This window comes from Microvirga vignae (assembly GCF_001017175.1).
Taxonomy (GTDB): domain Bacteria; phylum Pseudomonadota; class Alphaproteobacteria; order Rhizobiales; family Beijerinckiaceae; genus Microvirga; species Microvirga vignae.
Genome location: NZ_LCYG01000128.1, coordinates 1 through 40,407, shown reverse-complemented (window position 1 = coordinate 40,407; position 40,407 = coordinate 1). Strand labels below are relative to the sequence as shown.

Genomic DNA, 40,407 nt, shown 5'->3' with positions numbered 1-40,407 from the left:
TCAAATCCGTCCACACGACCTAGTCGGGAGACCTGTCCGGGAGGCACTCCCGGAGCTGCGGGGGCAGGGCTATTACGAGCTGCTGGATCATGTGTATCAAACCAGAAAGTCGTTCGTCGGCCGCATGATGCGTATCATGGTTCAGCCTAGGCCAGGCGCTCCGCTTGAGGAGCACGTCATCGATTTTGTTTATCGCCCTGTTGAGGATGCGAAGGGACAGATCAAGGGTCTTTTCGTCGAAGGCTACGACCGGACCGAATGGGCGCGGGCCTAAAGACGACCGTTAGTGAGCCAAGCGTCTCCCGGCATTTTGGTGGGGCGCATTGTGCCACAAGCCACATTCCCGCTCCGCCTCAAAGACTCCGCGGACATCGCCAGCTTGCAGCAGAGATGTTGCTCGATGGATCAAGACTTCTCATCGCCCGAGTGCTGAGTTCGCAAACGTGTTACGGCGCCGAAGAAGTGGCTCCGACGCCGTAACAGAATGCTCAGGCTGCTTGCCGGGATCGGTGATGCCGGTTAGCGCGGCGTGATGTCGAAGCCGAAATACTTTTTCGAGAGCTTTTCGATCGTACCGTCAGCCTTCGCTTCCGCGATGGCCTTGTCGAACATCGCCTTCAGCTCCGGGTCGCTTTTGCGCAGGCCGACCGAGCTTCCACGACCGAGCATGCCGCCCTGGAAGCGCGGCCCTGCGAGAGTCATCTGCTCATTCTCGGGCTTCCCTGCCGCACCGGTCAGGTAGGCCGTCGATGCCATGATCATATCGATGCGACCGGCCGTAAGATCGAGGTCGTGCTGCTCCGTGGTCTTGTACTCGCGGATCTCCGCCACATCCTTCAGGTACTTGTCGAGGAAGTTCGCAGCAATCGACGAGCCCTGCACGCCGATGGTCTTGCCCTTCAGGTGCGGCTTCAGCTTTTCAATTTCTGCAACGGCGCCAGCCTCGTTGGTCGCCAGGGAGAACACCTGTTCCTTATCAGGCAGGTTGACGAGAGCGCTCGACTTCAGCACCGCAAAGGTCTGGCCCGTGGTTCCATAGGACTGGGTGAAGGCCATCACCTCCTCGCGCTTGGCGGTCGCGGACATGCCGGCCATGATCGCGTCGAACTTGCCGGCATTCAGTGCCGGAATCATGCCGTCGAAGGACTGCGCCTCGATCGTGCACTCGACCTTCATGCGCTTGCAAAGATCCTGGTACAGTTCGATCTCGAAGCCGTCGAGCGTGCCGTCGGTCTTGGTGAAGTTCCAAGGCGCGAACGCTCCCTCCGTCGCAATGCGGACTTTCGTCCAGGTCTTTTCCTGTGCCGTGGCGGCTGGTCCGAGTGCCAGCGTCGCGCCGGCGATTGCAAGCGCCAGAATCTTGCTGATGGTCGTCATGGATTGCCCTCTGTTGATCGTTGTTGATGAGCGCCCATCGCGCTCAAGGCTCGCGGGTTCGAGTGGAGATGGGTTTCAGGACGCGACCTCTTCAGCCTGGCTCGTCTTCGTCGAGACCGGCGGATCGACATCATCCGGGATCGGATTGACGAAAGGCGTCCCGGCCAGCCGCTCGCGGAAATCGGCTTTGGCTGCTTCGATCAGAGCCGGATCGCGGAAGAGATCGACGGCCGTGCCGGCCATGACCTTGGCGGCATGCTCCATGCCCTTATGGGCCGCAGGAGCTTTTCCTTGCGCAACAAGCTGCCAGGAATGGCCTGGCGTCCCGATGGCGTAGGTGGCACCGCGCATCTGCACGGTGGGGACCATCCAGCTGACCGTGCCCACGTCGGTGGACCCCACGAACATTCCATCCCCGCTCTCGGGCGGGAAGATCGTATCGCAGAGAGGGACACCCATCCGGGGCTTCAGCCCGAAGCGTGCGAAGGAGGATTTGATGTCCTCGTCCGTCAATGTTTCCTGGATCTTCGCCGCGAAGGCCCTGTCATGCTCGTCGAAAACCGGAGGTCCGAGCCTCTCCAGGTTCTGGTGCATCAACTGCTCGAGCGGCGTGTTGCCGACCAGGTTCGCGTCACCGCTGACGATCTCGCTGCGCACGGTCGTCTCGGTCATGAGCGCGGCGCCTTCGGCGATCTTCTTCACACGCCGGAGCAACCCCTGCATCTCCGCCAGATCGCGGGCGCGGATCAGGTAACGCACCGTTGCGCTGGCCTGCACTACATTCGGGGCTGAACCGCCCGTATCCGTGACGGCATAGTGAATGCGGGCCGTGCTCGGCATGTGCTCGCGCATGTAGTTGACGCCCACATTCATCAGCTCGACCGCGTCGAGTGCGCTCCGGCCCAGATGAGGCGAGGCCGCCGCGTGAGAGGCACGGCCAGCGAAGTGGAAGTTGATCTCGTTGCAGGCAAGCGAGATCGGATTGTTGACGCCAGCAAAGGGTGCCGGATGCCAGGAAATCGCGATATCGACGTCGTCGAAGACGCCGGCCCGGACCATGAAGCCCTTGGCGGAACCGCCTTCTTCGGCCGGACAGCCATAGTAGCGCACACGACCCTTCAGGCCGTGGGCTTCCAGATAATCCTTCACCGCAGTCGCAGCCATGAGCGACCCGCTGCCGAGCAGGTTGTGCCCGCAGCCATGGCCGTTGCCGCCCGCCACAACGGGCCTCCGCTCGGCAATTCCCGCCTCCTGGCTCAGGCCCGGCAGGGCATCGTACTCGCCCAGAATCGCGATGACCGGCCCGCCCTCGCCCGCCTCCCCCATGACGGCGGTCGGAATGTCCGCCACGCCGCGCGTCACCCTGAATCCCTGCTGCTCCAGCGTTGCCGCATGTTCGGCAACGGAGCGGAACTCTTCATAATTCAGCTCGGGCATCTCCCAGACGCGGTCGCTGAGAGCGAAGAACGTCTCACGTTTGGCCTCGACCAGATCCCAGATGTCCGGGGAATTCTTCGCCGACAAGGTTCGACCTCCGATGCGTTGGCAGAGCGCTCCAGGTCCGAAGCCGAGCTGGCCTGTAACCGGGCGGATGACATTCACCAAAATTGGTACCAATATGATGCATGATGAGCGAACCGATGCAAGAGGGCATCTGCCGATCTGTTTTTGGCCCGGCTTGAGCCGCGCCTGAAGATCAGGCAAGGCTTGGGAAGCATTCGGAAAAGGACAGAATGGACAGCGATGGACACATTGAGGGACGCACCGCTGAAGAAAGCCTGGATGGTCCTTGCCGATCTGATTGCACGGGATGTGCGGTCCGGTTTTTTTGCGCCGGGCATGTGGCTGAAGCAGATTGATCTTGAACAGCGCTATGGATACGGCCGCCCCGATGTCCGGCGGGCTCTGGAGTATCTCGCCCAGAAGCGCTTGGTGCAGCACGTGCCCAATCGCGGGTACCATGTTTTCCTGCCGGATGGAGAACAGACCGCCCATATTCTCGAACTCCGCATTATCCTTGAAACGGCAGCCGTCGACAGCATCGTGACCCGTGCAACCCCTGCCGCAATCGAGCGCATCCGCGATCTCGCGCAGCAATTCGATGATGCCATTCTCAACGGGACGGTTCTGGATCAGTACGAGGCCAACCTCGCCTTCCACCGTGAACTCCTCGGGCTGTGCTCGAATCCCGAGCTTCTGAACCTCGTCACGGACCTGCGCAGTCGAACGTCGTCGGCATTGGCAGGGCAATGGAGCACGCGAGCACGCGTCGAGCAGTCGAGCCGTGAGCATCATGCGATGATCGAGGCGCTCTCGGCCCGGGATGCGCCTCGACTGAAAGAAATTATTGCCCTGCACATTCGCCAGCCTCAGCGGGCCTGACAGAGCGCTGTCGCGGCTCCGTTACGCTGAGGCACTGCCGGAGACAGAGACGAGCTTGCCTCCCATACGCCTCCCGATCCGGTTTCTGGGAAGGAGGACCAAAGCCAACCAGCAGCTAGAGCATCGTGCGGAAAAGTGGATCCGGTTTTCCGCACGACCGATGCTCACATTCAAGGAGAAAGCATCGGACCCAAAAGTGCAAATCCACTTTTCTCGTCCGATGCTGTAAGTGCTCGGGAACGCTTGGCGAGCGCGCTGGACTCGAACCCGGGACCCCCTGATTGAAAGGAGGCTCCGCTACTCGTCGTCCTCTTGCGTCGGAGCCATGAAAACCCGCAGGGCGCCGGGCCGGCTTCGGTAGCACAGTGGCGAGCGCAGGACGCCGACCTCTCCGTCGAGCGCGACGAGAATCCTGCCGGCACGCGAGCGGATCTCGGCTTTCGAAACTCTCATGATCCGTAGGTCCCGCTTCAACTCCAAACGCCCCATGACGGCCAGAGCAGCGAGCCATAACAAAGCCAGCCGGCTCTGGGCCCGGGTGATGTAGATGCAGAGCTCACCACTATCCAGCCTCCCCCGCCTGCCGAAGACCGACGCCGTGAGAGCGTATTCGTTGTTGCCGATAAACACGATTGGGCTCCGGCACGGTTCGACCAACCCCTCTGCGGCAATCGAGAGCCGCCTCAGTGGAAGATGGCGCAGCACGCGAAATCCGGACACGATCAAGGCGCTCAGCTTCGACAACCCTTCTCGGCGCCGCCTTCGCTCTCGCTCCCGAACCAAGTACGGGTAAAGTCCGATGGAGGAATTGTTGATGAAGGTCTCTCCATTGACCTCTCCCACGTCGAATAGACGGGTCTGCCCGGCAGCGATCAGCGCCACCGCTTCATCGATCGTGGTAGGAATGCCAAGATCCCGGGCGAAATGGTTTAGGGTTCCGAGCGGTAGGATGCCAAGCGGAATGTCCGTTCCGGCGAGTACATGGGCGACGGTGCGAATGCTGCCGTCCCCGCCGCCCACCACGATGGCGTCCAGCTCTTGATCCTTGATACGATGCGCAGCACGTTGTGAGGCCTTATGCAGCTCCGGTCCCGTCAGGAACTCCAGAGCCGCGGAGACCCGATGCTGCTCGAAGGCGGCGGTCAGCGCTGCACGCAGGGTGTCACTGCATTGGCCTTCCAGCATCCCGGCAGAGACGTTCAATAGTACGGCAACTCTCGGCCGAGATGACATGATTGGTGTATCCGGCAAGCCCAGCCATGCTAATGCGCCGCATGGCTAAACGGTTTCTCCTGAATGCGGTCGCGTCTGCCGAGTCGCGGTGACAGCACGGTCTCGCATTCTCCCCGGATCCAAACAGCTAGCGCATCGTGCGGAAAAGTGGACCCGGTTTTCCGCATGATGCGCTCCTCTCAAGAATGAGCATCGGATGGTTCCCAAAAGTGCAAGTCCACTTTCGGGGCCGATGCTCTAGGTTGCGTTCCGAGCCGCGTCGGTGACCCACGCCCCATATCCGACAACACGATCCTGTGTCCCGGCGGTGTCGCCGGAGTTCGCCAGCGCCAGGCGCTGCACCTTAAGACCACGACGGTTGGTTTCAATGAGGAGACCCGCAACGGCAACGTAGCCGCAGGCGTTATCCGGTCCGAGGCTGGCCCAGTCGCCTCGCTCAATTGAATCCGCCGTGACCGCATCGAGGCGTCGGGCGGTCTCATAATCATGAAAGTGCGACAGGTCTGAGCTGACCACGACCAGCGTCTCCGGCCCACCCCACAGCCGGTCGAGCACACTGGCGACCTCCTCCGGAGCGGCGTCACCAGTCAGCACTGGGACCAGCTCGAACGACCTGAGAACCGACTGGAGGAAGGGCAGTTCGACCTCAAGGGCATGCTCCGGCTCATGCGGGGCGTCGGCCCGCACCACGGGCGCGAGATCCGCAAGTGCGGTGGCCGCACCCCGCGCGAGGGGCACGCTCCCAAGCGGCGTCTCGAAGGCATCCACGGTCGGCAGAGCGAGCCCGCGGAACGACACGTAATGCGATGGCCCGATCAGCACCACGCGCGTGATCGTGTCGGCATGGGGTTGTAGCAGGGCGAAGGCGGCGGCAGCCACCTCGCCGGAGTAGATGTACCCGGCATGAGGGACTATAATGGCTTTGGGAGCCGCCGCTGGGACAATCCTTGCTCTGCCCAAGAGCTCGTCGACAGTCGTGCGAAGCTGGTGCGGGCTGCGAGGATAGAACCGGCCCGCGACCGCAGTCCGCCTGACCTGCCGTTGGTCTTGTCCGGATGCCACAGGATGCTGCTCCGCAGGCGACTCCTAAACCTCATCACCAGAGATAGGTGGGATCGGCATGGATCAACAGATCGCTCCTGGCAAACCGGGCCGCTACTGGCATCCGCTGGAGGACGGACGCATCCAGTGTGATGTGTGCCCGCGTCTGTGCAAGCTGCATGAAGGCCAGCGCGGCCTGTGCTTCGTGCGCGCCCGCGAGGGCGATCAGGTCGTCCTCACCACCTATGGCCGCTCGTCCGGCTTCTGCATCGATCCCATTGAGAAGAAGCCGCTCAACCACTTTCTGCCCGGCACACCGGTGCTGTCCTTCGGCACCGCCGGCTGCAATCTCACCTGCAAGTTTTGCCAGAACTGGGACATCTCGAAAGCGCGCGAGTTCGACCGTCTGCAGGACCGCGCCTCTCCCGAGGCGATTGCCGAGGCTGCCGTCGCGAGCGGGTGCCGGTCGGTGGCGTTCACCTACAACGATCCGGTGATCTTCTTGGAATACGCCGTCGACGTGGCTCAAGCCTGCCGCGAGCGTGACATCAAGTCGGTTGCGGTGAGCGCGGGCTACATCTGCGACGAGCCGCGGGTCGAGTTCTTCCGGCACATGGATGCAGCCAACATCGACCTGAAGGGTTTCACGGAGGAGTTCTACAAGAACCTGTGCTCGGCTCGCCTCGGGCCGGTGCTCGATACGCTGGAATACCTGAAGCACGAAACAGAGGTCTGGTTCGAGATCACGACGCTTCTGATCCCGGGCGAAAACGACTCCCCGGCCGAGATCGAGGCGCTGAGCCGCTGGGTGCTGGAGCGCCTAGGGCCCGACGTGCCGCTGCACTTCACAGCCTTCCATCCCGACTGGAAGATGCTGGACACCCCGGCCACGCCACCCGAGACCCCGAGAATGGCCCGCCGGATCGCCCAGGAGGTGGGGTTGCGCTACGTCTACACCGGGAACATCCACGATGCGGAAGGTCAGAGCACCTATTGCCATGCGTGTCAGGCGGTGCTGATCGGACGCGACTGGTACCAGCTCACCGCCTGGAACCTCACGGCCGATGGGTGCTGTGACCGCTGTGGCACGCCCTGCCCTGGCGTGTTCGAGGGAGTCCCTGGCACGTGGGGGCCGCGGCGGCGCCCGGTGGTGCTTCAGGCTGCAACTGGAAACGCGTAGTCTGCTTCTTGCGCCTCGCGTCAGACAAAGTCTGAGACCCAAAGCACCAGTTCAGTCACAACTTTGCCGAAGGCCTCGTTGAGACCCGCTGCCGCTGCTGGCGCATCCGTCCCCCGCACCGGGACGCTGGCGTGCAGGATGCGCCCGCTAACGATCCGGCCGTTCCCGTCGAGGAGCTTGGCTGCGATTTCCACATAGGCCTGAGGTTCAGGCAACATCACAACCTGGAAGCTGCGAATGTCGAGCAGGAGCTGGTAGTCAGCCGCCACCTCCAGTGCCGGTCGCATGACTGCTTGCAGAAAACCCGCATTTTCCAAGCTCTGTATGATCTTGGCCTGCAGAAGCTTTGGCAGGCTGTCGCTCCATTGTGCATCCATGGCGATGATTTCCCCCGCCCGGGGACTCGTGAGGAGCTTCTGCGTGTCGAACAGCACCAATGCGGTGGGTTCAGGAACAGCCAGTTGCTTGCGCGGCATGCTCTCATGCGGGGGAAATGCCTGCGGAGCCGTGAGATCATAGATCGGAACTGGCTGTTGGTTGGCCCCTCCGCCGCCCAAACGATCGAGCGCCTCCAGAATCCCGTCCAGACGACCTGAATTGCGCGCGAGCGCGTCCGTAAAGGTGCTGAGATTGGTGATCGTCTCGTGCAGCGGCTCTGCGTTCTCGGCAACGAGACTCTCGAAGCGCCGTAATGCATCGCGAGCCTCACGCGTCAAGCTCTGAACCGCATCCGGATCCACCTTAAGCACAGGCGGACCATTGTCGGACTTGGGCGGAGGTGCCGAGGCCGTCCCGCCTTCGAGGGAGACTGACGGCGCATCCATCAGGCCTTGGGCTTCGAGTCGAACCTGTGTGTCCGCCCGCACCGGGGTGGTGCGGTCGACCGCAATCGTCACCGTCACCTGACGGGGATCACCTGAATTGAGCGCGAGCCCGGTCACCTCCCCGACCGGGATGCCGTTGAACAGAACCCTGGAGCCTGGAAGCAGTCCGATGACCGGACTTTCGAAGTGAATGCGGTAGACCACCCGCTCACTGAAACCGCCGAGGCTGCGCAGCCAGTAGGCAAAGGCGAAAGCGGCCATGATGACGCCGAGCGTAAACACTCCAATCAGAGCATACCGCGCCCGCGTCTCCATGGTCCGGCCTCACACGCGAGGGACAGGTCGTCGCCTAAAGCGTCAAAGTATACCGCATCAGGCAGTATCCGGCCCAGAAGCCTTTCACCGTATTCGAGTCAGTTCAACGGCAATGCGTGACAATTCTGTTCCTTGGGAGCGGATGCCGACCGCCTGCCTGCGTCCGCTGGTGCTCATCTCGATCCTTGCCGAGAAGCCCGGTCCTTCAGCAACGGCTTCGATCCGTCGGTCCCGGGCTTGGCCGGCAATCCGTCCCACCAGATTGCGAGAGGTTTCCGACCATCGGCCGGAAATCCTGCCCCCTTCGTAATCGACCTCTGTCCGGAGCTCAAAGACATAGCTGTCGCTCCTGCAGCTCAGATTCTGTCGAAGGCTGATGTCTGTGGAGGCCGCCGCATAAACGGCCTCACAGCGCAGACGCTCGGTTCTGCCGTTCGAAAGCGCGATTGTGCCGCTGCCTGACCAGACCCCGGCGAATCCCTCGAATGGATTGGATGAAGAGCTTCTCTGCGCATGGGCCGACCCGGACAGGAGCACTATCAGGGCGGGTACGAGCCGAAAGCGGAGACGCCCTAAAGCATGTGTCGAATTTGCTCGCATGGCCCGCTCCTCGGTTCAGATGTCTTCAAGATAGCAAGTACTGAGACAATCGGTGACGTGGCACGCTGGAAATACGGTCGTCCAGGACGGAGCGATAGCGTTGTCGCCTCAACTGGCAGCGGGGCACCGAGGCAGGCTCGGTCACCTGACGGACACACGCGGCAACACTGGCTGCGGAGTTCCACGCCGCCATCGCATTGAGGTGGTGAAGGTGGGGGCACGGGCAGAGCGGTGGCAGCGGGGCGGAACGAAGAGGTTGCGCACGGCCGAGAAGATACGGACGAGCCGCTGCAGGCCTCCGGGTGATCGAAAGTCCTGCCTCTCATAGAGGACATTAGCAAGAAAAAGCCCCGCCGGGATCCTTCTGAACGGGGCTAAGTCGCGGAGGGTGGTCGGGGAGACCAGCGGGATCAAACCTCCGCATCAGTATAACGCGGAAATGCGCCGGAGAGTTTCAAGAGGGGCAGCGCAATGACGCTTTAGCACTCTAAGAACATTGGAGTGAATGCCCAGAGCTGAGAGGAGAATAGGCCCGTGCTCTAGGTTATGCTATATTTGCGCACAGTTGGGAGCTGCAATTGTGCGCCCACTTCCCGCCTTGCTCAGAGGAGGCGGACATGGCCTTCAAAGACTTGCTGCTGCTGACCCGCGAAGGCGCCGAAGCCGGCAACCACTATGCGCTGTGGCTAACCAGCCTGTGTGGCGCCAGACTGACTGTGGCCTCGCCTGTGATCAGCCCCGCTCTGCCTCCGGTGGTCTCGTCGGAGATGCCAAGCGAGATCCTCTCCCGTATCCAGGAAGATGTCGAGAATACCGCGCGCAGAGCGCTTGATGCCTTTCTAGAGAGCGCGAAGGAGACGGATGTTACCGTGGAGACGCTGATGCTTGAGGCCCCAAGCGGAGATCTCGGCAGAGAGGTCAGTCGTCTCGCGCGGTATTTCGATGCCATCGTTCTCGGGCAGCCGAACCCTGAGAGGCCCGACACCTCCGATCTGGTCGAACCTGTGCTCTTCGGGTCAGGGCGGCCAGCGTTGATCGTGCCTTACATCCATGTGCCCCCACAGCTCAGGACCGTGCTCGTCGCCTGGGACGAGGGGCGCCCAGCCGCCCGCGCTGTCGCTGATGCCCTGCCGCTCCTCCAAATGGCCGACCAGGTCAAGGTTGTGACGGTGTCAAACCCACACTCGAGAGGGGGCTCGCATGCGTCAGCCGAGATCATGGCACGGCATCTGGCTCGGCACGGAATCCAAGCCGAGGTAAAGACGCTTACGCGCGGAGATCTGGATATTGCCAACACTCTCGTATCATATGCTGCGGATGAGTCCGCAGATTTGATCGTGATGGGCGCCTATGGCCATTCGCGGCTGCGGGAAATGGTGCTTGGTGGCACGACCCGGACCATCCTCGCGTCGATGACGGTCCCCGTGCTGATGGCGCACTGAGCCTGGTGATCCGTAAACACCTCTGCCTGTTCCATGCTCTCTAGTCATGGGAGTATTGGTTCAAGTGGGGTCCATCTTTCGCTCGACGCATCTTGGATCCCTCTCCTCCGTCACGGCTTCCCCTGATGGTTTCCTCCCTGAACTCGGCCGCCTCAGCAGGTGGCCTTTTTCGGTGTTGTCACATCAACCCGAGGATGAGAGCAAGGCGTGCCGATGGGCCGGCATGACCGGCCCGTCAGCGACAAACGCTGCCGCGTTCCACCCGAGATCATCGCCGATGCGGTCTGGCTCTATTTTCAGGTTCCCATTGAGCCTGCAGCTGGTCGAGGAGATGCTTCTGGAGCGCGGCGTCCTCGTCTCCTACGAGACCGTCCTCCGCTAGGCCTTGAAGTTTGGGCCGAACTACGCCCACCGCCTGAGCGCGAGCCCCGAGCCGCCGCGATATTTGGCGCCTCGACGAGGTCGCGGTTACGATCGCTGGCCAGAAGCACTGGTTGTGGCGGCGTGGAACTCCGCAGCCAGCATTGCCGCGCGAGCCCGCAGGTGACCGAGCCTGCCTCGGTGCCCCCGCTGCCAGCTAAGGCGACAACGCCGCAGCGGGAACCTTCCAGGCTCCCGCCCATCTACTGATCAGCCACCGAGGCCCCACCGAATAGAGATGAGGGCGACATGATCCGCTCGGTTGCCTACTCAAAGGCGGTTTTCGCCGGAATGGCAGGTGCAGTGGCTTGGGAAGCCGCGGCCCGGCTGCTGATCTGGGGCGGGCTCCCCGTCTTTGACATTGTCGGCACGCTCGGAACCCTGGTGCTGCCCCATGCGAGCGCTTGGGCATCCTGGACCGTCGGCATGCTGTTGCACCTCTTGGTCGGTGCAATCTGGGCTGTGTTCTACGCCTATTTCTTCTGGTCCGTCCTGCCGCTGCGCCCTGCCCTCCAGGGCATGGTGTTCGCCTTCGTGCCCATGCCGCTGGCGATCTTCATCATGCATCCGCAGTTCGACTTGATGCACCCGCTCGTCCAAAGCGGCCAGCTGTCCTCCTCTGGCCTATTCGGCTTGAGCGGCGGCGTGCACGAGCTGCTCTCCATCGCGGCCGGCCACCTGATCTGGGGCACCGTGCTGGGCCTGCTCTACACCCGGCCCGTCGGCTACCCGGTGAGCCGGTCACCGCGCCTGAGCCCCCGGCCCGTCGGAGCATGCCCGCCCGTCAGCTCGGCTCCCGAGCCCGCTGATCACGGGTTCATGTTCGCCACCGGCATCGAGTGCAGCTATCCCACCCTTGAGGCCGGGCGCTGGCGCATGGATCAGATGGCGGCCTGCGGCCATTACCGCCACTGGCGCACCGACCTGCGACTTGTCCGGGATCTCGGCCTTCGCTACCTGCGCTATGGCCCGCCCCTGCATCTCATTCATCGCGGACCCGGTCAGTATGACTGGGCCTTTCTGGACGAGGTGGCCGCCGAGATGCAGCGCCTCGACATCGTGCCGATCATGGACCTGTGCCACTTCGGCCTGCCCGATTGGCTGCAGAACTTCCAGAACCCGGAGGTGCCGCACGCGCTCGCCGACTATGCCCGGGCGTTCACCCGACGCTATCCATGGGTGCGGCTCTACACTCCTGTGAACGAGATGTATGTCTGCGCAAAGCTCAGCGCTCTCGAAGGGGTGTGGAACGAGCAGACCCGGGACGAGCGCGCCTTCGTCATCGCCGTCCGTCACCTCGCCAAGGCCAGCGTGCTGATGATGCAGGCGATTGCGAGCGAGCGTCCCGATGCCGTGTTCGTCAACAGCGAGAGCGGCGAGTTCTACCAGCCCTGCTGCCCCGATCCTGAGATCCGCCGCATCGCCGCCTTCGAGAACGAGCGGCGCTTCCTGCCGCTCGATCTCCTTTACGGCCGTCCGGTGCACGAGGACATGCGCGACTATCTTCTCCAGCACGGCATGCCGGCCGAGGAATACGCGTGGTTCATGCAGCAGGATGTGCGCAGGCGGGCCATTCTCGGTGTCGACTATTATGAGTGGAACGAAAAGCTCATCGACAGCAACGGGCACGCGCAGGCGCTGGGCGAGCTGTTCGGGTGGTACGCCATCGCAGGTCAGTACTACCAGCGCTACCGGCGGCCGATGATGCACACCGAGACCAACCGCATGGACGCCCGCGACGGGCCGCGCTGGCTCTGGCGGCAGTGGCACAATGTGGAGCTGATCCGCCAGACGGGCGTACCGGTCGTGGGCTTCACCTGGTACTCGCTCACGGATCAGGTCGACTGGGACATCGCGCTGCGGGAGCCGCTCGGCAACGTCAATCCGGTCGGCCTGTTCGACCTCAACCGCGATCCGCGACCCGTTGGCCTCGCCTATCAGCACCTCGTGGGCCTCTTCCAGGCCGACCTCGCCGGGGTCCCGTCCCTGGAGGCCGCACTGGAAGCGGCCTCGGAGGCTGTGACAAAGGAGGCGAAAAGGTTCCATGCTTAGGATGCTCCGAGCCCATGGCCTTGATGCCGGCCCCACCCAACGGCCGCTTCTCGCAGGCGCCACGGCAGGAGTGATCGCCTCCTTGCCCGCCCTGGCTGTCCTCGCCGGTTTCCAGGCGCTCGATGCACCTGCCAGAGTAACCGGCACATCGGTGCTCGCAGCCGGTCTTGCCTACGCCGGCCTGATGCTCCTAGGCGGGCTCCTTTATGGCTGGCTGTTCCAGCGAGCGGCCAACGATGTGCGAGGCGGCTGGCTCTTCGGGATGGCGTATGGCTTCGTCCTCTGGATGCTGGGCCCGATCCCGCTGCTGCAATGGCTGCCGGACGAGCCCATCCTGCGCGGCTATCCTGCTGCTGGACTGCTGCTAGCCCAGCTTCTCTGGGGACTGGTAACGGGTGTGGCGTTTCCCCTCATCCACCGTCATCTGCACGTGAGCCTGGAGAACCGAACACGCTTGGCGTCCCTCTGTCCGGGACCGGAGTCGGCGGCCCAGACAGGAATGCTTCGGCGGCTCCCTTCCTCCCGGCGCCCATCACGCTGAGACGGCCTGTCCGTCGGGCAGTCTGGTTCGGGAACCTTTGTCAGGATGGCCTATCTAATAACAAGAGACAGGAGCTTGGCCATGCAAACGGCAAAAGTCGCGGTGGCACCGTTGGATACTCTCGATGACGGTGCTCTGGTTGAACGGGTCCGAAATCAAGATGGGGCCGCGGTCCGGCTCATCATGCAGAGGCACAATCGTCGTCTCTACCGCGTGGCCCGCAGCGTCCTCAAAGACGATGCCGAGGCCGAGGACGTGGTCCAGGAGACCTACGTTCGTGCCTTCACCCACCTGGACGGCTTTCGGGGCGAGGCACAGCTCTCAACCTGGCTCACGCGCATTGCGCTGAACGAGGCACTGGGCCGACTCCGACGGCGACGCATCGTGGTCGACCTGAAGGATATCGATGCAATCAACGATCAAGGAGAGGCCCGCGTGATCTACCTGCCGTCGGCTCGCCAGGACAGCGACCCGGAAGCTGCCACCGCCCGAGCCGAGGTGCGACGTCTGCTCGAACGGGCGGTGGACCAACTGCCGGATCCGTTCCGCGCGGTCTTTGTGCTCCGCGATATCGAGGAGATGAGCACCGAGGAGACCGCGACGCATCTGGGTCTGCGCCCGGAGACAGTGAAAACCAGGCTCCATCGCGCCCGGCGCCTCCTGCGGCAGTCTCTCGACAGAACCCTGTCATCAGCTGTCGACGACGTGTTCCCGTGCGCCGGCACTCGCTGCGCCCGGATCACGGAGACAGTCCTAGGGCGGCTCGGTCTGGTGGAGCATCCGGATGAATGACGATGCCGCAACCCGAAACGTCACGCACATCAGCAGAGGCGAAACGGTTTCCATCGTAGTCATCATCGGTGGTCTCGACCGGCGTCGCACTCCTTTACCGCGAGGGACAACACGTGCGGAACGTACCGCTGGATGAGGAATGGAGAATGCCATGCGTGCCGAGAACCCCGTAGCAACAGGAAATCCTCAAAGCACCGCGCGGATCGCCGGACACCCCCTGCATCCGATGCTGATCCCGTTTCCGGTGGCGTTCCTGGTGGCTACCCTCGCGTGTGACCTCCTGTTCTGGAACACAGGTAACAGCGCTTGGAGTACGGCCTCGATCTATCTCCTGGGCGCCGCGCTGGTCATGGCGGCTCTCGCGGCTGTGGCTGGTCTCACCGACTTCCTGGGCGATCGGCGAATCCGCAGCCTGTCGGCGGCCTGGCACCACATGCTCGGCAACGTCGTCGTGGTCCTCCTGTCGTTGTGGAACTGGTATCGCCGTTACGAGTCCGGGGATGCCGCCGTTCTACCGACGGGACTCCTGATCTCACTCGTCGTCGTTCTGCTCCTGCTCTACACGGGCTGGCGCGGGTGGGAGATGGTCTACCGCCACCGGGTCGCCGTCTCGGACCAGGGAACCTGATCCGGATCCTCTCCGTGACGAGTATCCATGACGGGTATCTGAGAGGAGGGAGAATGGATCTGCCCCGGCCTGTGGGCGACGCAATTCTCCCCGCAGCCGCTGACGCCGTGGTGGCGACGGACCGCGCCGGGATCATCCGCGTGTGGAACCCTGGCACCGAGCGGATCTTCGGGCATAGCGCTGCCGAGGCGCTGGGGGCAGCCTCTTGATCTCATTATCCCCGAGCGCCTCCGCTCCCGTCACTGCTCGGCGCCAGACCTACATCGTCTCCGAAGCGACCGCGAACTTGGCGCGATGGTTGTCCGATTGCACCAACCGCGTTTACGCCATGGCCTCGAAATAGCGACACCAGCCCTGCGGACTGATCCGGCCAGTCACGATCTCGCAGCCACCCGGCTCAATGAAGTGCATGCAGCGCCCGCAGCGCTGGCCTCGGTTCGGGCGGTCCTGGTAGCGCGCGACGGCCTTGGGCACGTTCCGGGGCAGCCCACGAGCCACCATAGGGGGTCCTGCTGGCGCAGGTGCCGCCGCTTGCGGTGGCATCATTGGCATACAGGCTGAGAGCGTGCCGGTGCCAGCCGCAGCCGCGCCGAGCACGGTGCCTCGCAGGAAGGCGCGGCGGGAAAAGACAGGGCCATCCAGATCAATCAGTGTGACGCGATTTCGCTTCTCAGGCATCGTAATCTCCCTCCAGAGTAGTCGAAGCCCCTACTGCAGAGATGGCGCGCTTGTGCGCCACCTACGTCAATCGAGTGTCTATGTGCTCTTGAGCGTGCCGTTCATGCCCTTGGGATAGAAGCCGCCGCTGTCCACCCCAGCCTTGTCCGTGAGGTAGACGATGCGGAGCACCTCCTGCGGCGTCCGGCGGAAGACCATGCCGTCCGGTGTCGCGGGGACGAAGTTTGCCTTGCCATTGCGCTCTATACCCTGATCCTTGTCCGCCGGACCGTCGAGCTTGTCTCGCGCAACCGACACTGCATTCGCCGCCTTCTGGGCCTTGTCGCCCATCTGGTAGAGCTGCGAGCGGGCCATGCCCATGTGGTAGGCCTCGACGGCCAGGATCGCGGCGGCCGCCTCGACGAATTCCTTCTTCTGGAGCAGTGGCGCCGCACCGGCATAGCCGGTCACACCGACATCCTCGAACAGCATGCCGCCGAGCAGGAAGTTCATATCGTTGGCAAACGGGTCGAAATCCGGCAGGCCGGCCGCTTTGGCCACGGCTGCGAATCCGGCCTCAAAATCGATTGCAGGGCGGTCTACAGCCTGGCTGCCCAAGGTCTTGCGATAGAAGCGGACATGCGCGAGTTCGTTCTCTGCGAGCTCGTCGGCGAATTCACCGATCGCCTTATCCTGGAACGACACCTTGCGGCCACCTTTCACGCTGCCGGGATCGGAGCCGAGGTCGGCTGCGTCAATGCCCTTGCCTGTGGTCGCCCGCAGGTAATACTCGGCCTCCATGTATTCGAGATTTAGGGCGAACTGGAAAATATCCTCGTCCTTGAGGTCTGACGGGGAAGCCGCCTGAGCGAGTGCCGGGGTTGGCCAGTGCAGCCCGGCGCTGGAACATAGGCCCGCGACGGCAAGGGCGTGCAGCGACTCGCGGCGTGAGAGCTTTGGAATAGGAGCGCTGGTCATGGTCTCCTCCATGGTGTCGTGGATGGTCACCGCTTCAGCGATGCTGCCGTGACCGACTGATCGGTTCCCCCTTCGACAAGTCGAGCCAGCAGCGCGTCGGTGAAGGCGGCGCAACGGGGGTCCTGAAACGGAAAAGTGTCAGTCAGGGCCGAGGCAAGCGTCGTTTGCACCTGCTTGCGCATGAGCTTCTTGGCGCGGTGGAGACGCGTCTTCACTGTTTCTTCGGGAAGACCGAGCGCGGATGCCGTCTCCTTGGTGTCGAGTTGTTCGACCATGCGCATCACGAACACTACGCGGAACGGTTCGGGCAGGTTGTCGATCGCGCGCTCCAGCAGGTCGCGAATCTGGCTCCGGGCTACGGTCCGCTCCGGATCGAACTCGGACGCGCGATCCGGCAAAACGGCGACGTCCGGTTGCTCGATCCTATCGAGGGTATCCCACGGCAGCATGATGTTCGCTCGTTGGCGACGGTCCACCGCCTTGTTCACGACGATGCGCGTCAGCCACGTCGAAAGGCTCGCATCGGCCCGGAACTTTGCGAGATGTCGGAACGCGCTCAAATAGGCCTCTTGCATCACATCTTCGGCCTCAGCGTCGTCCCGGACGATCGCCCGCGCGACGCGATAGAGCTGCTGGTTGTGACGCCGAACGATCAGGCGCAGCGCGGACGCACTCCCCTCACGCGCGAGGCGCACGAGTTCGGCATCGACTAGGCCGGACAACTCCAGCTCGGAGGTGGGTTGCTCAGGCATACCGATTAGACAGGGGCACGAACAGGAAGGTTCCCGACTATTTTGCGCCGCGGGCAAGGCGTACTGTCATTGCTGTGCTGACGCCTTGCGGCCCTACTCCGGTGATGTCGCGGCTTTCCTCATCTCTCAGAGGAGGTAGCCATGGCACAGAACGGCCAAAAACAATCGAAGGCGAAGCTCGGCACTGGGTCAAAAGCGGACGTTATTCCTTTTAATCCTTTGGCTTCAAAAACGGTCGTTTGGGAGACGTGGTTCGACGGCTATCTCTCTTATGCCGGAAGGCGCCACTGCGACCGATTACACCGACGTGGCCTTCCACAATGTTTCGCGCGGCCCATGCCGAAGCGCTTGTAGGCCGCAGAAAAGATGCTGTTCCGTTTTGAAAGCGGGGCCGGAGAACCGGCCCCGACCTATCACAAATGATGGTAGTCCCAACGAGGGTCTACCCAGAAGCGCGGCGGCACGTACTCGTCCAGCGGCTCTTCCCGTTCGATGTGATAGTCGGCAGGATCGCGCTTGTATGTGTTGTTGCCCAAGGTGGTCCACAGAAAATCACTGCGACCCCAGGGGCCTTCCTTGCCGCCGATGTATCGAGGGCCGTAGTAGAAATCTACTTCGGAAATCGAGTTGGCGTCATTGCGCACGAAATGCGTGTAGTGCTTCGAGGGCGGATTGCGAATGTTGTCCGGGGGGATCGGTGCCTTTGGCATAACCATCTCCTTAGTTGAATGCTATGCTGCAACGTAACAACATCACGGTAAGTGGGGTGCTGATCTGAACCGTCAAGGTCGACGGAGGAAAAATAATGACCCGGCCGCTAACCGTTAAGCTTTCTTATAGCGGCCTTCTTATGGGGCGGTTGTGCAGCCCGAACGCCGCGCAGGATCGCGGTAATCGGCTATGTTATCTGGTAAATTGTAATTATTACAGGTACAGGCCCCTCCCCTCGTCGCCTTCGCCTGCCGCTCATGAACGTTTGTTTGTGAGCGGGTCGAGTTCCTTGAAGGGGCTTCTGCGAATTACGCTTCTATTGAGAGCCCGGTGTCATAGAGTCGAAAGGTATTTTACCAGCATAAAGAAGGCCATGGCGCCAACGACAAACACCCAGCCGTTGATTTTGTCGTTGTCCTTGAGCCTGTCTCTGGAAGGGCCAACCTCCTAAGTCGAAGCGAAAGATAGGTTTGCGGGCCTCATACTGTTCAGGGGTTAAGCCTCGCCGCTTCACAGCCCCGCCTCGCCTTTTCGAACAGCTTTGCTAACAAGCCACATCCAGGCATACGCCAAGCACATAGCCCTTCATTGGGGACTGGAACCGGATGTTAGCGAAGGTGCGGCCCTGTCTCGCGCCCTCTGCCAGTCGATGAACTCCTTGTAAAGGCGCTCGCGCATGGCCGTCGAGAGCGGCATGGAGCAGACGCCGCTTGCCGTGATCAATCTCTCGAACGCACGCTGCTCATCAGCTTGCCGGGACCTCCTATCAATGACGCTCTGCGCTGGCTTGAATCGCTGCCAGCCTGGCGCTGCCTGCAGATCGATCTCGCCTCGTTGGAGCCCCTGGTCGGATTGCTTCAACTCATCAAGGTGCGAGTCTATGACCTCAGCCAAATTCATCAAACGCTTGTAGCGGCGGCTTTCCTCCGGCCAATCTCTCACGACGAGAATGCGGCCGACCGCTATGGTCCTAACCTGTTGCCCTGTTTCAATCAGGTGAGGATATTCGTCGGCGGTCAACTGGACCGAACGGTAATGCGATGTGCCCTCTTCAAGAACGATCGGGAGAAGATGAAAGCGACCAGACGATGGAAAGGCGAGAACTTCGGTCGAAGGATGCGATGCGAGAAGGATCGAGGCCTGAATTTCACCCGCTCGAAGACGTTGGTACGCGGTATCCTGATCATAGGTTGTGAACTCTGGCTTGATGCCGAGCTTTTCGAACATCAGGCCGGCTGTCAGATGTGCATCGCTCCCGGGCCGACTGATATTGACCTTGCGGCCCTCAAGTTGGCGGATGTCGGTGATGTCACGCGGCGCCAGAACGTGAACGACCTTGCTCGAAACCTGAAAGAGATATCGCAGCCGCTCGCGAGCAGCCGTTTGTACGTGGCTCGCCACTCCCTCGATGACGTCTGTTTGCACGATCGCGGTGTCGATGTCAGCGCGATGAAGGAGGCTCACGAGATCCTGGAGCGGCCCCTGGCTGGCGATGGGCTGCAAGCGTATTTGGCGCTGGCTCAAGATCTCCGACAAGCTGTCGAGCGTGCGTGAATAAGTGCTGTTTTCCTCCCCAGAGATGATCCGGATCGAATTGTTAAAAGGCGTAGTCTGCACTCGCTGTCCTGGGATCTTCTCGACTGGCGATGAACGGACAGCGACATGATCCTTTGGTCGCTTGATAAAAGGTACCGTAACGGAGTTTTGGTTTGAGCATCCTACCAAGGCCAAGCAAAGGCCTGCAATGACAAGTACGCTCACGCAACGAAACATGACAGTGCTCCCCGAAGGTCCCCAGCCCTGGCCGTTTCTGGGACGATTTTGATCTGCGCTTGCAGCATCGGTCTACTGTCCCGAGCGAACAACTCGGGCTTTACTTCTCCTATAGTTAATCCATCGAGAGAGCTTCGACTGCAGCGGCACATCCTCGTCAGTGGCGTTCCGCGAAAGGGCGAATGCCGCGGCCCGAAAGACAGAGGGCTCGATCGTTAGCCGGGATCGAGTGCGTCAAATCCACTTCCTGTCCATCCGCTTACAAGATCGAAGGTGCAAGACGTCGTTCTGCCCAAATACATTCAAGCCTCAGGCAGGTGCTGATGGGCAGACGTTTATGTCGGATCGATAAGATCATGGATCAGCATCTCGATGCCATGGTTCAGATCAAGGCCGCCATAGCCATCCATCACGTCGCTCGGCCAATCGCCGGAATAGTGCAACTCTCCCGAAGACCCTGATGAACCAATAGCCGATCCGCCAATGGCAATGTTGATGGGTGCGTAGATCCCGACATCATTGTCGTTCATGATGCCGACGAAGACGCCGTCACCTCCATTGCCGGCGGCCCCTCCGCCGGTGTGCACGGTGTCTGAATGCAGAAGAGACCAGAATCCTGAACCTCCGACGGCGCTGTTACCGTTGCCGCCTTGACCGCCAATTCCTCCAACTTGAACTGCTCCTTGGTCGAAGACAACGGAATTGTACTGGATAGCCGTTACGTTGCCGCCAAAGCCGATCGCAATGTTGATTGGAGCATAGACCGCGACATCCATGTCCAACATGGCTCCGAGAAAGATGCCGTCTCCGCCGTTGCCGGCGTGTCCGGCGCTTCCAAAGATAGATGCCGTCTCGGGATGTAGGGACGACGACGATCCTGCATGGCCGCTTTGTGTCTCCTCACTTGTGTGGCCCGCGCTCCAGATGGCTGCTGCATGACCGCCCCCGCCAGTGTTGCCCTCACCTCCGCCGCCGCCAGTCCCGGCTATCTGACCTGTATGGTGATTGAAGACGACGGCATCGATCTGAGTAGCCGTCGCCTCTCCTCCATAGGCGTCTATGGCAATGTTGAGCGGAATATAAATCGCGACGTCGGAGTCCACCATTGCGCCAATGAAAGCGCCATGTCCGCCATTTCCTGCAGTTCCTCCATCGGTCAACAGAGCGCCGAGGCCGTCTGTCCTGCCCTCCAAGGTATGCCGAGAAGTGTCCGCTTGCCAGGGAGCAAGGTCATACACCTCGTGATGGTTATACCCCGTCTCGATGCTCTCTTTCGTGTTGGAATGCTCCCGCTGGTAGGGAGAGCTATGCTCATCCCCCTGCGATGTACCCTGATCATCGAGAGGGCGGATGCTGCTCGGGGAATAACTCGGTTCGCCTAGCCGGAATGCATCATCTCTTCCGCGCCGAAACAACATCGTCTGACTCTCGACTAGGGCAGTAAATCTGCCGACCTGTAATGACGATGTCGTCCAGTGTGACGTGACTCGGCAGGAAACCCGAGAGATCAATTCGGGCGAGTTCTCATCCGATCGTATGTCACACCTTCGAAGGAACGATCACACTTTCAGGTGACGTGCGAGCATTCAAAGTGGTCTCTACAGCCGACAGGTGGGCAATCCCATAATCACGGCGTGGCGCGATTCCCAGCCGGAATCTCGCCCTTCTCGGGAAAACATCACAGGGAGGCAGCAATGCCATCATGGTATCCGAGTTTAGATGCGTCAGACACGATCAAGTTCGATCACATCGACACCAGCGGCGGCAATGCCGGCAACGGCGGCGACGGCAAGAATTCAGGTAACCAGACCGACAACGATACGGCAGTCTTCAAGCCGGATAACTACGCGTATGGCGCCCATATCAAGGCAGATGTCGGAGACACGGTCGACGCCTACGCAAAATGGGATGCCGACGGAGGCGACGGCAAAGGGTTCGGCAAGGGCGGCTATGGCGGCGATGGCACCGGAGGCTATGGCGGCAAAGGCGGCTATGGTGGTGATGGCGGCAAGGGCGGCGACGGCGGCGACAGTAGCTATGGCGGCCATGGCGGCAAGAAAGCCCACGATCTCAAAGGCGGCTACGGTGAAGGCGGCGACGGCGGCGACGGCGGCCATGGCGGTAAGGGTGGCTACGGCGGTTATGGCGGCTATGGTGAAGGCGGAGACGGCGGAAAAGGCTACGGCACCGGCAAGGGCGGCTGGGCCAGCTCCAACGGCGACCAGTATCTGGATACCGGCGGCAACACCGCACATATCAACGCTCCGACATCGGCCGATCAGAAGAACTTCGCGTATTTCGACCAAGGCGCTTACCAGGTCGCAGGCATCGGCGGCGATGGTGGAAACGGCAACAGCGCCGATGGCGGGCCGGTCGTGTTCTCCTTAGTCCATCCTACGAATTTCGAGGTTCACAATAAGCTGATTGAGTATAGCGAGAGCGATCACTATCCGGACGCACACGGATAAAGTTTTCACCCTGGGATCCGGTGGCACGCCTGCCGGATCCTTTCCCCTTATGCCGCGCATATTCGAACAGTCGGGCGCGCAGAGAACGCGAAGCACGAGCCGTGATTTATCGCAATGACCTCAGTCGATAACCGCATCCGGCAGACACCCCTACAGGCCGCCCTGACAGCATGTACGAGTTCGTTCCTGCTCGTGTTCGCCTACAGCTGTGGCTTCAACCTGCTTCTCCTGGCACCATCCATCTATCTCCTCCAAGTCTATGACCGTGTTCTGTCGAGCCGAAGCGTCGACACCTTGGTGATGCTGACTCTGATCGTCTGCCTGGCGGTTCTTGCCGGTGCTCTCCTTGATACCGTGCGCCGAGCGGCGCTCACACGCATTGCGACCTGGCTGGATGACCGGCTTCGTCATGTCGTTCTATGGGCAACGTTCGAATATGCCTCACAGGTCAATTCCAGCCGGGCAAACGAGGCCTACCGCGACCTCGGGACGCTACGCCAATTCATCGAATCCCCGATTTCGACCCTGCTGTTCGATCTGCTGTGGGCCCCGCTCTTCCTCGGCGTACTCTTTTTCCTCGATCCGCTTCTCGGCGGGATCGGTACCGCCTGCGCAATTCTGCTATTCGGCTTCGCGCTCATGGGAGAGATCACCACCCGAGTGCCGCTTGCACAGGCCGCGAGCGCCCAAGCCAGGAGCTTCAGCCACCTGTGGCATGCCCTCAACAGCCTCTCTGTCATCCGGGCCCTCGGTCTGATCAACGGAGCGGTACGGCAGGTCCATAATGATGCCGAGGAGGCCAAGACCGCGTTCCAAACGGCAGCCCGCCGGACGGAGCGGGTTCAGGCTCTGGCGCGGCCGACAAAGGCATTGGCACAGGTTCTCATCATGGGGGTAGCGACATGGCTCGTGCTCGAAGAGCAGCGGAATCCAGGCATCATTTTTGCCTCGAGCCTTCTCTTCGGACGAGGGCTCGCCCCGATCGAAGGCGTCGCAGGCGGCTGGAGAACAATCAGTTCCATGCGCGATGCATACAGGCGCCTCGCCGAGGTTCTGGCCACGGCTCCGGCCACGCAGCCGCACAGGCTGAGACTGCCTGAGCCCGTTGGATATCTATCCGTATCCGATGTCAGCTATTGCCCCCCTGGCGGAAACGCGTTTGTCTTGAAGGGTGTTTCTTTGCGCCTGCTTCCTGGCGAATGCCTCGGCCTGATCGGGCCGTCCGGTTCAGGAAAATCTGTTCTGGGACATCTCATTGCCGGTTTGTCTAATCCCGCCATCGGCTGCATCACGCTCGACACGATAGGAGTGGCTACATGGCGGCGAGCGGTAGGTGGATCTTACGTCGGCTATTTGCCTCAGGAGATCGAGCTGGTCGGCGCTTCCGTCGCAGAAGCCATCAGTTGCCTGACCGACCCCGATCAGACGGAGGTCATCAGGGCGGCGCAAATGGTGGGCATGCACGAGATCATCATGCGCCTTCCCAAGGCGTATGACACGGAGATGAGCGAGGCGACATCGCGCCTCCGTCCAGGACAGCGCCAGCGCCTGGGCATTGCGCGGGCCTGTTTCGGACGGCCACGTCTTGTCGTGCTCGACGAGCCCAATGCGCATCTGGACTACAAGGGCGAGCAGATCCTGTTCAACGCTATCGAGAGTCTCAAAGCCGACGGAACGACGATCGTCGTGATTACTCATCGCACCGGAATCCTGCCCGTCACGGACAAGATCGCAATTTTGGAAGACGGGATGCTCAGCGCTTTCGGCAGAAGCCAGGATATCTTCGAACGCCATCTGCGCCGTCCTCAGATCAACGCCTCGAGATAGGAGCACGGGTCTAAACAGCGTCCATGATGCCGAAAGGACAGATATCGTGACAGGAGCCAACGATCCTTCCCCGCGAGCCCTCGTCTGGCAGCCCCCCTTGGTTCCACCAACTCCCGTACCGCGAATGCGCGGTGTTATTAGGGTGGGGAACATGCTCCTCTTTGGATTCCTCGGCATCCTCGGGGTCTGGTCCGCCTTTGCGCCCTTGGAGAGCGCTGCAATCGCGCCGGGCCTGGTGGAGGCGGAATCCAGCCGCAAGATCATTCAGCACCTGGAGGGCGGGATTATCAAAGAAATTCTGGTCAAGGACGGCGATACCGTGAAAAGCGGGCAGGTACTCGTTCGCCTGGATCAGACCAGAGCCTACGCGGAGCGCCAGAGCTGGTCCGAGCAGTACTGGGACGCAAGAATGCGGGAGGCGCGCCTGATTGCCGAAAGAGACAATCTGCAAGAGATCGTCATCCCCGCGGAAATGCAAGCGGCTCAGGCCAGTCATCCATCCATCGCAACGATCATCGCTGGACAGCAGAAGATCTTTCAGACTCGTTTGCAGGTCCTTCATTCTCAAGAAGCCATTATCCGCCAGCGCATCTCGCAGGTCGAAGAAGAGATCGTCGGACTTCAGGCAGAGGGAGCGGCAGCAGCGAAGCGAGCAAGCATCATCCGCGAGGAGAGAGCTGCGGTGGCCTCTCTCGTCGACAAAGGGCTTGAGCGTCGTCCGCGTCTCCTCTCCCTCGACCGGGAGATGGTTGAAGTCGACGGGCGCAAGGGCGAAGTGGCTGCCCAGATTTCGCGCGCTCGCCAAGTCATCAGCGAAGCGCAAGCGACCCTCATCAAGCTCGAGAGCGACCGTCAAAACGAGATTGCACAATCTCTTAGGGAAGCACAGAGCCAGATTGCCATTCTTTTTGAAAAGATACGAGCTCTCGATGATCAGCTATCGCGGACGGATGTTAAGGCACCGGAGGACGGCGTGATCACCGACCTTAGAATCCACACGACTGGAGGCGTGATCGGCGCCGGAGCTCCCTTGATGGATCTGGTCCCTATGGATGACCGGCTCATCATCACTGCGCGGCTTAGGCCTGAGGACATTGACGTGGTTCGTCTTGGGCTCCGCGCCGAAATTCGCCTCCTGCCCTACAACCAGCGTCGCATTCCCCCGATTGCAGGTACGATCATTTATGTCTCGGCCGACCGTTTGACAGACAAGAGGACGGATCAACCTTATTATGCCGCCAGGATTCGCATCGACGATCCGCACCTGGTTCGAGCCAGCGGAGTCGATATGGTTTCCGGCATGCCGGTCGAGGCTTTCATCAAGACCGGGCAGAGCACGGTGGCTCTCTACGCCTTGAGGCCCTTCCTCGACAGCTTTAATCGCGCGTTCAGAGAGGATTGAGGGCGTCGCGAATTGAAGTGGAGAGCGTTGGTCGGCTTATTCCTCGCCGCTTGTAGACCTCAGTTGCTGCGAGAGAATGACGGCTTCAGTTCGATTGGTGGCATGCAACTTGCGCATGATTTTTCGAATGTGGGCCTTCACCGTGTTTTCTGAAAGGTTAAGGTGATGGGCAATCCACTTATTGGGATACCCCTTCTGCAGAGCCGCCAGGACCTCCGCCTCACGGGCCGTGAGAATAGACGCAAGACCGATTGCTCCCGGCCCAGTTGTTGCATCGTCTCCGGATAGGTCCCTTGATTGTTGCAGCCGTTTCTGAGAGAGCGACAGAGCACCATTGAACTCTGCAAGATACGGGCTCCTCACCATTCCTTCACGAAGCTGGGAGCCTTCGTTGACCTGGCGGGGAAAATAATGACCGCCTGCCATGACGAGTTGCACGGCGGCGACGGCTATCTTGAGCGAAGCCGAAATCGGAATGACGCCCTGCGCGCCTGATGCAATCGCAATCTCGATATCGGCAGGATCATCGCAACTTGCAATGACGACGACAGATGCCTGAGGGAAATATCCAGCAATGGTCCTGATGTCGTAAGCCATTCTCTCGCGCAGAACAGGCTGTGATTTGACCTTGAAGATCACCAGGGCAACTTCCATTCCAGGAGGATGAGAAAGTTCCGCAATGGAGCCGGCGCCGAGTATGAGGGTTTGGGAGAAAGCGCTTTTCATTGCCTCAATGAGGCACTCCCGGACGAGCACTTCGTCATCGACGACAAGGATAATGTCCTTAGCTGCTTCATCCGACTGATCATCGACTGATGGATTTAACACAGCCATGGCAATCCTCATTCACGCCACTCATCCAATCTTGTTCGGCGGAATATGTGAATGGCCTCAGCCATGTCACTGAACCGGCTACCGTAACGTCGGTAGGTGCGATTCCGAACAAGTACGCTTCGCAAGTACGCTTCGTCAGAATTGAGAGGTTCCGCGCAGTAGAGACACGTCCATTCGTCTACGATCGCAACACACGACGCCAACTTTGGGTAGCACTTGTTCGTAGCATCTTTAATGCTTGGTGTATTTTGCACAGCTTTTGGAAATATGTCGCAGGATTTAATACATATCCTTGAATTTAGTCCATATCATAAAGCAAATATACCTTTCAAATGGCTTATATTCGTAAACACATACTCGAATCTGTGCTGGCGGTTTTGCCTTCTCTACGAGCGCCTCTTTGGAAGAGTACCCACTCATCGAAAGATCCGCCGGACGACCTTTTCGCCGCGTCGAATTTGACCCTGAACGCGAAGAACTGCTTTATGGCAGGTTCTGAAGTTCCCCTGCCCTTCAGGAACGTCCGTTGTTCACTGCATGAGCGGACATTGGGTCTAGCTCCGGGATGTGCCGATGGGCGACGTTCTGGGCTCCTCATCGAAGTCTTCGGCTCTCCAGGGAGGAACTGGGAACGCAGTTCCGAGAAGGTTTGTGTGGACGGCGTGGAACACGGCGGCAGGCCGACGAAACGATCACGAAAGCAGCAACGCCTGTTAGGTCGTAGCAGGTGAAATCCTGCCGAGTTTGATCCAGCGCAACGTCAATTGAACGACGGTATCGTAGGAGATCTTATCCGGCTCTGTTCCTCAGGCTGGAACCTTGAGCGCCCTGGAAGGGGCGCTTTTTTTATCCGTCGCGGATCGTCGACTTCCAGCCCGCCTTTTACGGACTGTCATGCGGTAGAAGCATAACTGCTTTTTATTATGAGGTCTGCCAAAGCGCGAGCTGCATTTCTATATGCTCGTTGCAATAAGGGCGAAGATCGCTGGCCATAATGGCTGGCTCAGTCTTGGGGCTTTCCATGTTCGTTACCTACATCCTGTCGAAAATCCGTGCTTACAAGCTGTACCGTGCAACGCTGCGCGAGTTGTCACAGCTCTCCGATCATGAGCTGGCCGATCTTGGCATCTCCCGGTTCCAGATCGCCAGTGTCGCCCATCAAGCTGCCTTCGCCTAAACCTCGCAATGTTCAGCCGAGGCCTCTCGCCCGCCCTTTGGCGGGCGTTCGTATTGAAGTCACACCATTCCCGCTGAACTGCGGCCCTCGCCGTTTCCTCAAACCTGCCGCGATGGCAGCATGCACGTCATGCTGCTAGCGGGGGTTGCTGAAAAAGGTATCCTCGGCCGCCAAGTCAGAGATCAGGCGTGCCAGCGCTCGCGTGGCAGAAAGCAACTCGCGCCTCTCGTCCTCCGTTAGCTGACCAACCGGGGCGCTCCACCGCCGATCTGTCGAGTGGTTCTCGACTTCCGCGGTCTGCAATGTAGGCCCATCCTCGTCCCAACTCACCGTAAGCTTTGGCATTGACAGTCTCCTGATCAGGTTGGTTCCCCGAAGACAGTCCAGAAGCATACACGATGCGGGAGCGAACCTTAATGCCATGAAGGGCCAGGCTTCCGGAAACTACGGTGAGGTGATCCCTCCGGAGACAAGTCGGCTGCCTGGATAGCGGCTATCGCCGTTATGATGTTTAAACGACTTCCCAGGCCTTCGACTTCTCGGATCGAAAGAGCGCATCAAGAACTCGCATATTCATGATCGCATCCGCCATCGGAAATTCGAGGCTGCTCCCCTCCAAGATCGCGCGCGAGAATGCATCGCCCTGGCGCTGATACTGGTCAGCGGGGGGAAGCTCTTCCGTCTCTGCCCCGCCGCCGATCAGATCCCGCCCATCGTCGATCACGAGGCGGGTCGGCTGATCGCGCCTTGGGTTGAAAGGAACCTGGATCTCCAGCCGCCCCTTAGTGCCTGCAATCTGCACCCGCTGGGTCGGCACAAGCTGTGTTGCACAGGTGAAGGCCAGATGCCGGCCGTTCGGAAACTCGGCAAGCCCGCTCGCCAGCCGGTCCGTTCGCATGGTCGGGTCCCGGTCGAACACACCAATCACGCGCTCCGGATCGGCACCGAAGATGTAGCGGGCGGTCGCGACCGCGTAGCAGCCGACATCGTAAAGGCCACCACCACCAATCTCGGCTCGGTTGCGGATATTGTCAGGGTCGGTGAGATGATACGAGAAGAACGTGTGGATCGCTCGAACATCGCCGAGGCGTCCGCTCCGAACGATCTCCCGCGCCCGCTGCCATTGCGGATGGAAGCGAACCATGAAGGCCTCGGCGACGAGCTTGCCGCTCTTCCTCTGAGCCGCCTCGATCTGCTGGGCCTCTTCGGCATTCAGCGCAATCGGCTTCTCGCAGAGCACATGCTTACCCGCTTCCAACGCCCTGATGGTGAGGGGCGCATGGAGATGGTTAGGCAGAGGATTGTAGATGGCGTCGATCCCCGGATCGGCCAGCAACGCCTCGTAGGAATCGTAAGCCTTCGAGATGCCGAGTTCCGCCGCTGTTTCCTCCGCCCTCCGCCAATCGCGGGAGGCGAGCGCCACCACGTCCGTCAGCTCGCCGCTTTTCAGGGCCGGGATCACATGCTCCCGGGCGATCTTGGCGGTGCTCAGGATTCCCCATCTGACTTTCTTCGACATTCAATTTCCTCCCTCAGTCGCGTGTCTCTAAGGTTTCGCCCTAAGCCGGGACAGCGCTACCGCTCGTAGAGCTCCAGCGGAAGGCCGTCGGGATCGGCAAAGAAGACGAAGCGCTTACCCGTATGTTCGTCGAGCCGGATCGGCTCGACCGCAACATCGTGCCTTTGCAGGTGCTCTATGACGGGCTCGAGCGCTGCGACTGAAAAGGCAAGATGGCGCAGCCCGCATGCCTCCGGCCGCGTTTGCCGCGCCGGAGGCGATGGAAACGAGAAGAGTTCGATCTGGGACGCGCCTATCTGCAGATCGCACTTCCAGGATTGCCGCTCCGAGCGCCAGACCTCGCGGATGATTGGAAGCCCCAGGATCTCGGCATAAAAGCGCTTCGAGCGCTCGTAGTTCGAGCAGATGACGGCGACGTGATGAACGGCATCCAGCATCAAATTCTCCTGGCAGAGATCATATCAATCCCAAAACCCGGCATGCTGCGCGACTTTGGACAAAAAGCAACTGCTGCGCCCTCGCTCTTTCCTGTCTGACTCTTGGCACGGGAGCTCCGACATCGGTGTCGAAGCTGAGAAACGGAACTCCTGTCCCGAGCCCGCTGCGGACGCAAGGCTTCGGGGTTAAGCAAACCGGCTGGGACGAAACGTTGCGAGCAGAGGATGAGGCTCCCCTGTCACGATCTCGTCCGCCAGAAGCTCTCCTGCGATGAGACCCAGCGTCGCTCCGCTGTGGCTGAACGCGACATGGTAGCCGGCGATCCCGGGAAGCTCGCCGAAGACCGGCTCGCCATCTCCTGGGATCGGCTTCGGGCCGACGCCATAAGAATCGAGAACGAGATTCGGGTTGCCTTCGAGAACCGCCGATGCCTCGGCAAGAAGACCCTGAATGGTCGAGTCCTTCACCTCGTAGGTGCCGTCCGGACGCCGGACGACTTCCTCCTCCGACCAAGCGGAGTCGAGCACGAGCGAGCCCGTTGGCGTGGGTCGCACGGCGACACGGGGGGTGTTGAGAACGGCCCGCAAGGCGACGTCAATGGGCTTCGTCTTGACGAGAAGCGAGATCGGGGTCGCGTCGGCGATGCGGAGGCCGACCTCGGCCACAATCTTCGGCACGGTGGCCCCGGCGGCGAGCAGCACCGCATCCGCCGCGATGCGGCTGCCGTCGGCGGTTGCGATCCCGGTTGCGCGACCACCGGTGACCTCGACGGAGGCGCGTCCCGCATGGGTTATGACTTCACCACCAAGCGCAGAGAACTCCTCGATCAGCACGCCGATCAGCGACGGAAGATCGACCCACCCTTCGCCGGGATTGAAAATGGCTCCCTGGCGTGTGATGGCCCGCGCATCGACGCCCGGCGTCACCGCGACAACTTGCTCGGCCGCCAGAAGTTGAGCGTCGTAGCCGATGCTCCGCTCATGAGCATAGACCTTCGCGATCTCGTTCGAGTCGTCATCCGCATCCCAGGTTAGACCGCCGTCGAAGCGCAGCCACGCCGCATCAGGATGCCTTACCGCCAGGGTCCGATAGCGGTCGATCCCTATCATGCGCAACTGATGGTACTCAGGAGAGCGCATACGCGAGGAGTTCAACCAGGAGAGCGAGCGACCCGAGGCCTCGCTCGCGAGGGCACCCTCGGTCACGAGGGTCACTTGGACGCCGCGGCGAGCAAGCTGCACAGCTGACGAGACGCCGAAGATTCCGCCGCCGACGACGGCGACGCGGGCAACACGGGATGGGGAGTTCATATGAGGTTTCCTTAACTGAAAATTGGTGCTTGCTCTGCCACGAGCTGCGGCGCGGCAGAGCGGATCGCGGGAACTACAGGACCTGCGACAGGAAGCGCTTGAGGCGCGAGCTCTGCGGATTGTCGAACAAATCGTCGGGACGCCCGGCCTCGACCACCCTGCCCTCATCCATGAACACGACCTGATCAGCCACCTTGCGGGCGAAGTTCATCTCGTGCGTGACGACCACCATGGTCATTCCGCTCTCACCAAGTCTGGCCATGAGTTGCAGAACGCCTTTGACCAGTTCGGGATCGAGGGCGCTTGTCACTTCGTCGAACAGCATGACCTCTGGGTTCATGGCTAGGGCACGAGCAATGGCGACGCGCTGCTGCTGCCCACCGGACAGATGTGAAGGCCGGTGGTGCATGCGCTCGGCCAATCCGACCTCGGCGAGACGGGCCGCGGCGATCTTATAGGCCTCGTCTTTCGGCATGCGCTTCACCTTCCGAAGCGCCAGAGCGACGTTACCGAGTGCCGTATGGTCAGGGAACAAGTTGAACTGTTGGAAGACCATGCCGACGCGCCGGCGCAGATGCTCAGGCTTGAACTTGAAGATGCTGTCACCATCCAGCAAAATGTCGCCATCTGAAGGTTCGACGAGACGGTTAAGGCAGCGCAAGAGCGTCGACTTGCCCGATCCCGACGGACCGATGATGCACGTCACCGTACCGGGCTTGATCGTGAGATTGATGCCGTGAAGGACCTTCAGGGCGCCATAGGCCATGCTCAGATCGGAGACCTCCAGGCTGCCTCCCTGGTAACGCACCGGCACCGCAGAACTGCGTGCGAGAGATGGGCTGGCAGGCAAATGCATATCTCCGGACGCCAGAGCCCCTGCCGTGCCTGAGACAAGTCCGGCCTCTTCCATCTCGCTGACTTCTTTGAGGCCGCTGGTGACAGCAGTCGGTCGTTTGCCGGTCCGTAGCCGATAATCGATGTAGTTGACGAAATGCGTGAGCGGCACGGTGATCACGAGATAGAAGATGCCCGCGAGCAGCAGCGGTGACAGGTTGCCGGTGACGACCGCCGCATCCTGGCCCACACGGAAGAGCTCGCGCTCCGAGGCCAGCAGGCCCAGGAAATAGACCAAGCTCGAATCCTTAACGTTGCCGATGAACTGGTTCACCAGCGCCGGGAGGACGCGGCGGACACCCTGTGGGATAACCACGAGGCGCATACCCTGGCCGTAGCTCATGCTGAGTGCGCGCGAGGCTTCCATCTGTCCGCGCTCGACGCTTTGGATGCCAGAGCGGAAGATCTCACCAATATACGCGCCCGCGATGAGACTCAGAGCCAGAATGCCAAGCGGATACGGAGACGGTCCAAACAGATCCCTGCCAATTCTCGCAAATCCTTGGCCAATCAGCAGAATAGTCACGATTGCGGGCAGACCGCGGAACACATCCGTGTAGATGCGCGCAGGTATTCTCAACCACTTCGAGTGAGAAATTCCCATCACCGCCAAAATCATGCCAATGATGGTACCAAGCACCGTCGATGCCAATGCAAGAATGATCGTATTCTTGAGCCCGACCGCGATCATGTTCGGCAGAACTTCCGCCATAGACTCCCAATCGAGGAAGCTTCGGCGCAGATTTTCCAGCCAGTTCATCAGTTCTGTTCCCTCTGCCTCCCCGGTTCGGACTTGGCTGGAGCAGCCAGGAGTCTGCTCCAGCCAAGGAACGCGGGATATCCTTCAGGCTGTTACGACTTCGGCAGGTACTGGTCGGGCATCGGCGTGCCGGGGAACCACTTCTCGTGGAGACGCTTCCAGGTGCCGTCCTGCATGGCTTCACGCAGGCCCTTGTTCAGCGCCTCCCGGAAGGAGTCGTTGCCCTTCTTCACGACAAAGCCGGCCGGAGCGTCGAAGGACGGAACGTTGATGGCGATCCTGAGCGTCTTGTAGCGCTCGGCTTGCTGCTTGGCCGCTTCATAATCGAAGAAGTGAGCGTCGATCGTTCCGTTGTTGAGAGCGGAGATGGCGGCGTTGTTGTCAGGGAACTTCACGAGATCCGACTTGGTGAAATTCTTCGTCGCATAGATCTCTTGAAGGGTGCCCTGGACGACGCCGAGGCGCTTGCCGGCCAGATCGGCGTCCGTCTTGATTTTCTCGTCGGCCGTGATGACCGAGAGATATCCCGCGAGATAACCATCTGAGAAGTCCACGGTCTTCTTGCGGGCTTCCGTGGTACCGATGGCGGCGACGGCAACATCGAACCGGCCGTTTGCCACGGATGGGATCAGGGCCGAGAAGTCCTGCCCGGTGAAGGTGACCTGATCCTTGTTGAACCCGATCCGGCGCGCGACATCGAGGAAGAGTTCGATGTCAAAGCCGGAGAACTCGCCATTCTTATCAACGAAGGCATAAGGCCTGGAGTCTCCCATCGTTCCGACACTGATGCGCGTCGGGTCGATGAGGTTGTAGGGATTGGCTTTCCCGGTCTGTGCGACAGCTGCGCCGCCGAAGACCATTCCGAGCGTCAGCGCGGCGGAGGCCGCCACACGCGTGAAAGACTTGTACCATTGTGCAGTGTTCATCGTCGTTCCTAAGTCTGAAAGGTGCGTTCGATTGTGTTCTTGTTTCTTGAGCATGCCTGACGCATGCCGGTGCGGATCATTGTGGCTTTGCGTTCTTCAGAACCTCCCCTCTTGTGGTGTCGAACAGTCCCAGGTCATGCCCGGGACTCGATGTACCGGGGCCGGTAGGCCAACCCTCGATCTTGGCCGCGGAGAAACCGGTTCGGATCCACGAAAGCGAGATCGACGAATGGTTCCTCTCCGCATGCGATCTGGGCGATGAGCTCGCCAATGCCGCTGGCATGCTTGAACGCGTGGCCGCTGCATCCTCCGCCGACGATCAGACGGGGATCGTCATAGGGACGGCCGATCTGGAAGTGGCCGTCCGGAGAATGAGTGACCATGCAGGTTGTCGTCAGAACCGGGACCGGATTGAGTCCCGGAAGCGCCTTCGACACCAGCTCGGACACGAGCCTCCAATCGACAGGGGAAATGCCGCGATCGATCGTATCGGGATCGACCTCGCGGAAATTCGGATCCCTGTCGGGGCCGACTTTGACAGCAAAGCCATCTCCCGATCCGTGGCCCCAGATCCAATTGTCGGCATCGACGGCGCGGATGAAGGTCGGGAAGCTCTCGAGCCTGAATGACGGATCGTTCTTGTCGGCGGGCTCGAACCACATCATCGGCGTGCGCAAGGGCGTCAGAGGAAGATTCGGTACGAGCTTATTCAACCACGCGCCGGTCGTGACGACCACCTGAGCCACCGTGAAGCGGCCCGTTGGTGTTGTCACGACAACGCCGCCGTCGATCAGCTCGATGCCCGTGACCTTCGTGTCGGTGTAGATCGTGGCGCCAGCTGCCCGCGCGGCGTCAACGGCCGCGCTAATGCCGGCTTCCGGATGCACGACGCCAGCTTCTGGATCCCAGATGCCAACGTGATCTGGCGCGAGATTCTGGTGCTGAGGAAAACGCTGCTGAAGCTCGTTCCGGGTCAGCCGGGTAATGGGCAGATCGTGGGCTGTCGCGGCCGCCAGCGTGCCGGAAATGACCTCACTGCTCTCGGGGCCGATCATCACAGCGCCCGTGTTGCGAATGACCGGGGTCCCCGACAGATCCTGCAGCGTCGTCCAGAGCTCGCGGGAGCGGCGGGCAAGCGGCACGAGATTGGGGTGTTCCAGGCAGGCTACGCGAAACACGCGGGTCTTGCCGTGGGATGAGCCCAGCACATGGCCTGGGTGGAACCGCTCGATACCGATGACGTTCAGCCCACGCTCCGCGAGGCGCCAAGCCGCGTTGGCCCCCATCGCGCCTAATCCGACGACTGCAATATCCGCATCGAATTCACGGGGTCGCATCTGCTCTTCCAATCCTGCTTGAGAGACAGTAGATTGTCTGTGAGACCGGTCTCAAAGCTATTGATACCGGTCTCACCTGTCAACAGTCTATTTGGCTTGACGAGCCGCCCACCGACTGCCTAGGTCCTGAAACCATGGAACACAGCGACACTTATAAGCGATCGGTCACGGTCCAGGACGTTGCGCAGAGAGCCGGCGTCTCGAAGGCGACGGCCGCCCGGGTCCTGGGCGGGTACGGAGCCGCAAGCGCCGCCGTGAAGGCCAAGGTTCTCGCGGCTTCGAAGGAGCTTGGCTATCAGCCGAACGAGCTGGCCCGCAGCATCTCGACGGGCCGGTCGGGCACTATCGGTGTCATCGTCGGCGATATCGAGAACCCCTATTTCGGACTGGCTGTGCGAGGCATCAGCGATGCCGCCTCGGCCGCGGGATTCGATGTGATCCTGGCCAATTCCGGAGAGGAGATTGAGAAGGAGCGCGATGCCGTGAGGGTGCTCACGGGCAAGAGGGTGGACGGCCTGATCGTCACCCCAGCCCGCGCATCCGAAACACGCCACCTCCGCGAGGTTCATCAGTCGGGCCGCCCGCTGGTCCTGTTGGATCGCGCGGTTCCCGGTTTGGGTGTCGACATGGTGGTCTGCGACGACAAGGACGCGGCCTCCGCAGCCACCCGGCTTCTCATTAAGGCCGGGCACCGGCGGATTGCCTATATCTCGGCGGTTGCTTCCGACGATGCCATTTACAAGAGTCGGGATCAGATCGACACATCGACCGTCATGGAGCGTATCGACGGATTTCTGGACGCAAGCCGCCAGGCAGGCATCGAGAGACCCGAGCGCTTCATCCGTCTCGGCGCCACGGGTTCCGCGGCGTCGCACAAGATCGTCACGGATCTTCTCAACCTTCCCGAGCGCCCTACCGCGATCCTGGCCTCAGACAACGTGGTCGCGCTCGAGGTTTTCAAGACTATTCGCGGGCTCGGATTGTTGCTCCCGGACGACGTGTCGCTCATCGCTTTTCATGATGCGGATTGGACGAGTGTGACGACTCCGCCCATCACCGTGATCGCGCAGCCGATCTACGACCTGGGGCTGGAAAGCGCCAGAATTCTGATCGAGCGGATTCGCGGAACCGCGGCTGCACCGCGGCAGGTTGTCGTGAAGACGACGCTGATCGAGCGCCAGTCAATCGGAGCGCCGGTGCGGAGCGATGAGGTGCCGCCATCCCGGCGTGCGCGCGCAAGCAAACGCATGGCGAGCTAGATGCCAGCTGAGGTCGTTCAAGGTGCGGAAAGCTTCGCTCAATCGATATCCTTGAGTGCCGGAATGGTGCCGACATTGACTGCCATCGCAGCGGCATGACCAGTCGCGCCGATGCGCGTGCAGGTCTCGGCGGCCGCCTGCGCCGCAGCGCTCAAAATCTCCTGCGGCGCCTCCCCTTGCAGAAGGCCGGTCAGCGTCCGTGCGATGAACGTGTCTCCCGCCCCGAGCGTATCGACGATCTTTACAGGCACGGCGGCGGTCTCGAACACGTCCTCACCCGTGCCAAGAAGAGCACCGTTCTCTCCACGCGTGACGAGGCACCATTGTGCTCCCGCTGCCACGGTCCGACGCAGCAATGCTATCGCATCGGTACGATCCAGATCACCACCTGACAGAGACGCGAGGAAACAGAGCGGAGCGATGGACTCGCGATGAGCGACGTCACGGCGCGTGGAAAAGTCGTAGGACAGACGGACCATGGCCGAGAAGCGCTTGAGATCGGCGTCGAGTCCGCTGGACTGCCCGATGTGAATCGCGTCGAAGGAGCGGACGAATTCGACGTCGCCATCGTCCGGCCGGAAGATCGACACGCCGAGATCGAACGTCAGAAAGATCCGATCGCCGTTTCGATGACCGATGACGCAATAGCCCGTCGGCCCGGGAAGCACCCGGAGCCGCTCGGTGATGACGCCCTCCTCCGCAAGCGCCGCCCGGATGAGGTCGCCCGCGGCATCTTGCCCGACGGCTCCGATATAGGCGGAGGTGGCACCGAAGCGGTGCGCAAAGATCGAAACGTTGAGGCAACTTCCGCCCGGGAACATCTGGCCTGTGGACTGGTAGCAATCGACGACGTTGTCTCCGACGGCAACGATTCTTGTCATGGTCTGCTGTTCCCGAGGGTGTGCGTGCAAGGACGCTGCTGCGCTTTATGGGGCATGTCAAAGGTCCGCCAAGGCACCAGAGCCAATTGGTTCCGCAAATCGTCGCACGCGGCGCCCGCCGCAGCACGGGGTTGGCAAGGAAGAGTTTGGATTGACATGCCGGTCCTTTTCCAGAACTATAAGACATCATAAGACATCATATGGCTCGCGACGGTGGAAGTCATCACCTTTCCCACCATCGGACGGGCAAGTTTCGAGAGGCTAGGATCGACCATGAACGATTGGCAGACGGAGCTGAAGGCCGACATCAAGGCAGCCCTCGAGGGGCTCGCGGGCAGGACCATCAATCATGTCTTCTTCGTCGCCTGCGGCGGTTCCTTGGCGGTGATGCATCCGGCCAAATATCTCCTCGACCGCCAATCCGCAGCGTTGACGTCCGATTGCTACAACAGCGACGAGTTCGTTCACCGCTCTCCGCGCGCGCTCGGCACCAACACCCTCGTCGTGCTTTGCTCGATGACCGGAACCACGAGAGAGACGCTCCGTGCCGCTGAGCACGCCCGCGCTAAGGGCGCAACTACGATCGGTCTGAGCCAGGACCTCAATTCTCCGCTCGCCACGGCAGTGGACCATGCCGTCCGGTTCGAGGCACCCTACACGACGGGTGTGCCAATCGACGCAATCGACAGCAACTACTCCTGCCTCTACCAGATCGTCATGGGTCTGGTTCGGATCTATGACGGCATTGACAAGCTGAGGCCACTGCTGGCGAGCCTCGGCAATCTTCAGGCTGCGATCGATCGAGCACACCTGACTTATGCAGGGCTGTTCGAGCAATTCGCACCTCGCTTCAAGGATGAGCCGGTCATTTACACTGTCGCAAGCGGTGCCAACTATGGAGCGGCCTACTCCTATGCGATCTGCGTCTTGATGGAGATGCAGTGGATCAACTCCCAAGCCATTCACGCCAACGAGTTCTTCCACGGTCCGTTTGAGGTTCTGGACGAGGACAAAGCCTTCATCATGATGCTTGGATTGGACGAAACCCGTCCGCTCGAGGAGCGGGCCAAAGGCTTTCTCGAACGTTTCGGATCCTCCGAGAAGATCATGGTGCTCGACGCCAGGGAGTTGGACCTGTCCGGCATCGACGATGAGTTCAAGGGCAACGTCGTACCACTGATCTTTTTCGATACCCTATGGAAATTCGCCTACAAGCTGGCCGATCTCCGGCAACACGCCATGCTCGAAGGGCGTCGCTACATGAAGAAGATCAACTATTGAGGTCCGCGCTGCGCCTCCGCGACGTGGGACGCAGCGCACGCCAGGCCCGACCCGGACCCATTCATATCGGCTCGTGTAAGGATGGCCCGATGGTTGTAGCTGCGGCAGCCGGAAACGAGAACTTGTCCAATCCGGCGATATCTGTGTTGAGGAATTAGGTCGACACCGACAGAATGTAACGGATGACGCCCATCCGTCAAAGACGAGCGGACGCCATGAAGGTTGAGTATGACAACCTGACCCCTCTCTACGATCAGGTGAGACACCTGCTTCTCCGGGACATAAAGGAGGGACGGTTTCAGCGCGGCAGCTATCTGCCTTCAGAGCCGGATCTCTGCGAGCATTATGATGTCAGCAGGATCACCCTGCGAAGAGCTGTGCGCGAGCTCTGTGAGGCAGGCTATCTCAAGCGGGTGCACGGTAGGGGAACCCTCGTCACCGAGCCCAAGGTCGAACAGACTCTCGTGTCGCTCTCCGGGTTTACGGAATCGCTGACGAGCAGCGGTCATAAGGTGCGCTATGCCGTGTTGGATAGCGCGGTTCAGGCATCTTCGAACGACGCGAAAGAACGCCTGAAGGCCACAGGTAGCGATCAACTCGTTGGGATTCGCCGGCTGCTGCTCGTCGACGGCCGTCCCTTGACGCTCGAGGATCTGTACTTTCTCGAAAGCCGGCATGGGCGGGTGGCGGAGCCGGTGTCCAAGGGAGGATCGTTCAACCAGGCCCTGAAGTCCCTCTATGGCGAAGAGCCGAAGGCGGCCGAGCGGGCGATCAACGTGGACTTCCCGTCAGCCGCCGAATGTGAGCTCCTGGCCTGCACGGCGTCGCAGCCTGTGTACCGCATCGAGAAGCTCGTTCTCGGCAAAGGGCGAAAGCCGATCTCGTTTTCAGTTCTGATCACGCCTTGCGACCGGGTGACATACTCAATCTCCTCTTGATGGGTACGCTCGGCAGCCGCTGAAGGTAGGGTCCGCGCATTGTCCGCCTTGGGTCAACAGCAGTCCTTAGGCCCGGCGGTGTAAAGGTCCGCTCTGCGCCTGATTCCGGATGTTTGTCGGGTTAGAGTTGAGCAGGCTCGAGCCCGCAGATGAGTGAACATCGGTGCTGGAGATAACAATCTATTAGTCGAGCTTGCTTCCCATATGTCTCCCAATCCGGTTTTCTGGGAAGCATGACCAGCATCTAAGTGCCTGAAAAGGTTTGGTGAGCTCGCGGGGACTCGAACCCAGGACCCTCTGACTGAAAGTCAGATGCTCTACCGGCTGGGCTACTCCAATTTTCGGGAATTGCCTTTTATCTCTGGAAATTGCCGAAGCGATCATAGAGTGGAGACCAAGCTTCATTTCTGCTTAAGGCGAGCTTCAAGCCCCCACAACCGATCCCGTTCGACCGGGTAAGCCCCGACGCGGATGCGCTCAGGGGCCTTCTGCTGTTGAGGGCCTATCGGGCCGAAGCTGTAAACGCCGGTAGGGTCTTCACTTGTCCTGAGTTGGCGAACGGAACCCCCTTGGCGCGACCTTCAATCCTTCAGCGACACGGCGGCCCGTGAACGCCGTATGAGGTCATGGTGGAGGATTGAGACAGTCCAGTGACTATATTCTTTCGGGATAGCTCGCATGAACTTTGAAGAGGATCGTCAATAGACGGAAGGTATGTTGCTGCGCCCCGAAAATAGTCTCACCTGTTGTGATATAAGATAAGCGGGTGGAGGCCAGCCGTGGCACTCGATGGAAATCAGGAAGACGGCATTCTCTTAGAGGCGGAGATCGAGTTCGAACATGAGAGTTCGCAGGTATCTCTGGAGCAAGAGAGTAGCGATCTCCTCCCCGTCGTTCCCGTCAGTGGCACCTATGCCCGGGAAGGACATTTCGAATATGACGTGAATGGGGTTGTGATCTCAGGATGGGAGATCATTACCGAGAACGGCAAAACAAGTTCGGCGGTGTATGGTCCCGGCAAGGTTCTCATTGCAGCGACTGTGACCACCACCACTGCGGAGAAAACCACGACCGTGCGGCACGAGGGTGCGTGGGGCAATGTGGTCTCCACTGTCGTGGAGCTTCAATCCGACACCCGTAAGGGCTACCTGGAATATGACGCCAGTGGCACGATGATTTCAGGCTGGGAAACCATCATTGAGGGCGGCAAGACCACAACGGCCGAGTACGGGCCCGGAAAGTCGCTGATCTCAGCCACCGTGACCACGGCAACCGTGGATAAAACAACAACCGTCACCTACAAGGGCGACTGGAACACCATCGTCTCCACTGCCGTCGATTTCCACTCCGACACCCGCAAGGGGCATATGGAATATGACGCCAACGGCGTGATCGTCTCCGGCTGGGAGACCACTATCTCGGATGGCCAGACCTCTTCGTTCGTGTATGGTCCCGGCA

Annotated in this window: 38 protein-coding genes and 2 pseudogenes; 18 read left to right on the top strand and 22 right to left on the bottom strand. The window is 60.7% G+C overall.

Annotated elements, in window-relative coordinates; all coding sequences use genetic code 11:
* On the top strand, nucleotides 1–274 hold a 274-nt coding region (locus tag AA309_RS30155; protein WP_047192712.1), incomplete at its 5' end, for a PAS domain-containing protein.
* Between the two features lie 245 nt (nucleotides 275–519).
* Here the strand turns inward: AA309_RS30155 and AA309_RS30150 are convergent.
* Both AA309_RS30150 and AA309_RS30145 read right to left on the bottom strand, forming a co-directional pair.
* Nucleotides 520–1,377 (bottom strand): transporter substrate-binding domain-containing protein, encoded by an 858-nt coding sequence (locus AA309_RS30150; protein WP_047192711.1) that lies wholly within the window; start codon nucleotides 1,375–1,377, stop codon nucleotides 520–522.
* Nucleotides 1,378–1,452: 75 nt separating this feature from the next.
* Nucleotides 1,453–2,901: a M20 family metallopeptidase gene (locus AA309_RS30145; RefSeq protein ID WP_047192719.1), complete on the bottom strand. Its 1,449-nt coding sequence runs from the start codon at nucleotides 2,899–2,901 to the stop codon at nucleotides 1,453–1,455.
* A 219-nt stretch (nucleotides 2,902–3,120) separates the two neighbouring features.
* On the opposite strand from AA309_RS30145, the gene AA309_RS30140 reads away from it, so the two are divergent.
* Complete coding sequence (locus tag AA309_RS30140; RefSeq protein ID WP_047192710.1) at nucleotides 3,121–3,759, top strand: GntR family transcriptional regulator; 639 nt, start codon at nucleotides 3,121–3,123, stop codon at nucleotides 3,757–3,759.
* 297 nt (nucleotides 3,760–4,056) lie between these two features.
* Here AA309_RS30140 and AA309_RS30135 read toward each other — a convergent pair whose 3' ends face one another.
* Nucleotides 4,057–4,992, bottom strand: coding sequence for a diacylglycerol/lipid kinase family protein (locus AA309_RS30135; RefSeq protein WP_047192709.1), 936 nt, complete (start codon nucleotides 4,990–4,992; stop codon nucleotides 4,057–4,059).
* 237 nt (nucleotides 4,993–5,229) lie between these two features.
* Nucleotides 5,230–6,054, bottom strand: coding sequence for an AmmeMemoRadiSam system protein B (amrB, locus tag AA309_RS30130; protein ID WP_047192708.1), 825 nt, complete (start codon nucleotides 6,052–6,054; stop codon nucleotides 5,230–5,232).
* A gap of 58 nt (nucleotides 6,055–6,112) precedes the next feature.
* Between amrB and amrS the strand changes: the two genes are divergently transcribed.
* Nucleotides 6,113–7,213 carry an AmmeMemoRadiSam system radical SAM enzyme gene (gene amrS / locus AA309_RS30125; RefSeq protein ID WP_047192707.1) on the top strand — a complete coding sequence of 367 codons (1,101 nt, stop codon included), beginning with the start codon at nucleotides 6,113–6,115 and terminating at the stop codon, nucleotides 7,211–7,213.
* 20 nt (nucleotides 7,214–7,233) lie between these two features.
* On the opposite strand, the gene AA309_RS30120 is transcribed toward amrS, so the two are convergent.
* The 3 genes and pseudogenes from AA309_RS30120 to AA309_RS37985 form a co-directional block, all read right to left on the bottom strand.
* The gene (locus tag AA309_RS30120) at nucleotides 7,234–8,352 is read right to left on the bottom strand and encodes an ABC-type transport auxiliary lipoprotein family protein (protein WP_047192706.1); all 1,119 of its coding nucleotides are present in this window, start codon (nucleotides 8,350–8,352) and stop codon (nucleotides 7,234–7,236) included.
* Nucleotides 8,353–8,436: 84 nt separating this feature from the next.
* Nucleotides 8,437–8,952, bottom strand: a complete 516-nt coding sequence (locus AA309_RS30115) for a hypothetical protein (protein WP_047192705.1) — start codon at nucleotides 8,950–8,952, stop codon at nucleotides 8,437–8,439.
* Between the two features lie 175 nt (nucleotides 8,953–9,127).
* A pseudogene (locus AA309_RS37985) lies at nucleotides 9,128–9,270 on the bottom strand (IS6 family transposase); the annotation flags it as partial.
* Nucleotides 9,271–9,569: 299 nt separating this feature from the next.
* Here AA309_RS37985 and AA309_RS30110 point away from each other — a divergent pair.
* The 7 genes and pseudogenes from AA309_RS30110 (at nucleotide 9,570) to AA309_RS37010 (ending at nucleotide 15,036) form a co-directional block, all read left to right on the top strand.
* On the top strand, nucleotides 9,570–10,394 hold the full coding sequence (locus tag AA309_RS30110; protein ID WP_047192704.1) for a universal stress protein: 825 nt from the start codon (nucleotides 9,570–9,572) through the stop codon (nucleotides 10,392–10,394).
* Between the two features lie 213 nt (nucleotides 10,395–10,607).
* Nucleotides 10,608–10,897, top strand: a pseudogene (locus tag AA309_RS37015) (IS6 family transposase); the annotation flags it as partial.
* A 166-nt stretch (nucleotides 10,898–11,063) separates the two neighbouring features.
* Nucleotides 11,064–12,866: a family 1 glycosylhydrolase gene (locus AA309_RS30100; protein ID WP_244470545.1), complete on the top strand. Its 1,803-nt coding sequence runs from the start codon at nucleotides 11,064–11,066 to the stop codon at nucleotides 12,864–12,866.
* Nucleotides 12,859–13,407: a hypothetical protein gene (locus tag AA309_RS30095; RefSeq protein ID WP_047192703.1), complete on the top strand. Its 549-nt coding sequence runs from the start codon at nucleotides 12,859–12,861 to the stop codon at nucleotides 13,405–13,407. Before AA309_RS30100 ends, AA309_RS30095 begins: the two co-directional genes overlap by 8 nt.
* An 81-nt stretch (nucleotides 13,408–13,488) precedes the next feature.
* A complete protein-coding gene (locus AA309_RS30090) occupies nucleotides 13,489–14,199 on the top strand; it encodes an RNA polymerase sigma factor (RefSeq protein ID WP_047192702.1) in 711 nt (236 codons plus the stop codon).
* Nucleotides 14,200–14,350: 151 nt separating this feature from the next.
* Entirely contained in the window at nucleotides 14,351–14,827 is a 477-nt protein-coding gene (locus AA309_RS30085) for a DUF2231 domain-containing protein (RefSeq protein ID WP_047192717.1), read from the top strand.
* 53 nt (nucleotides 14,828–14,880) lie between these two features.
* Nucleotides 14,881–15,036, top strand: coding sequence for a PAS domain-containing protein (locus AA309_RS37010; RefSeq protein ID WP_342027995.1), 156 nt, complete (start codon nucleotides 14,881–14,883; stop codon nucleotides 15,034–15,036).
* A gap of 112 nt (nucleotides 15,037–15,148) precedes the next feature.
* On the opposite strand, the gene AA309_RS37005 is transcribed toward AA309_RS37010, so the two are convergent.
* The 6 genes from AA309_RS37005 to AA309_RS30050 form a co-directional block, all read right to left on the bottom strand.
* A complete protein-coding gene (locus tag AA309_RS37005; protein WP_150117846.1) occupies nucleotides 15,149–15,505 on the bottom strand; it encodes a twin-arginine translocation signal domain-containing protein in 357 nt (118 codons plus the stop codon).
* A gap of 78 nt (nucleotides 15,506–15,583) precedes the next feature.
* Nucleotides 15,584–16,462, bottom strand: a complete 879-nt coding sequence (locus AA309_RS30070) for a ferritin-like domain-containing protein (RefSeq protein ID WP_150117845.1) — start codon at nucleotides 16,460–16,462, stop codon at nucleotides 15,584–15,586.
* A gap of 26 nt (nucleotides 16,463–16,488) precedes the next feature.
* Nucleotides 16,489–17,214 carry an RNA polymerase sigma factor gene (locus AA309_RS30065; RefSeq protein WP_047192701.1) on the bottom strand — a complete coding sequence of 242 codons (726 nt, stop codon included), beginning with the start codon at nucleotides 17,212–17,214 and terminating at the stop codon, nucleotides 16,489–16,491.
* A 413-nt stretch (nucleotides 17,215–17,627) separates the two neighbouring features.
* Nucleotides 17,628–17,924 carry a hypothetical protein gene (locus tag AA309_RS30060; protein ID WP_047192700.1) on the bottom strand — a complete coding sequence of 99 codons (297 nt, stop codon included), beginning with the start codon at nucleotides 17,922–17,924 and terminating at the stop codon, nucleotides 17,628–17,630.
* A gap of 586 nt (nucleotides 17,925–18,510) precedes the next feature.
* Nucleotides 18,511–19,698 carry a TAXI family TRAP transporter solute-binding subunit gene (locus AA309_RS37980; RefSeq protein WP_084731828.1) on the bottom strand — a complete coding sequence of 396 codons (1,188 nt, stop codon included), beginning with the start codon at nucleotides 19,696–19,698 and terminating at the stop codon, nucleotides 18,511–18,513.
* Nucleotides 19,699–20,033: 335 nt separating this feature from the next.
* Nucleotides 20,034–20,804 carry a hypothetical protein gene (locus tag AA309_RS30050; RefSeq protein ID WP_052955102.1) on the bottom strand — a complete coding sequence of 257 codons (771 nt, stop codon included), beginning with the start codon at nucleotides 20,802–20,804 and terminating at the stop codon, nucleotides 20,034–20,036.
* Between the two features lie 588 nt (nucleotides 20,805–21,392).
* Here AA309_RS30050 and AA309_RS30045 point away from each other — a divergent pair.
* The 3 genes from AA309_RS30045 (at nucleotide 21,393) to AA309_RS30035 (ending at nucleotide 25,395) form a co-directional block, all read left to right on the top strand.
* On the top strand, nucleotides 21,393–22,166 hold the full coding sequence (locus tag AA309_RS30045; protein WP_047192698.1) for a hypothetical protein: 774 nt from the start codon (nucleotides 21,393–21,395) through the stop codon (nucleotides 22,164–22,166).
* A 114-nt stretch (nucleotides 22,167–22,280) separates the two neighbouring features.
* Nucleotides 22,281–23,993 (top strand): type I secretion system permease/ATPase, encoded by a 1,713-nt coding sequence (locus AA309_RS30040; RefSeq protein WP_047192697.1) that lies wholly within the window; start codon nucleotides 22,281–22,283, stop codon nucleotides 23,991–23,993.
* Between the two features lie 46 nt (nucleotides 23,994–24,039).
* Complete coding sequence (locus AA309_RS30035) at nucleotides 24,040–25,395, top strand: HlyD family type I secretion periplasmic adaptor subunit (protein WP_047192696.1); 1,356 nt, start codon at nucleotides 24,040–24,042, stop codon at nucleotides 25,393–25,395.
* A 36-nt stretch (nucleotides 25,396–25,431) separates the two neighbouring features.
* Here AA309_RS30035 and AA309_RS30030 read toward each other — a convergent pair whose 3' ends face one another.
* Entirely contained in the window at nucleotides 25,432–26,241 is an 810-nt protein-coding gene (locus AA309_RS30030; RefSeq protein WP_244470542.1) for a response regulator transcription factor, read from the bottom strand.
* Between the two features lie 1,009 nt (nucleotides 26,242–27,250).
* On the opposite strand from AA309_RS30030, the gene AA309_RS30025 reads away from it, so the two are divergent.
* The gene (locus AA309_RS30025) at nucleotides 27,251–27,406 is read left to right on the top strand and encodes a DUF1127 domain-containing protein (RefSeq protein ID WP_084731832.1); all 156 of its coding nucleotides are present in this window, start codon (nucleotides 27,251–27,253) and stop codon (nucleotides 27,404–27,406) included.
* A gap of 135 nt (nucleotides 27,407–27,541) precedes the next feature.
* Here the strand turns inward: AA309_RS30025 and AA309_RS30020 are convergent, their stop codons facing one another.
* The 7 genes from AA309_RS30020 to solA all read right to left on the bottom strand — a co-directional run bounded on the left by AA309_RS30020 (nucleotide 27,542) and on the right by solA (nucleotide 34,590).
* Complete coding sequence (locus AA309_RS30020; RefSeq protein ID WP_047192693.1) at nucleotides 27,542–27,751, bottom strand: hypothetical protein; 210 nt, start codon at nucleotides 27,749–27,751, stop codon at nucleotides 27,542–27,544.
* A gap of 166 nt (nucleotides 27,752–27,917) precedes the next feature.
* Nucleotides 27,918–28,925: a Gfo/Idh/MocA family protein gene (locus AA309_RS30015; protein ID WP_047192692.1), complete on the bottom strand. Its 1,008-nt coding sequence runs from the start codon at nucleotides 28,923–28,925 to the stop codon at nucleotides 27,918–27,920.
* Nucleotides 28,926–28,981: 56 nt separating this feature from the next.
* The gene (gloA2, locus tag AA309_RS30010) at nucleotides 28,982–29,362 is read right to left on the bottom strand and encodes an SMU1112c/YaeR family gloxylase I-like metalloprotein (protein ID WP_047192691.1); all 381 of its coding nucleotides are present in this window, start codon (nucleotides 29,360–29,362) and stop codon (nucleotides 28,982–28,984) included.
* 186 nt (nucleotides 29,363–29,548) lie between these two features.
* A complete protein-coding gene (locus AA309_RS30005; RefSeq protein ID WP_047192690.1) occupies nucleotides 29,549–30,673 on the bottom strand; it encodes an NAD(P)/FAD-dependent oxidoreductase in 1,125 nt (374 codons plus the stop codon).
* Nucleotides 30,674–30,746: 73 nt separating this feature from the next.
* Nucleotides 30,747–32,327, bottom strand: a complete 1,581-nt coding sequence (locus AA309_RS37360; RefSeq protein WP_047192689.1) for an amino acid ABC transporter permease/ATP-binding protein — start codon at nucleotides 32,325–32,327, stop codon at nucleotides 30,747–30,749.
* A gap of 92 nt (nucleotides 32,328–32,419) precedes the next feature.
* On the bottom strand, nucleotides 32,420–33,253 hold the full coding sequence (locus AA309_RS29995) for an ABC transporter substrate-binding protein (protein ID WP_047192688.1): 834 nt from the start codon (nucleotides 33,251–33,253) through the stop codon (nucleotides 32,420–32,422).
* Between the two features lie 134 nt (nucleotides 33,254–33,387).
* Entirely contained in the window at nucleotides 33,388–34,590 is a 1,203-nt protein-coding gene (solA, locus tag AA309_RS29990) for an N-methyl-L-tryptophan oxidase (protein ID WP_047192687.1), read from the bottom strand.
* A gap of 134 nt (nucleotides 34,591–34,724) precedes the next feature.
* Between solA and AA309_RS29985 the strand changes: the two genes are divergently transcribed.
* Nucleotides 34,725–35,849, top strand: a complete 1,125-nt coding sequence (locus AA309_RS29985) for a LacI family DNA-binding transcriptional regulator (RefSeq protein WP_047192686.1) — start codon at nucleotides 34,725–34,727, stop codon at nucleotides 35,847–35,849.
* Nucleotides 35,850–35,887: 38 nt separating this feature from the next.
* On the opposite strand, the gene AA309_RS29980 is transcribed toward AA309_RS29985, so the two are convergent.
* Complete coding sequence (locus AA309_RS29980) at nucleotides 35,888–36,730, bottom strand: PfkB family carbohydrate kinase (RefSeq protein WP_047192685.1); 843 nt, start codon at nucleotides 36,728–36,730, stop codon at nucleotides 35,888–35,890.
* Nucleotides 36,731–37,003: 273 nt separating this feature from the next.
* Here AA309_RS29980 and AA309_RS29975 point away from each other — a divergent pair, with 273 nt between their 5' ends.
* The 3 genes from AA309_RS29975 to AA309_RS29965 form a co-directional block, all read left to right on the top strand.
* Nucleotides 37,004–38,011, top strand: a complete 1,008-nt coding sequence (locus AA309_RS29975; protein ID WP_047192684.1) for an SIS domain-containing protein — start codon at nucleotides 37,004–37,006, stop codon at nucleotides 38,009–38,011.
* Between the two features lie 215 nt (nucleotides 38,012–38,226).
* The gene (locus AA309_RS29970) at nucleotides 38,227–38,949 is read left to right on the top strand and encodes a GntR family transcriptional regulator (protein ID WP_047192713.1); all 723 of its coding nucleotides are present in this window, start codon (nucleotides 38,227–38,229) and stop codon (nucleotides 38,947–38,949) included.
* A 779-nt stretch (nucleotides 38,950–39,728) separates the two neighbouring features.
* On the top strand, nucleotides 39,729–40,407 hold a 679-nt coding region (locus AA309_RS29965; protein WP_047192683.1), incomplete at its 3' end, for a hypothetical protein.

What these genes read in the sequence shown, in the direction of transcription:
- AA309_RS30150 (WP_047192711.1), bottom strand. Translation starts at nt 1,377, where the DNA reads ATGACGACCATCAGCAAGATTCTGGCGCTTGCAATCGCCGGCGCGACG.
- AA309_RS30140 (WP_047192710.1), top strand. Translation starts at nt 3,121, where the DNA reads ATGGACACATTGAGGGACGCACCGCTGAAGAAAGCCTGGATGGTCCTT.
- AA309_RS30135 (WP_047192709.1), bottom strand. Translation starts at nt 4,992, where the DNA reads ATGTCATCTCGGCCGAGAGTTGCCGTACTATTGAACGTCTCTGCCGGG.
- amrS (WP_047192707.1), top strand. Translation starts at nt 6,113, where the DNA reads ATGGATCAACAGATCGCTCCTGGCAAACCGGGCCGCTACTGGCATCCG.
- AA309_RS30120 (WP_047192706.1), bottom strand. Translation starts at nt 8,352, where the DNA reads ATGGAGACGCGGGCGCGGTATGCTCTGATTGGAGTGTTTACGCTCGGC.
- AA309_RS30115 (WP_047192705.1), bottom strand. Translation starts at nt 8,952, where the DNA reads ATGCGAGCAAATTCGACACATGCTTTAGGGCGTCTCCGCTTTCGGCTC.
- AA309_RS30110 (WP_047192704.1), top strand. Translation starts at nt 9,570, where the DNA reads ATGGCCTTCAAAGACTTGCTGCTGCTGACCCGCGAAGGCGCCGAAGCC.
- AA309_RS30100 (WP_244470545.1), top strand. Translation starts at nt 11,064, where the DNA reads ATGATCCGCTCGGTTGCCTACTCAAAGGCGGTTTTCGCCGGAATGGCA.
- AA309_RS30095 (WP_047192703.1), top strand. Translation starts at nt 12,859, where the DNA reads ATGCTTAGGATGCTCCGAGCCCATGGCCTTGATGCCGGCCCCACCCAA.
- AA309_RS30090 (WP_047192702.1), top strand. Translation starts at nt 13,489, where the DNA reads ATGCAAACGGCAAAAGTCGCGGTGGCACCGTTGGATACTCTCGATGAC.
- AA309_RS30085 (WP_047192717.1), top strand. Translation starts at nt 14,351, where the DNA reads ATGCGTGCCGAGAACCCCGTAGCAACAGGAAATCCTCAAAGCACCGCG.
- AA309_RS37010 (WP_342027995.1), top strand. Translation starts at nt 14,881, where the DNA reads ATGGATCTGCCCCGGCCTGTGGGCGACGCAATTCTCCCCGCAGCCGCT.
- AA309_RS37005 (WP_150117846.1), bottom strand. Translation starts at nt 15,505, where the DNA reads ATGCCTGAGAAGCGAAATCGCGTCACACTGATTGATCTGGATGGCCCT.
- AA309_RS30070 (WP_150117845.1), bottom strand. Translation starts at nt 16,462, where the DNA reads ATGACCAGCGCTCCTATTCCAAAGCTCTCACGCCGCGAGTCGCTGCAC.
- AA309_RS30065 (WP_047192701.1), bottom strand. Translation starts at nt 17,214, where the DNA reads ATGCCTGAGCAACCCACCTCCGAGCTGGAGTTGTCCGGCCTAGTCGAT.
- AA309_RS30060 (WP_047192700.1), bottom strand. Translation starts at nt 17,924, where the DNA reads ATGCCAAAGGCACCGATCCCCCCGGACAACATTCGCAATCCGCCCTCG.
- AA309_RS37980 (WP_084731828.1), bottom strand. Translation starts at nt 19,698, where the DNA reads ATGTTTCGTTGCGTGAGCGTACTTGTCATTGCAGGCCTTTGCTTGGCC.
- AA309_RS30050 (WP_052955102.1), bottom strand. Translation starts at nt 20,804, where the DNA reads ATGGTGGACTCCGACGTCGCGATTTATATTCCGCTCAACATTGCCATA.
- AA309_RS30045 (WP_047192698.1), top strand. Translation starts at nt 21,393, where the DNA reads ATGCCATCATGGTATCCGAGTTTAGATGCGTCAGACACGATCAAGTTC.
- AA309_RS30040 (WP_047192697.1), top strand. Translation starts at nt 22,281, where the DNA reads ATGACCTCAGTCGATAACCGCATCCGGCAGACACCCCTACAGGCCGCC.
- AA309_RS30030 (WP_244470542.1), bottom strand. Translation starts at nt 26,241, where the DNA reads ATGAGGATTGCCATGGCTGTGTTAAATCCATCAGTCGATGATCAGTCG.
- AA309_RS30025 (WP_084731832.1), top strand. Translation starts at nt 27,251, where the DNA reads ATGTTCGTTACCTACATCCTGTCGAAAATCCGTGCTTACAAGCTGTAC.
- AA309_RS30020 (WP_047192693.1), bottom strand. Translation starts at nt 27,751, where the DNA reads ATGCCAAAGCTTACGGTGAGTTGGGACGAGGATGGGCCTACATTGCAG.
- AA309_RS30015 (WP_047192692.1), bottom strand. Translation starts at nt 28,925, where the DNA reads ATGTCGAAGAAAGTCAGATGGGGAATCCTGAGCACCGCCAAGATCGCC.
- gloA2 (WP_047192691.1), bottom strand. Translation starts at nt 29,362, where the DNA reads ATGCTGGATGCCGTTCATCACGTCGCCGTCATCTGCTCGAACTACGAG.
- AA309_RS30005 (WP_047192690.1), bottom strand. Translation starts at nt 30,673, where the DNA reads ATGAACTCCCCATCCCGTGTTGCCCGCGTCGCCGTCGTCGGCGGCGGA.
- AA309_RS37360 (WP_047192689.1), bottom strand. Translation starts at nt 32,327, where the DNA reads ATGAACTGGCTGGAAAATCTGCGCCGAAGCTTCCTCGATTGGGAGTCT.
- AA309_RS29995 (WP_047192688.1), bottom strand. Translation starts at nt 33,253, where the DNA reads ATGAACACTGCACAATGGTACAAGTCTTTCACGCGTGTGGCGGCCTCC.
- solA (WP_047192687.1), bottom strand. Translation starts at nt 34,590, where the DNA reads ATGCGACCCCGTGAATTCGATGCGGATATTGCAGTCGTCGGATTAGGC.
- AA309_RS29985 (WP_047192686.1), top strand. Translation starts at nt 34,725, where the DNA reads ATGGAACACAGCGACACTTATAAGCGATCGGTCACGGTCCAGGACGTT.
- AA309_RS29980 (WP_047192685.1), bottom strand. Translation starts at nt 36,730, where the DNA reads ATGACAAGAATCGTTGCCGTCGGAGACAACGTCGTCGATTGCTACCAG.
- AA309_RS29975 (WP_047192684.1), top strand. Translation starts at nt 37,004, where the DNA reads ATGAACGATTGGCAGACGGAGCTGAAGGCCGACATCAAGGCAGCCCTC.
- AA309_RS29970 (WP_047192713.1), top strand. Translation starts at nt 38,227, where the DNA reads ATGAAGGTTGAGTATGACAACCTGACCCCTCTCTACGATCAGGTGAGA.